At 67.7% G+C, this 57,671-nt stretch carries 40 protein-coding genes (1 of these 40 running past the window's edge); 20 read left to right on the top strand and 20 right to left on the bottom strand.

All coding sequences use genetic code 11. The features are described from left to right. Nucleotides 1-203: 203 nt before the first annotated feature. The 3 genes from HQ306_RS19850 to HQ306_RS19860 all read right to left on the bottom strand — a co-directional run bounded on the left by HQ306_RS19850 (nucleotide 204) and on the right by HQ306_RS19860 (nucleotide 3,906). The gene (locus HQ306_RS19850) at nucleotides 204-728 is read right to left on the bottom strand and encodes a gluconokinase (protein WP_374197683.1); all 525 of its coding nucleotides are present in this window, start codon (nucleotides 726-728) and stop codon (nucleotides 204-206) included. Nucleotide 729: 1 nt separating this feature from the next. Then, nucleotides 730-2,112 carry a GntP family permease gene (locus tag HQ306_RS19855; protein ID WP_222633245.1) on the bottom strand — a complete coding sequence of 461 codons (1,383 nt, stop codon included), beginning with the start codon at nucleotides 2,110-2,112 and terminating at the stop codon, nucleotides 730-732. A gap of 111 nt (nucleotides 2,113-2,223) precedes the next feature. Further along, complete coding sequence (locus HQ306_RS19860; RefSeq protein ID WP_222633246.1) at nucleotides 2,224-3,906, bottom strand: ABC-F family ATP-binding cassette domain-containing protein; 1,683 nt, start codon at nucleotides 3,904-3,906, stop codon at nucleotides 2,224-2,226. A 94-nt stretch (nucleotides 3,907-4,000) separates the two neighbouring features. On the opposite strand from HQ306_RS19860, the gene HQ306_RS19865 reads away from it, so the two are divergent. Next, a complete protein-coding gene (locus tag HQ306_RS19865) occupies nucleotides 4,001-4,852 on the top strand; it encodes a Cof-type HAD-IIB family hydrolase (protein WP_027507268.1) in 852 nt (283 codons plus the stop codon). A 10-nt stretch (nucleotides 4,853-4,862) separates the two neighbouring features. Here HQ306_RS19865 and HQ306_RS19870 read toward each other — a convergent pair whose 3' ends face one another. After that, nucleotides 4,863-6,953, bottom strand: coding sequence for an N-acetylmuramoyl-L-alanine amidase (locus HQ306_RS19870; protein ID WP_222633247.1), 2,091 nt, complete (start codon nucleotides 6,951-6,953; stop codon nucleotides 4,863-4,865). Nucleotides 6,954-7,176: 223 nt separating this feature from the next. On the opposite strand from HQ306_RS19870, the gene glf reads away from it, so the two are divergent. The 14 genes from glf (at nucleotide 7,177) to HQ306_RS19940 (ending at nucleotide 29,964) form a co-directional block, all read left to right on the top strand. Beyond that, nucleotides 7,177-8,376, top strand: coding sequence for a UDP-galactopyranose mutase (gene glf, locus HQ306_RS19875; protein ID WP_231476480.1), 1,200 nt, complete (start codon nucleotides 7,177-7,179; stop codon nucleotides 8,374-8,376). Beyond that, complete coding sequence (locus HQ306_RS19880) at nucleotides 8,373-10,265, top strand: glycosyltransferase (RefSeq protein WP_222633248.1); 1,893 nt, start codon at nucleotides 8,373-8,375, stop codon at nucleotides 10,263-10,265. Before glf ends, HQ306_RS19880 begins: the two co-directional genes overlap by 4 nt. Before the next feature lie 19 nt (nucleotides 10,266-10,284). Then, complete coding sequence (locus HQ306_RS19885; protein WP_308115540.1) at nucleotides 10,285-10,830, top strand: phosphatase PAP2 family protein; 546 nt, start codon at nucleotides 10,285-10,287, stop codon at nucleotides 10,828-10,830. Next, entirely contained in the window at nucleotides 10,827-11,732 is a 906-nt protein-coding gene (locus HQ306_RS19890; protein ID WP_027507272.1) for a decaprenyl-phosphate phosphoribosyltransferase, read from the top strand. The genes HQ306_RS19885 and HQ306_RS19890 overlap by 4 nt, the downstream gene beginning before the upstream one ends. A 49-nt stretch (nucleotides 11,733-11,781) precedes the next feature. Then, nucleotides 11,782-13,602, top strand: coding sequence for a flagellar motor control protein ZomB (gene zomB, locus HQ306_RS19895; protein ID WP_308115539.1), 1,821 nt, complete (start codon nucleotides 11,782-11,784; stop codon nucleotides 13,600-13,602). 398 nt (nucleotides 13,603-14,000) lie between these two features. Continuing rightward, nucleotides 14,001-14,957, top strand: a complete 957-nt coding sequence (locus HQ306_RS19900) for an alpha/beta hydrolase family protein (protein WP_261770348.1) — start codon at nucleotides 14,001-14,003, stop codon at nucleotides 14,955-14,957. Nucleotides 14,958-15,188: 231 nt separating this feature from the next. Continuing rightward, nucleotides 15,189-17,048, top strand: coding sequence for an alpha/beta hydrolase-fold protein (locus HQ306_RS19905; RefSeq protein WP_056443104.1), 1,860 nt, complete (start codon nucleotides 15,189-15,191; stop codon nucleotides 17,046-17,048). A 140-nt stretch (nucleotides 17,049-17,188) separates the two neighbouring features. Continuing rightward, complete coding sequence (locus tag HQ306_RS19910; RefSeq protein ID WP_027507276.1) at nucleotides 17,189-17,734, top strand: DUF732 domain-containing protein; 546 nt, start codon at nucleotides 17,189-17,191, stop codon at nucleotides 17,732-17,734. Nucleotides 17,735-17,744: 10 nt separating this feature from the next. Further along, on the top strand, nucleotides 17,745-18,734 hold the full coding sequence (locus HQ306_RS19915; RefSeq protein ID WP_081821493.1) for a cutinase family protein: 990 nt from the start codon (nucleotides 17,745-17,747) through the stop codon (nucleotides 18,732-18,734). Between the two features lie 113 nt (nucleotides 18,735-18,847). Continuing rightward, the gene (locus HQ306_RS19920) at nucleotides 18,848-19,852 is read left to right on the top strand and encodes an LLM class F420-dependent oxidoreductase (RefSeq protein WP_027507278.1); all 1,005 of its coding nucleotides are present in this window, start codon (nucleotides 18,848-18,850) and stop codon (nucleotides 19,850-19,852) included. Nucleotides 19,853-20,048: 196 nt separating this feature from the next. Then, nucleotides 20,049-21,944 (top strand): long-chain-fatty-acid--AMP ligase FadD32, encoded by a 1,896-nt coding sequence (fadD32, locus tag HQ306_RS19925; RefSeq protein ID WP_222633250.1) that lies wholly within the window; start codon nucleotides 20,049-20,051, stop codon nucleotides 21,942-21,944. Between the two features lie 29 nt (nucleotides 21,945-21,973). Beyond that, nucleotides 21,974-27,142, top strand: a complete 5,169-nt coding sequence (gene pks13, locus HQ306_RS19930; RefSeq protein WP_374197684.1) for a polyketide synthase Pks13 — start codon at nucleotides 21,974-21,976, stop codon at nucleotides 27,140-27,142. Next, the gene (locus HQ306_RS19935; RefSeq protein WP_056443109.1) at nucleotides 27,139-28,680 is read left to right on the top strand and encodes an acyl-CoA carboxylase subunit beta; all 1,542 of its coding nucleotides are present in this window, start codon (nucleotides 27,139-27,141) and stop codon (nucleotides 28,678-28,680) included. The genes pks13 and HQ306_RS19935 overlap by 4 nt, the downstream gene beginning before the upstream one ends. Before the next feature lie 24 nt (nucleotides 28,681-28,704). Then, nucleotides 28,705-29,964, top strand: coding sequence for a lipase family protein (locus tag HQ306_RS19940; RefSeq protein WP_222633251.1), 1,260 nt, complete (start codon nucleotides 28,705-28,707; stop codon nucleotides 29,962-29,964). Nucleotides 29,965-29,974: 10 nt separating this feature from the next. Here the strand turns inward: HQ306_RS19940 and HQ306_RS19945 are convergent, their stop codons facing one another. The 6 genes from HQ306_RS19945 to HQ306_RS19970 are packed head-to-tail and all read right to left on the bottom strand — an operon-like array spanning nucleotide 29,975 to nucleotide 42,431. Continuing rightward, entirely contained in the window at nucleotides 29,975-33,286 is a 3,312-nt protein-coding gene (locus HQ306_RS19945) for an arabinosyltransferase domain-containing protein (protein WP_222633252.1), read from the bottom strand. A 50-nt stretch (nucleotides 33,287-33,336) separates the two neighbouring features. After that, nucleotides 33,337-36,606 carry an arabinosyltransferase domain-containing protein gene (locus tag HQ306_RS19950; protein WP_222633253.1) on the bottom strand — a complete coding sequence of 1,090 codons (3,270 nt, stop codon included), beginning with the start codon at nucleotides 36,604-36,606 and terminating at the stop codon, nucleotides 33,337-33,339. A 47-nt stretch (nucleotides 36,607-36,653) separates the two neighbouring features. Further along, nucleotides 36,654-38,369 (bottom strand): DUF6541 family protein, encoded by a 1,716-nt coding sequence (locus tag HQ306_RS19955; RefSeq protein ID WP_222633254.1) that lies wholly within the window; start codon nucleotides 38,367-38,369, stop codon nucleotides 36,654-36,656. After that, nucleotides 38,366-40,255, bottom strand: coding sequence for a galactan 5-O-arabinofuranosyltransferase (locus HQ306_RS19960; RefSeq protein ID WP_261770347.1), 1,890 nt, complete (start codon nucleotides 40,253-40,255; stop codon nucleotides 38,366-38,368). Before HQ306_RS19960 ends, HQ306_RS19955 begins: the two co-directional genes overlap by 4 nt. 8 nt (nucleotides 40,256-40,263) lie before the next feature. Next, nucleotides 40,264-41,028 (bottom strand): decaprenylphospho-beta-D-erythro-pentofuranosid-2-ulose 2-reductase, encoded by a 765-nt coding sequence (locus HQ306_RS19965; protein WP_027507284.1) that lies wholly within the window; start codon nucleotides 41,026-41,028, stop codon nucleotides 40,264-40,266. After that, nucleotides 41,025-42,431 carry an FAD-binding oxidoreductase gene (locus tag HQ306_RS19970; protein WP_056443121.1) on the bottom strand — a complete coding sequence of 469 codons (1,407 nt, stop codon included), beginning with the start codon at nucleotides 42,429-42,431 and terminating at the stop codon, nucleotides 41,025-41,027. The genes HQ306_RS19965 and HQ306_RS19970 overlap by 4 nt, the downstream gene beginning before the upstream one ends. A 47-nt stretch (nucleotides 42,432-42,478) precedes the next feature. Here HQ306_RS19970 and HQ306_RS19975 point away from each other — a divergent pair, with 47 nt between their 5' ends. After that, nucleotides 42,479-42,940 carry a GtrA family protein gene (locus HQ306_RS19975; RefSeq protein ID WP_082544389.1) on the top strand — a complete coding sequence of 154 codons (462 nt, stop codon included), beginning with the start codon at nucleotides 42,479-42,481 and terminating at the stop codon, nucleotides 42,938-42,940. A 52-nt stretch (nucleotides 42,941-42,992) separates the two neighbouring features. Here the strand turns inward: HQ306_RS19975 and HQ306_RS19980 are convergent, their stop codons facing one another. Both HQ306_RS19980 and rfbA read right to left on the bottom strand, forming a co-directional pair. Continuing rightward, nucleotides 42,993-43,550 (bottom strand): dTDP-4-dehydrorhamnose 3,5-epimerase family protein, encoded by a 558-nt coding sequence (locus HQ306_RS19980; RefSeq protein WP_056443125.1) that lies wholly within the window; start codon nucleotides 43,548-43,550, stop codon nucleotides 42,993-42,995. Continuing rightward, entirely contained in the window at nucleotides 43,547-44,422 is an 876-nt protein-coding gene (rfbA, locus tag HQ306_RS19985) for a glucose-1-phosphate thymidylyltransferase RfbA (protein WP_222633255.1), read from the bottom strand. Before rfbA ends, HQ306_RS19980 begins: the two co-directional genes overlap by 4 nt. Before the next feature lie 56 nt (nucleotides 44,423-44,478). On the opposite strand from rfbA, the gene rfbB reads away from it, so the two are divergent. Continuing rightward, complete coding sequence (gene rfbB, locus HQ306_RS19990) at nucleotides 44,479-45,483, top strand: dTDP-glucose 4,6-dehydratase (RefSeq protein ID WP_222633256.1); 1,005 nt, start codon at nucleotides 44,479-44,481, stop codon at nucleotides 45,481-45,483. A gap of 33 nt (nucleotides 45,484-45,516) precedes the next feature. On the opposite strand, the gene HQ306_RS19995 is transcribed toward rfbB, so the two are convergent. After that, nucleotides 45,517-46,506: a lysylphosphatidylglycerol synthase transmembrane domain-containing protein gene (locus HQ306_RS19995; RefSeq protein ID WP_222633257.1), complete on the bottom strand. Its 990-nt coding sequence runs from the start codon at nucleotides 46,504-46,506 to the stop codon at nucleotides 45,517-45,519. Continuing rightward, nucleotides 46,503-47,225: an acyl-ACP--UDP-N- acetylglucosamine O-acyltransferase gene (locus tag HQ306_RS20000; protein ID WP_222633258.1), complete on the bottom strand. Its 723-nt coding sequence runs from the start codon at nucleotides 47,223-47,225 to the stop codon at nucleotides 46,503-46,505. The genes HQ306_RS19995 and HQ306_RS20000 overlap by 4 nt, the downstream gene beginning before the upstream one ends. A gap of 168 nt (nucleotides 47,226-47,393) precedes the next feature. Between HQ306_RS20000 and HQ306_RS20005 the strand changes: the two genes are divergently transcribed. Both HQ306_RS20005 and HQ306_RS20010 read left to right on the top strand, forming a co-directional pair. Next, nucleotides 47,394-48,494 (top strand): DegT/DnrJ/EryC1/StrS aminotransferase family protein, encoded by a 1,101-nt coding sequence (locus HQ306_RS20005; protein WP_222633259.1) that lies wholly within the window; start codon nucleotides 47,394-47,396, stop codon nucleotides 48,492-48,494. Next, nucleotides 48,494-49,453 carry a Gfo/Idh/MocA family protein gene (locus HQ306_RS20010; protein ID WP_222633260.1) on the top strand — a complete coding sequence of 320 codons (960 nt, stop codon included), beginning with the start codon at nucleotides 48,494-48,496 and terminating at the stop codon, nucleotides 49,451-49,453. The genes HQ306_RS20005 and HQ306_RS20010 overlap by 1 nt, the downstream gene beginning before the upstream one ends. On the opposite strand, the gene HQ306_RS20015 is transcribed toward HQ306_RS20010, so the two are convergent. Beyond that, on the bottom strand, nucleotides 49,426-51,636 hold the full coding sequence (locus tag HQ306_RS20015) for a hypothetical protein (protein WP_222633261.1): 2,211 nt from the start codon (nucleotides 51,634-51,636) through the stop codon (nucleotides 49,426-49,428). The two genes, HQ306_RS20010 and HQ306_RS20015, sit on opposite strands and share 28 nt — an antisense overlap. Nucleotides 51,637-51,794: 158 nt before the next feature. Here HQ306_RS20015 and HQ306_RS20020 point away from each other — a divergent pair, with 158 nt between their 5' ends. Beyond that, nucleotides 51,795-52,529, top strand: a complete 735-nt coding sequence (locus HQ306_RS20020; RefSeq protein ID WP_308116128.1) for a glycosyltransferase — start codon at nucleotides 51,795-51,797, stop codon at nucleotides 52,527-52,529. A 22-nt stretch (nucleotides 52,530-52,551) separates the two neighbouring features. Here HQ306_RS20020 and HQ306_RS20025 read toward each other — a convergent pair whose 3' ends face one another. The 5 genes from HQ306_RS20025 to HQ306_RS20045 all read right to left on the bottom strand — a co-directional run. Continuing rightward, complete coding sequence (locus tag HQ306_RS20025) at nucleotides 52,552-54,429, bottom strand: glycosyltransferase (protein ID WP_222633263.1); 1,878 nt, start codon at nucleotides 54,427-54,429, stop codon at nucleotides 52,552-52,554. Between the two features lie 130 nt (nucleotides 54,430-54,559). Next, a complete protein-coding gene (locus tag HQ306_RS20030) occupies nucleotides 54,560-55,366 on the bottom strand; it encodes a class I SAM-dependent methyltransferase (protein WP_222633264.1) in 807 nt (268 codons plus the stop codon). Between the two features lie 39 nt (nucleotides 55,367-55,405). Beyond that, nucleotides 55,406-56,293: a glycosyltransferase gene (locus HQ306_RS20035; RefSeq protein ID WP_222633265.1), complete on the bottom strand. Its 888-nt coding sequence runs from the start codon at nucleotides 56,291-56,293 to the stop codon at nucleotides 55,406-55,408. Continuing rightward, nucleotides 56,286-57,110, bottom strand: coding sequence for an ABC transporter ATP-binding protein (locus HQ306_RS20040; RefSeq protein WP_056443150.1), 825 nt, complete (start codon nucleotides 57,108-57,110; stop codon nucleotides 56,286-56,288). The genes HQ306_RS20035 and HQ306_RS20040 overlap by 8 nt, the downstream gene beginning before the upstream one ends. A 15-nt stretch (nucleotides 57,111-57,125) precedes the next feature. Continuing rightward, on the bottom strand, nucleotides 57,126-57,671 hold the 3' portion of the coding sequence (locus tag HQ306_RS20045; protein ID WP_222633266.1) for an ABC transporter permease. Its footprint extends 330 nt past the window's final position; 546 of the gene's 876 nt are visible here — the last part of the coding sequence; its start codon lies beyond the right edge, outside the window; its stop codon occupies nucleotides 57,126-57,128.

A 57,671-nucleotide genomic window follows, 5' to 3' on the forward strand; every position in this document is an offset into this window, starting at 1 on the left:
GGAAGCTAAGCCCTCCAGCGCCGATGGTACTGCACCCGACAGGGTGTGGGAGAGTAGGACACCGCCGAACAACCCTTCCCAGAAAGCCCCCCGACCACCGGTCGGGGGGCTTTCTGCATTCACGGGTCGTGCGCCGGCAGGCATTCACGGGTCATGCACCGGCAGAAGGTCTTTCGCCGTGCCCCCCGCCGGCCGGCATGGTGCTACCGGGAGGCGCCCACTGCCTTCACGGCAGCTCCGACCACCTTCTCGACGCCGTCGACATCCGGCACACCCGCGCCGTGCTCGTCCGCCTGGAGGTCCTCGAGGGTGTCGAACTGCGACTGCAGCAGAGACGGGGGCATGAAGTGCTTCCTGCGCGACATGCGGTCGAGAAGCGTGTCGTAGTCCGCTTGCAGATGGACGAAGAACAGATCCGGGTAGCCCCCGCGCAGCCAGTCCCGGTACCGCCGCGTCAGGGCGGAACAGGCCGTCACCGACGTTCCACCCTCGCCTGCCACTCGTCCGATCTCACCTGCCACCGCGGCGAGCCACGGTCGACGGTCGTCGTCGTTCAGCGGGTGGCCTGCAGACATCTTGTCGATGTTCGCCTTGGGATGAAAAGTGTCGCCCTCGATGAAGGTGCTCCCCAGTGTCGTCGCCAGTGCGCTGCCGACGGTGGTCTTCCCGGTCCCCGACACACCCATCACGACGATGTGTCTCGGAATGCCGTCGGCGTGGTCCGTCACGTCAGAACACCACCCAGAGCAGTGAGGCGAGCGCGAAGACCGCGAGTCCCAATGTCGTTTCCATGACCGTCCAAGTCTTCAGAGTCGTCTTCTCGTCCATGCCGAAGAATCGGCTGACGAGCCAGAAACCCGAGTCGTTCACGTGCGAGAGCACGGTGGCTCCCGCAGCGATCGCGAACACGAGCAGTGCGATGTCGAAGTTACCCAACCCGAGCTCGACCACCTGAGCCGAGACCAGGCCGGCAGTGGTCGTCAGCGCGACCGTCGCGCTGCCCTGCGCGACACGGAGAGCCGCCGCGATGAGGAACGCCTGCACGATCAACGAGAACCCGAGATCCGACAGTGACTCCGTCAGAGACGCACCGATGCCGCTGGCGCGAAGGACTCCGCCGAACATTCCGCCGGCGCCCGTGATGAGGATGATCGCGCACACCGGGCCCAGGGCGTCGTCCATGAGCGACGTGGCCTTGGAGACGGAGAACCGTCCGGGTGCCAGGACCACGAGCGACAGGAGCACCGTCAGCAGCAGAGCGACGGGTGTCTGCCCCAGGAGAATGAGTGCGTCCGCCCACCCGGCGTCCTCCGAGACGATTCCGGCGGTCTGCAGCGTCGAGACACCGGTGTTCAAACAGATGAGTATCAGCGGGAACAGGAGCAGTCCGAGGACGGCCAGGAAGCGCGGTGGCGCGACGGCGGGAGCGTCGGGGTCGTCGGCGGCATCCGCGAACAGCGCGCCCGGGCTGGTGACGTACCGGCGACCCAGGCGTGTGCCGACCAGGTAGGAACCGAGGAACCACGCGATGATCGCGACCGGGAGCCCGACGACGAGAGTGACGCCGATGTCTCCGCCCATGAGGTCCGCAGCTGCCACGGGTCCCGGGTGCGGCGGCACGATCGCATGCATGGCCGCGAAGGCGCCGGCTGTCGGCAGCGCGTAGAGCAGGACGGATCCGCCGAAGCGCCGCGCCACCGAGAAGATGATCGGCAGGAAGATGACGAGACCGGCGTCGAAGAAGATCGGGAACCCGAAGATCAAGGCGGCGACGCCGAGCGCGAAGGGAGCGCGCTTCTCACCGAAGCGTGCGATGAGGGTGTCCGCGAGAACTTGGGCCCCACCGGTCTTCTCGAGGAGTCGGCCGAGCATCACGCCCAGCGCGACGAGCAACGCGACGTTGCCGAGTGTCCCTCCGAAGCCCGAGAGGAGCGTGTCGGGTACGTCCGCGAGCGGGATGCCTGCGGCGACCGCCGTCACCATGCTGACCAGAACGAGCGACAGGAAGGCGTGGAGCTTCACCTTCATGATGAGGAAGAGCAGGACGGCCACGGCGATGGCCGCGACCGACAGCAGGTAGGCCGTTCCGTGTACCGGTTCCATGATGTCCACGGCGAGTCACCCTTTCACGTGCCGAGATGTGTCCCGACACTAACGGCGCGACTCGCAGGCACGGCGTTGCACGCGCCTCACCGTGTCCGAATCGTCACGTCCGGCGGGGTGTCATCGAGCGCGTGCCACGCGGCCCTCGTCCCACACCGGTTCACCCGACTCGTACACCCGACCATCCGCCCCGAAGACGAGGAACCGGTCGAAACTCCGAGCGAACCATCGGTCGTGCGTCACCGTGACCACGGTTCCGTCGAACGCGACGATCGCGTCCTGCAGGGAGTCGGCCGACTCGAGGTCGAGGTTGTCGGTGGGTTCGTCGAGGAGAAGCATCGTGGCGCCGGACAGCTCCAACAGCAGGATCTGTAACCGTGCCTGCTGACCACCGGAGAGGTCGTCGTACCTCTGCTCCGCCTGGCGGGAGAGCCCGTAGCGGTCCAGTGCGCGGGACGCGGCCTCCCGTCCCATCCCGTCACGGTGCGAGGTCCCGCGGTGCAGGATGTCCAGCAATGTGTTGCCCTCGAGGTCGGGACGGGTGTGGGTCTGAGCGAACAGTCCCGGGCGGACCCGCGCACCGAGAGTGGCTGTGCCCGTGTGCGGTACGGGTGCCAGGTCGAGTTCGCCGACGGGAAGGTGCTCGAGGTCGGGATCGGTTCCGCCGGCAGCGAGCAGCCGCAGGAAGTGCGATTTGCCGGACCCGTTGGAGCCCAGTACGGCCACGCGGTCGCCGTACCAGATCTCCGTGTCGAAGGGCTGCATGAGTCCGGTCAACTCGAGTGACGTGCAGACGAGTGCACGCTTCGCGGTCCGTCCTCCCGTGAGCCGCACAGCGACGTTCTGGCGGAGCGGCACCGCCTCGGGTGGGCCCGCCTCCTCGAACTTCGCGAGCCTCGTCCGGGCCGCCTGGTAGCGCGAGGCCACACCGTCGTTGAACTTCGCCTTCTCGCGCAGTCGCAGTACGAGCGCCTGCAGTTTCACCCGCTCCTCGTCCCACCGCGCCTTCAACTCGTCGAGTCGCGCGTTCCGCTTCTCGCGTGCCTCGGTGTAGGTGGAGAATCCGCCGCCGTGCACCCACGCCGAGGCGCCGTTGATCCCCGGCTCCAGTGTCACGATGCGAGTTGCGGCCGTGGACAACAACTCTCGGTCGTGGCTGATGAACAGTACCGACTTGTCCGACGCGGCGATGGTGCGCTCGAGCCACCGCTTGCCCGGCACGTCGAGGTAGTTGTCGGGCTCGTCGAGCAGCAGCAGCTGATCGTTGCCCGCGAACAGTGCCTCGAGCACGAGCCTCTTCTGCTCGCCGCCACTGAGCGTGGACGCGGCCCGCCACTTCGCGCGTTCGAACGAGGTGCCCATCGCGGCCATGGTGACCTCGTCCCAGAACGGCTCGAGGTCGTACCCGCCGATGTCGCCCCAGTCGGACAGCGCCTGTGCGTAGGCCATCTGGGTCGCTTCGTCGTCGTGCTCGATCATCGCGTTCTCGGAGTCGTCCAGTCGCCGGGCGGCCGTACGGACGGGCTCGGCGCACACTGACAGCAGGAGGTCACGCACCGTCGACTCGTCGCGCACCTGGCCGACGAACTGCCGCATCACCCCGAGCGTTCCGGAGCGCGTCACGCTCCCCTCGTCCGGCGGCACGTCACCGGCGACGATGCGGGTGATGGTGGTCTTGCCGGTCCCGTTGGGTCCGATCAGTGCGGTCTTGGCGCCGTCACCGACCCGGAAGGACACGCCGTCCAGCAATTGGCGGCCGTCGGGCAGGAAGTAGTCGACGTCGGACAGTTCGAGATGGGACACAGGACGTCAGACTACGGCCGGTCGATCGCGTCCTCCACGCCATATTCGTGCGTCACCGGAGACGTCGCGGAACCCCGTCGGGCAAACTTGACCGATGCAGCCCACACAGCGACCCGTCACTCCCGGCGAGACCGGACGGCCGCGGCTCGTCGCATCGGACGTCGACGGAACGCTCATCGACCACCACGAGCGCGTGACGGCTCGAACGAAGGCCGCGGTGCACGCCGTCGTGGCGGCCGGGGACACCTTCGTGCTGTCGACGGGTCGACCGCCGCGGTGGATCGGGCCCATCGTCGAGCAGCTGGGTCACGCGCCCATGGCCGTGTGCGCCAACGGCGCCGTGATCTACGACAGCGAGAACGACGTGGTCGTGTCGGCGCGGACGTTGAGCGTGACCGATCTGGCCGAGTTGGCCGCTCTTGCGGAGTCCCTCATCGCCGGGTGCGGCCTCGCGGTGGAGCGGGTCGGCCGCAGCGCGCACGACGCGGCGACGCCGCAGTTCGTGAGCTCCCCCGGCTACGAGCACGCGTGGCTCAACCCCGACAACACCGAGACGTCCTCGGAGGAGGTGCTGTCCGCCCCCGCCGTGAAATTGTTGATCCGGCAGTCGTCGATGACGAGCGGGGACATGGCGGCCGCGCTGACGTCCCATGTGGAGCACCTCGCCGACGTGACCTTCTCGACCGACAACGGGCTGATCGAACTGAGTCCGCCCGGGGTGTCGAAGGCGTCGGGACTGCTGGAGATCGCGCGCACTCTCGGCATCGACGCGTCCGAGATGATCGCCTTCGGAGACATGCCGAACGACGTGCCGATGCTGACGATGGTCGGCCACGGCGTCGCGATGGGCAATGCGCACCCTGCTGCGATCGCCGCGGCCGACGAGGTCACCACGAGCAACGCGGACGACGGCGTCGCCCGCGTGCTCGAACGGTGGTGGAGCTAGAGGAGAACGATCAGCCGACGGGCGCTGCCTCGGGAGCCGGGGCAGCCTCGGGGGCCGGTGCGGGAGCGTCCACCGGCGCGCCGGCGTTCATCTCCGCGGTGTACGTGTCGGTGAAGGTCTTGACGACCGTCGTCACGATGCCCGTGATCTCGTCGAACGAGAGCGATCCGTTCTCGAAGTCGGACTGCCATCCGTTCGGGATGCGGTACTCGTCGGACGTCGGGAGTCCGAGAGATCCGGACTCCGAGCCCATGGCGACGAACTGCTTGAAGATCTGGCCGAGCACCGAGACCACCTGGCCGGTGGGCGTCGTGTAGATCGATCCGTTGGCGAAGTCCGCACGGGTCTGTCCCTCGGGTGCGGGGAGCAGTCCGGTCAGGGCGGCGCCGAGTCGACCCGACTCACCGCCCTCGGCGACCCACTTCTGCACGATCGGGTTCTGGACGCCCATCGCGAGGAGTTCGGACACGAGCCCGGTCAGCGTGTTGCCGGGTGCCGGTGACGACGCGTCGACACTCGGAGGAGCGGCGACGGGCGGCGCCACCAGGCCCTCGTCGGTCGAGGTCCCGGTACCGGGCTCCGCCGGTGTCGGGGTGCCGGTCCCGTTCAGGTTGGCTGCCGCAATGGACCGGATGTCGTCCATACGTGCGTAGGCGGCGTCGCCCGGGCACTCGGTGTTGCCGACGTCGCGGTGCGCGAAGATCACCGGGAGATCGATCGAGCGGCCCTGCTGGACGAACGTGTACTGGGTGCCCTCGGACGTCATCGTGGTGGTCCCCTTCGGGTCCAGGCCGGCCTTGCCGAGACGCCACCCGAGGAACTTGCCGGCAGCGTCGAGCGACTCCTGCGTCGGCTGCTCCGAGCTGTAGTCGCCCATCAGCGCGATGCCCATGGTGTTCTCGTTGAAGCCGCCCGCGTGCGCGCCCTCGACGTTGCGATCGAGGCCACCTGCGCGGCCCTCGAACACCTGGCCGTACTTGTCCACCAGCACGTTGTAACCGATGTCGCACCAGCCCAGTGTCTGCGCGTGGTACGCGTAGATCGCCCGGACGATGCCCGCGGACTCGTCCTTGCTGTAGTTGTTGCTGCCCGCGGTGTGGTGCACCGTGGCGCCGCCGAGAGAGTCGTCGTACGTGGGAGAACCGCAGCGCTTCGACTCGTCCGCTCCCCACTGGGCGCGGGTGATCACGGCGGGGCCGGAGCCGTCGACGGGGGTCGTGATGTCACTCAGCGTGCTGTCGGCCGCCGAGGTGCCGGGCGTGATGAGCACGGCGGTCGCGTCCGCGAGGGCGTTCGCGATCGGCTGGGCCCGCAGCGGGCGGGACGACGACGCCGGGACGTAGCCGAGCTCGGGTGCCGGCGCGACGGGATCGGCCGCGTCGGGAGCGGGAGCCGCCTCGGGTGCCGGTGCCGCCTCGGGAGCGGGTGCCGGCGGCTCGACCGGGAAGGCCGGGTCGGCGGGGTTCAGCACGGCGCCGGCCGGGACGGTGGGGCTCAGCAGGAACTGGACGCGCTTGGTCAGGCCCACGTAGATGGGCTCCGTGCCGTTGGCGACGGCGGGCACGTCCGAATCGGTGCGACCGGTGTCGATGGACTGCGTCTCGTTCCACGGACCCCAGGAACCGTCGTCGAGCTGGGCACGCACACGGGCCACCGCGGAGCCGAGCTGGTCGGCCGTCAGCGCGACCATGCTGAAGGGGGTGTCCTGGGACACCTCCTTGACCACGGCGCCGTCCTGCGAGCCGTCCACCTCGGACGGCGCGGGGGCTGCCGGATCGGTGGGCGACGCGGCGGGCACCTCGGGAACCGTGAGTCCGGGGATGGACGGGATCTCGAAGGAGTCGGGCAGCGACAGATCGCGCAGCGACCCCAGGTCGATGTCCGGCAGATCCAGCCCGGTGAGTTCCTTCACGGGGATGACGATGTCGGGTGCGTTCGCGAGCGCCAGCTTGGCGATCTGCGTGGGAACGACGGTGGTCGTGTCGTTGGCCGCGCGCACTCCGGTGGTGCTGTCCCCGACGGCGTAGACCACGACAGGACTCGTGACCGCGAGTGCGGCGACGACACCCAGAATCAGTGACGGCTTCGGTCGACGGTGCAAGACGATTTCTCCCCTGGTAGACGTTGCCCCGCGATCACCGTCACATGTGACGGATGTGACTCATGTGATAGATGATGCGCAACAAGCGCCACACTAACCACAGAAACACCAACCATCAACCTCAAGTAGAGGGTTCGGCCAGGTGTTCGAACGATTCGCCCGTCGGGAGGGTCGACGTGCGGGTTGCGGGACGACTACACAGCGTCGGATACCCTGGTCACCCGTGACTGATACTTCGCGAGGACGGTACGACCTGATCGTCGTGGGGTCCGGTTTCTACGGCCTCACGATCGCCGAGCGGAGTGCCGCGGAACTGGGAAAACGAGTGCTCGTGCTCGACCGGCGCTCCCACATCGGAGGCAATGCCTACTCCGAACCCGAGCCCGGTACCGGCATCGAGATCCACAAGTACGGCGCCCACCTCTTCCACACGTCGAACGAGAAGGTGTGGGAGTACGTCACTCGCTTCACCGAGTTCACGGGCTACCAGCACCGCGTGTTCGCCCTGCACAAGGGCCAGGCGTACCAGTTCCCGATGGGCCTGGGCCTGGTGTCCCAGTTCTTCGGCCGCTACTTCACTCCCGCCGAGGCGCGCGCGCTCATCGAGGAGCAGTCCAGCGAGATCTCGGTCGAGGATGCCGCGAATCTCGAGGAGAAGGCCATCGCGCTGATCGGCCGCCCGCTGTACGAGGCGTTCGTCCGCGACTACACCGCCAAGCAGTGGCAGACCGATCCCAAGGATCTGCCCGCGGGCAACATCGCGCGGCTCCCGGTCCGCTACACCTTCGACAACCGCTACTTCAACGACACCCACGAGGGTCTGCCCGTCGACGGCTACACCGCGTGGCTCGAGAACATGGCGAAGAGCGACCTCATCGAGGTCCGGCTGGACACGGACTGGTTCGACGTCCGTGACGAACTCCGGGCCGAGAGCCCGGACGCGCCGATCGTCTACACGGGACCGCTGGACCGGTACTTCGACTACTCCGAGGGCGAACTGGGTTGGCGCACACTCGACTTCGAGACCGAGGTGCTCGACACCGGCGACTTCCAGGGCACCCCGGTGATGAACTACAACGATGCGGACGTGCCCTACACGCGCATCCACGAGTTCCGGCACTTCCATCCCGAGCGTGACTACCCCGCGGACAAGACGGTCATCATGCGCGAGTACTCCCGGTTCGCGGAGTCGGGAGACGAGCCCTACTACCCCATCAACACTCCCGACGACCGCGCGAAGCTGGCGGCCTACCGGGCCCGCGCCAAGCAGGAGACGGCGGAGAACTCCGTTCTGTTCGGTGGCCGACTGGGCACCTACCAGTACCTCGACATGCACATGGCCATCGCCAGTGCGCTCACCACGTTCGAGAACACGCTGCGTCCCCACCTCGAATCCGGTGCCCCGCTGGGTGATTCGGCGTGAGCGAGGACCACTTGCTGGGGCGGTCGCTGCTCCAGCGCATCCTGCTCCCACGCGCCGGTGAGCCGCTCGACGTCCGCACTCTCTACACGGACGAGGCCCGCACCAACCCGCGCCGCGCGCATTCGCTCTCACGCACCTCGGTGTCCATCGGATCCGAGTCGGAGGTCTCGTTCGGCACGTACTTCAACGCGTTCCCGGCGAGCTACTGGCGGCGGTGGAGCACGCTGGAGTCCGTCGTCCTGCGGGTCGAGATGGTCGGCCACTGCCGCGTCGACGTCTACCGATCGAAGGCGGACGGGTCCCGTATCCACGTCCAGGGCGGCGACACCGACGACGCGACGACGGTCGACGGCGACGTCACGACTCTCGAGTTCGTCGTCGAGCTCGGTCCCTTCGAGGACGGCGGATGGATCTGGTTCGACGTCACCACGGACACCGACGTCGAGGTGCGGTCCGCCGGGTGGTTCGCGCCCGTCGACGCACCCGGTCGCGCGTCCGTGGCCATCGGCATCCCCACGTTCAACAGGCCGACGGACTGCGTGAAGGCGCTGACGGCGATCGCGTCCGATCCCCTGGTCATGGCGGTCGTCGACGCCGTCATCGTGCCCGACCAGGGCACCCGCAAGGTCCGCGACGAGCCCGGATTCGACGACGCCGCGGCCGCGTTCGGCGATCTGCTGAGCATCCACGACCAGGCCAACCTCGGTGGATCCGGTGGATACAGCCGGATCATGTACGAGGCGCTCGAGAACACCGACGCCGAGCACATCCTGTTCATGGACGACGACATCGAGATCGAGCCCGACTCGATCCTGCGGGCGCTCGCCATGGCCCGCTTCGCGAAGGTGCCGACGCTCGTCGGTGGCCAGATGCTCAACCTGCAGGCACGAAGCCACCTGCACGTGATGGGCGAGAAGATCGACACCGGCATCTTCATGTGGGGTGGCGCCCAGAACGTCGAGTACGACCACGACTTCGCCGAGAAGCCGCTCCGCGAGTCGACACTGCTGCACCGCCGGATCGACGTCGACTACAACGGCTGGTGGATGTGCCTCATCCCGCGGGTGGTCGCCGAGACGATCGGTCAGCCGCTGCCGCTGTTCATCAAGTGGGACGACGCCGAGTACGGACTGCGAGCCCGCGAGGCCGGGTTCCCCACGGTGACTCTCCCGGGGGCCGCGATCTGGCACATGGCGTGGAGCGACAAGGACGACGCCATCGACTGGCAGGCGTACTTCCATCTGCGCAACCGCCTCGTGGTGGCGGCGTTGCACTCCCCGGGTTCCGCCCGCGGCCTCGTGGTGAACACCGTCAAGGCCACGATGAAGCATCTGCTGTGCCTCGAGTACTCCACGGTCGCGATCCAGAACATGGCGATCCGCGACTTCCTCGCCGGCCCCGAGCACATCATGGACATCCTCCCGACGGCGCTCGCCGAGGTGCACCGGGTACGCAGGCAGTACCCCGACGCCGTGGTCGTCCCGTCGTCGACGCTGCTCCCGCCGGCCAGCGGCGCGGACGTACCCGCCGTCGCCGAGCCGGTCGGCGCCGTGGCCAAGGTGTCCCGGCTGGCGAAGGGCCTGATCCACAACGCCCGAGGTGCGCAGCGGCAGCACCACGACCGTCCCCAGCTCAACGTGCCGACGCTCGATGCGCGCTGGTACCTGCTCTCGCAGGTCGACGGTGTCACCGTCACCACCGCCGACGGACGCGGCGTCGTGTACCGCAAGCGGGATCCGAAGATCGCCTCCGCGCTGCTCGGAGAGGCGCTCTCGCTGCGCCGCGAGCTGTCGTCGCGCTTCCCCGAGCTGTCCGACCGGTACCGTCGCGCCGTGCCCGAACTCACCAGCAAGGAGCGTTGGGAACGTGTCTTCTCCTATCCGAATTGACAACCTGGTTCGAACCGACCTGCGGGTCCTCACCGCGGTGCAGAGCAGCGTCGGTTCACTGCCGGGCGCCGTGCGCGTCGCTCGAGGGATGTCGCACTTCGGTGAGCACGCCCTCGGGTGGATCGCCATCGGCGGTGTCGGTGCCGTGGTCGACTCGGCGCGCCGCGAGCAGTGGGCGTCGGTCGCGGTCGGTGCCGTCGGTGCGCACGCGGCGTCGATCGTCGTCAAGCGCATCTCGCGGCGTCGGCGCCCGACCCATCCGTCCGTGCGCGTCGGCGTCTCCACGCCCAGCCGGTTCAGCTTCCCGTCGTCGCACGCGACGTCCACCACGGCCGCGGCGCTGCTGATCGGCCGCGCGAGCGGTCTGCCCGTGGCACCGGTGCTGGTGCCCGCGATGCTGGTGTCGCGCCTGGTGCTCGGTGTTCACTACCCTTCCGACGTACTCGTGGGCTCCGCGCTCGGCGCGCTGTCCGCGGCGGCGACGGTGCGAGCCGAGAAGAACGCGGCGGTCCGATTCGGCCTGACCGGCGCAGACGCAGCGGCCACGACAGCAGGAGCAGCATGAGCGAGGAACCCGCCGTCGTCGGCGCGCCCCCGAAGAACCTGGCCACGGGCATCGTCAAGGCGGTGCGCCCGCGCCAGTGGGTCAAGAACGTGCTGGTCCTGGCGGCGCCCCTGGCTGCCGGCTCGGTCACCGAGAGCTCGGTGCTCCTGCCGGTCGCGCTCGCGTTCCTCGTCTTCTGCATGGCCGCGTCGGGCATCTATCTGGTCAACGACGCGATGGACGTCGAGGCGGACCGGGCGCACCCCACCAAGCGATTCCGTCCCATCGCGGCGGGTGTCCTCCCGGTCAACCTGGCCTTCGCGATGGCGGTGGTGCTGCTCGGCGGCGCGATCGGGCTCTCGTTCCTGGCCAACTGGAACCTCGCCGTGGTCATGGGCGTCTACATCGCGGTCCAGCTCGCGTACTGCTTCGGCCTGAAGCACCAGGCGGTGCTCGACATCTGCATCGTCTCGTCCGGCTTCCTGCTGCGCGCGATCGCGGGCGGCGTGGCGGCCGACATCCCGCTGTCGCAGTGGTTCCTGCTGATCATGGCCTTCGGATCGCTGTTCATGGCAGCCGGCAAGCGGTACGCCGAACTGCAGCTCGCCGAACGCACCGGCGCCAAGATCCGCAAGTCGCTGGAGAACTACACCACCACCTACCTGCGGTTCGTGTGGACGCTCAGCGCCACGGCCGTCGTCATCTGCTACGGACTGTGGGCCTTCGACCAGGACGCGAAGAACGGCAGTTCCCTCTTCGCCATCTCGATGGTTCCCTTCACTGTCGCTATCCTGCGGTACGCAGTGGACGTGGACGGTGGCGAAGCGGGCGAGCCCGAGGAGATCGCACTCGGGGACCGGGTGCTCCAGATGCTCGCCATCGTGTGGATCGGAGTGGTGGGTGTCGCTGTCTACCTCGCATGAGGAACTGACAGAACGTACCGGCGACGAGCAGTCGCGGGCCGAGGACCGGGTGGGAGCGCCCGGGTGGGCCCGAGCGACCGGCGTCGCCGGTATCGCCGTGGTCGCGGTGCTGACCTTCTGGGGCGCCTGGGACCGCCGTTGGATCGCGGACGACGGACTGATCGTGCTGCGCACGGTCCGCAACCTCCTGGCCGGCAACGGGCCGGTGTTCAACGCGGGCGAGCGCGTCGAGACCAACACGAGCGCCGCCTGGACCTATGTCGTGTACGCCTTCTCGTGGCTCAGCGGTGTCCGCCTCGAGTACGTGGTGCTGACCATCGCCCTCGTGCTGACGACGGCGGCCGTCACGGTCGCGATGATCGGCACGGCACGCCTGTACGCCGGGCGCGCGGTGCTCGCGCTCCCCGCAGGAGCGCTCGTCTACATCGCCGTACCGCCGGCACGCGACTTCGCGACGTCCGGCCTCGAGTCGTGCCTGGTCATCTTCTGGATCGCGGTCCTGTGGTGGCTGATGCTCCGGTGGGCGGACCGGCGGGTGGAGAACCCGTCGACGGCACTCGTGCTCGTCATCGCGTTCTGGGGCGGACTGTCGCCCCTCGTCCGCCCGGAACTCGTCATCGTCGGCGGCCTCGCGCTCCTCATGCTCGTCGTCGCGACGTCGGGATGGATCCGCCGCGGCGCCGTCGTCGTGGTCGCCGGTCTGCTCCCGGTGGGCTACCAGATCTGGCGCATGGGCTACTACGCGCTGCCGTACCCGAACACCGCGGTGTCGAAGGACGCCGGCGGCGCCAAGTGGGCGCAGGGTTCGACGTATCTGTGGAACCTCGTGGGGCCCTACGCCCTGTGGGTGCCCGCGGTGCTGGTCGTCGTGGCCGCGGCACTGGCCGCCACCCGGATCGGGCCCGGTGCGGCTCGCCGTGGCGAGGCGCCGAGCGGTCTCGCCGGACTGGTCTCGCGGATCCGGACGCCGAGCGCCGTGGTGGTCTTCGCGCTCGTGTCGGGTCTGATCTCCACGGTGTACGCGGTGCGAGTTGGCGGCGACTTCATGCACGGCCGCACTCTGCTCCCCGCGCTGTTCCTGCTGCTGCTCCCGGTCGCCGTCGTGCCGATCCCGCTGCGGCGCGGAATCGTGGCGCTGGTGTCGTGCGTCGCGCTGTGGCTCGGCGTGGTCGTCTGGGCGGTCTTCGCGGCCACCACCACAGGCATGCCGCAGGGCACGACGGTCGGGCGTAGCGGCATCGTCGACGAGCGGGCCTTCTACTCCGAGAACACCGGCCACCGCCATCCGATCCTGGCCAGCGACTACCTGGACTACCCGCGCATGCGGGCAATGGTGCAGACCATCGAGAACACGCCGGACGGCGGTCTGTTGCTGCCGTCCGCGCAGTTCACCTACTGGGACGTGGTGCCGCCGCCCCTGCCGATTCCCGAGGGCGGCGACGAGCACGTCGTCTACTTCCTCAACTTGGGAATGACCAGCATGAACGTGGGGCTCGACGTCCGGGTGCTGGATCAGATGGGCCTGGCGTATCCGTTGGCGGCGCACACGGAACGGCTCGACAACGGCCGCATCGGACACGACAAGAACCTGTACACGGACTGGGTGGTCGCGGACACCGGAATGGTGGACGTGCATCCCTTCCTGCCGTCCTATCTGGACGAGGAATGGGTGGAGCAGGCGCAGGTCGCGTTGACCTGTCCGGAGACGCAGGAACTGCTGACGTCCTACCGTTCGGAGCTCACGCGGGCCCGATTCGTGCAGAACTTCAAGCACTCGTTGGATCTCGCGGGGTACCGATTCGACCGGGTGCCGAAGTACGAAATACAACGGTGTAATTTGGAGATGCCCCCGGAGCGGCCCGCATCGTGACGATGTGCGTCAAGTGAGATCCGCGTCACAGTGAGATCACCGGGTCATGGCGTTTCGGTGTCGTGAGTATTCCGATTTCGACGTCCCGGCTGGATTCCGGCATCTCGTTTGTGTAACGCTGTCTCCGTCGGCGGAGATATGTGTAGATGATGTGCGTCGACGTGCAGGATCGCCCGCGGGGCGATCGTGCGCGGAAGACGAGACCGATGGTTCAGGTTCCGAGGTCTTCCTCGGAGCGTGACCGGATATCGATCGACGAAGCGGTGCGGCCGTCCGGCTGCACGGAACTGTGAGAGGCCGAATGTATGCGTGACGGGTCCGTTACCGATGTCGCTGGTGACGACAGCGCTCTGCCGCGTAAGGCTTCACGCCTGCGCACCCCCCGAGTGGGCCGACGTATGCGTCAGGCCCTCGTCTCCGTCGTGATGGCCGCCGCCATCCCCCTCGGCCTCGCGGTCGTGGGCACCGGAGCCACTGCCAACGCCGAGATCCGTGCCGGATTCGACGTCTGGTCCGACTCGTCCATGGGTCCGATCAAGAGTCGCGTCTGGCGCGCCGCCGACGGCAACACGTCGAAGGTCGTGTACCTCCTCGACGGTCTCCGCGCGACGCCGGACATCAGCGGATGGGAGCACGAGACCAATGCGGGCTCGTTCCTCTCGGACAACAACATCAACGTCGTCCAGCCGGTCGGCGGTGAGTCCAGCTTCTACACCGACTGGTACGCACCGTCGAACTTCAACGGCCAGCAGATCACGTACAAGTGGGAGACGTTCCTGACGCAGGACCTCCCCAACCGTCTCGCAGCGGGTGACCTCGGCTTCTCGCGTCAGAACAACGGCATCGTCGGTCTGTCGATGGGCGGCAGCGCTGCGCTGACACTCGCCGCGTACCACCCGAACCAGTTCAGCTACGCCGGCTCGCTGTCCGGCTACCTGAACATCTCGGCGCCCGGCATGCGTGAGGCCATCCGCGTCGCGATGCTCGACGCCGGTCGCTACAACGTCGACAGCATGTGGGGACCGCCCTGGAACCCGGCGTGGCTCCGCAACGACCCGTTCGTCTTCGCGCCGCGTCTGCGTGACAACGGCACGCGTGTCTGGGTCTCGGCCGCCAGCGGCCTCCCGGGCAACTACGACCGTCCGGGCTCGCTGCTCGACTACTACAACACCGCCAACGGCATGGGCCTCGAGGCTCTGGCGCTCGCCAACAGCCGCGCGTTCCAGGTCCGCATGGCCTCGATCGGCGCCAACAACGTCACCTACAGCTTCCCCGCGCAGGGAACGCACCGGTGGGGTTACTGGTTCGATCAGATCGTGCAGATGATGCCCGACCTGAAGGCCAACATCGGCTGAGTCAGCTCGGTAGTCGACTGCCCCGGCCCTCGCTTCGGCGACGGTGTCCGGGGCTGTCGCATGTTCTGAGGCGACTCCAGTAACATTTGCACCACCAGTCACAGCGAGTCTCCCCGAGACCGCTGTCGTGACCGTGTAGAACAAGATCGGCGGCAGTCTCGACGTACCGGACCTCTCCGGCACGCCGACGGCCCCGCACAGTCTGACGTTTCGAGGAAGCGAGTCCCACACATGCGAGTTCCGAACGGCCGGAGAGCGCGGATCCTGTCCGCCCTGGCGGTCACGCTGGTTCTTCCGCTCGCAGGGGGCCAGGCCGCCACGGCGGTCGCGTCTCCGGTCCACGCGGCACCGGTCCAGGCAGCGCCGCTGCGCGCGCAGGCGGATGCCGGCGCCACCGTGTCCGCGGTCGATTGGATCACCGACCGCCGTGTCGCGGTGTGGGTGAACTCGCCGTCCATGGGAGTCCCGATCCAGGTGCAGCTGCTGCTCGCGCGCGACTGGAACAAGAACCCGCAGGCCACGTTCCCGTCGGTGTGGATGCTCGACGGCATGCGCGCGACCGACACCGAGAACGGCTGGACCGCCGAGACCGACGCAGAGTCCTGGTTCGCCGACAAGAACGTCAACGTCGTGCTGCCCGTCGGCGGTCAGTCGAGCTTCTACTCCGACTGGGCCGAGCAGAACAACGGCCGGAACTACAAGTGGGAGACGTTCCTGACCAAGGAGCTCCCGCCCATTCTCGAGCGTGACTGGCGCTCCAACCAGACGCGCGCGGTCGCCGGTCTCTCCATGGGCGGCACCGCCGCGATGACGCTCTCGGCGCGGAACCCGGGCTTCTTCCGATTCGCCGGATCGTTCTCCGGCATCCTCAGCACCACGACGCTCGGCATGCCGCAGGCCATCGGGTACGCCATGCAGGACGCGGGCGGCTTCGACGCCGGTGCCATGTGGGGCGTGCCGTCGAGCGAGCTGTGGGCTCAGCACGACCCGTACGTTCTCGCGGAGAAGCTGAAGGGCATGAGCCTGTACGTCTCGAGCGGCAGCGGTACCGCCGGACCGTACGACCAGCAGTCCGACATCCCCGGCATCAGCACGAACTACGCCGGCATGGGTCTCGAGATCCTGTCGCGGCTCACGTCGCAGACGTTCGCGACCAAGCTCAACAAGCTCGGCATCCCGGCCTCGATCAACTACCGGCCGTCCGGAACCCACTCGTGGCAGTACTGGCAGTTCGAGCTCCGCCAGGCATGGCCGCAGATCGCCACCGCCCTCGGCGTCGAGGTGGACAAGCCCGCGTGCAGCGTCGGCGGGAACATCGGCGGCACCGCGAGCGCCAACGGATGGCTCGGCGACTGCCTCACCTCCGAGTACGACGTCGCGGGTGGGCGCGCACAGGACTTCCGGTTCGGTCGCATCTTCTCCTCCGACGGGGGCACGCACGTCGTCGCCGGTGCGATCGGTGGCGCGTACGCGGCCAACGGTGGTCCGGCCGGCGCACTGGGCATGCCGCTGTCGGGTGAGCTCGGAACCCCGGACGGCCGTGGACGCTACAACTCGTTCCGCAACGGAATGGTCTACTGGACCCCGCAGACCGGTGCGCACGCAGTGCGCGGCGCGATTCTCGACGAGTGGGCCCGCCAGGGCTACGAGGGTGGGCCGCTGGGCTACCCGCTGCGCGACGAGGTGCAGACCCCGAACAAGCCGGGTGCGGTCCAGGGCTTCGAGATCGGTGCGATGTACTTCTCGCCCGACACCGGTACGCACGCCGTGATGGGCAAGATCATGGAGAAGTACGGCCAGCTCGGGTGGGAGAACGGGGCACTCGGCTTCGCGAAGACCAACGAGGTCCCGGTCCGTGACGGCGGTCGCTTCACGGAGTTCCAGGGCGGCAACATCTACTGGTCGCCCGCGACCGGCGCGTGGTCCATCCTCAACGGCCAGATATTCGACGCGTGGAAGAGCGTCGGGTACGAGAACGGTCGCCTGGGATACGTCACCAGCGATCAGTTCGACATCCCCGGCGGTGTCCAGCAGAACTTCCAGAACGGCTTCGTGACGGTGCGGGACGGCGTCGTCCAGATCGTTCCCTGACCCGACACCGGGCGGTGCCGACACGGTGGGACTTCGCCCCGCGGCCGGCCTCCGGCCTTCCCGCACACAGAGTCCTCTCAGACCGTGCCGGTACCGTCCGCTGTCAGTTGCCGTGCCCCGATGACAGTAAGGACGTTTTCGTGACCTCGAGGTTCGCCACCACCGTCGCTCCCGTGATGCTGGCCGTCGCGGCCGGTGCTCTGCTCACCGCGTGCGGCGGCGACGACTCCTCGGCCAGCAGCACGCCGTCCCTCACGTCGAGCGCCACTGCCGCTGCGACCACGACGGAGGCGCCGACCTCCACGTCCGCGTCCGCCACGTCGACCTCGCCTGGCGCGACCACGAGTCCGGGCGCGGCGGCGACCGCTCCCGACGAGGCGGAACCGGTGCCCAGTGGCTTCCCCGGCCCGACCGAGGTGCCGATCGACGCCCGTGGAACCGCGTTCCTCGACGCTCTGAAGTCCCGCGGCGTCACGGTGGCCGGCAACGGCGACATCGCCATCGGCACGGCGAGCTACATATGCGCCGCCCAGTCCGAGGGTGTGGCGGACGACCAGGTCCTCACCTTCGTCACCGCGAACGTCGGTGCCGAGGCGTCGGCGTCCGGTGCGACCATCAGCGCCGAGGACGCGTCGCGGACCGCACAGACGTACGTCGACGTCGCGCGCTCGACGTACTGCGGATAGGCGGCGCCTCGTGACACGATCCGGTCGGCCCGGGCCGCCGCGTCGGCGTTCGGTGGCGCGCACACTGCTCGTCCTGCTCGCGGTCGCGCTCGTCGTCGTCCTCGTCCTGCTGTTGCTCTGGTACCTGCTCGCGGGTCGACTGACGACACCCGGTCCCGGTGAGCCGCAGGTTCCCGGCGCCGAGCCGCCCACCTCGCAGCCGGCGTCGTGCCCCGACGTGTTCGTGCTCTCGGTGCCGGGCACGTGGGAGTCGAACGCGGCGGACGATCCCTACGCTCCCACCGCGAACCCGATCTCGTTGATGCTGAACGTGACTCAGCCGCTGCAGCAGCAGTTCGGCCCCGAGCGCGCCGAGGTCTACACGGTTCCGTACGTCGCGCAGTTCTCGAATCCCATCGCGTTCCCGCCCGACGGCCAGGCCTCGTACAACGTCAGCCGGTCGGAGGGCGCCGCGAAGGCGAACGAGATCCTGGCGCAGCGGTCCTCGGAGTGCCCGCTCACGTCCTACGTGCTCGCAGGGTTCTCGCAGGGAGCAGTCATCGTCGGCGATCTCGCCGCGTCGATCGGCGCAGGGGCGGGTCCGGTTCCGGCGGAGCGAGTCCTCGGCGTCACCGTCATCGCGGACGGCCGACGCGACGGCACCAGCGCGCAGCAGATCGGCCCGCCGGTGGACGGCGTGGGCGCGGAGGTGGCTCTCGGCGGTCTCGACGTACCCGGAATCACCATGACCGGTGCCCGCCAGGGTGGGTTCGGTGCGCTCGCCGATCGGACCTTCTCGATCTGCGCTCCCGGCGACCTCATCTGCGCGGCGCCGCCCGAGGCGATGTCGCTCCGCAACATCCCGTCGTCGCTGACCGCACTGGCCGGTGCGGCGGGTAATCCGGTGCACGGCAACTACGCTCGGTACGTCGTCGACGACGCCGGCACCACCGCCACACAGTGGACGGCGAACTGGGCGGCGGGGCTCGTCGCGTCGGCTCCGACGCCTGCTCACAGCTGACGGAAGGTGCTGCGCGGGGCAACTTTGGTCTCGAGCCGGTAACGGTTAGAGTGGCGAGTCGGCTTCGACTCCGGCCACCGCACCTTCCCTCGACGCTGCAGGAGAGAAAATTCATGAGTTCTGCCGACGCCGCGGCCACCACTGCGCCACTGCGCACGTTCCGCTTCGCGGCAGGCGGTGAGGGCAACCCGGACGAGGGCGGCGCACGGCGTTTCGTGAAGCTGGCGCAGAAGGCGGAGGAGCTGGGTTTCGACAGCTTCATGATTCCCGACCACCTGGGCAACCAGGTCGGCCCCATCGCCGCGCTCGGCGCGCTGGCCGTCGCCACCGACAAGATCCGCCTCGGGACCGCAGTCCTCGCGAACGGTTTCCGTCACCCGGCGGTGCTGGCGAAGGACGCGACGACCATCGACCAGATCTCCGGCGGACGGCTCGAGCTGGGAATCGGTGCGGGCTGGCTCAAGGAGGAGTACGACAAGGCGGGCATCGCCTACGAGAGCCCCGGTGTGCGCATCGAGAAGCTCGACGAGTCGCTCACCATTCTCGACACCCTGATGCGTGGGCAGGAGTGCCACTTCCAGGGCAAGCACTACCAGGTGAACGGGTTGCAGGGCAGCCCGCGGCCGCGCCAGGGCCCCCGGCCTCCCATCGCCGTGGGCGGCGGCGGCCCGAAGATGCTCGCGATGGCAGCCAAGCACGCCGACATCATCTCCCTGGTCCCCAGCACCACGCGCGAGGGCAAGCTCAAGCTGTCCGAGATCACCATGGAGAAGAGCATCGAGCGCGTCGAGCTCATCCGCGCCGCTGCGGGCGACCGGTTCGCCGACATCGAGCTGAACTGGACCATCACGACCATCCTGATCTCGGACGATCGGGAGCAGACGGCGGAGATGGTCATCGGTGCGCTCGACAACGGCTTCCCGCCCAACATGGAGGTCGACACCCGTCTGACCGTCGAGCAGATCCTGGAGTCGCCGTACATCGCGATCGGGAGCTTCGAGGAGATCGCGGACCAGATCCGGAACGTGCGGGCCCGGACGACGATGTCGTACGTCGGTGTCTTCCCGACGCAGATGGACGCCTTCGCTCCGGTCATTCCGCTGCTGGCGGGAGAATGACGGTCGTCGCTCGGCGGGTCTGTACCATGCTTGTGGTTCTCGCTGTCACGATCGGTGAGCGGGACCGGTGAGACTTACCGGTGAGTAAGATGACGACGCTCGAGAACGAGCGCGTGCATCCAGCAGACCGCGCCCACATCAGAACTGGGCGGTGTCGTGTAGCCGGCGGTGTCGCACTGCTTCGGAGGAGAGAATGATGAGTAACTCGTTCGACGATTTCGTCGACGACACCGGCAACATCGTGATCCGCGAGGATCTGACGCTGGTCCGCCACGTCGAGCAGAACGTCGCGGACAACGGCGACGACCTGGCCTACCGCTACGTGGACTACTCGCGGGAGCGCGACGGTGAGGTGCACGAGCTCACCTGGTCGCAGTTCGGTGCCCGTCTGCGCGCCGTGGCCGCGCGCCTGCAGCAGGTGACGTCGCCCGGTGACCGCGTGGCGATCCTCGCTCCGCAGGGCCTCGACTACGTCGTGGCGTTCTTCGGTGCCGTGTACGCGGGCACCATCGCGGTACCGCTCTTCGATCCGGACGAGCCCGGACACAGCGACCGCCTGCACGCCGTGCTCAACGACTGCTCGCCGTCGGCGATCCTCACCGCGACCAACTCGGCCGCCGGTGTACGCCAGTTCTTCCGCGCTCTTCCCGCAGCGCAGCGCCCCCGCATCATCGCGGTCGACGCCATCCCGGACAGCGTCGGCGCCACCTGGACCGAGCCGCCCACCGACATCGACGCGATCGCGTACCTGCAGTACACGTCCGGATCGACCCGCGTGCCGGCCGGTGTGGAGATCACGCACCGCGCCGTCGGCGTCAACGCCCTGCAGATGGTCGACGCGATCGAGCTGAACCACGACTCGCGCGGCGTCACGTGGCTGCCGCTGTTCCACGACATGGGCCTGCTCACGGTGATCCTGCCGGCGCTGGGCGGCAAGTACATCACCATCATGAGCCCGCGTGCCTTCGTGCAGCGGCCGTGGCGATGGATCAAGGAACTCGCCGCCGTGTCCGACGGTGCCGGCACGTTCGCGGCTGCACCGAACTTCGCGTTCGAGCACGCGGCACAGCGCGGCCTGCCGAAGAACGGCGAGTCGCTGGACCTGTCCAACGTCATCGGCCTGATCAACGGCAGCGAGCCGGTCACCACCACGTCGATGAAGAAGTTCAACGACGCGTTCATGCCGTACGGACTGCCGAAGACGGCCATCAAGCCGTCGTACGGCATGGCGGAGGCGACACTGTTCGTCTCCTCCACCAAGCACTCGGACGAGGCCAAGGTCATCCACGTCGACCGCACGGAACTCAACTCCGGACGTGTCGTCCAGGTCGCCGAGGGAACGCCCAACTCCATTCCGCAGGTGTCGTGCGGCTACGTCGCACGCAGCCAGTGGGCCGCCATCGTCGACGCCGACTCCGCGTCCGAGGTTCCCGACGGGCACGTCGGTGAGATCTGGCTGCACGGCGAGAACATCGGCAAGGGTTACTGGGGTCGGGAGAAGGAGACCTCGGAGACCTTCCACAACAAGCTGGTCTCGCGCCAGACGGAGAACAGCCACGCCGACGGTGCGGCCGAGGGCGCGAACTGGATGCGCACCGGCGATTTCGGTGTCTACGTGGACGGCGAGCTCTACATCACCGGTCGCGTGAAGGACCTGGTCATCGTCGACGGCCGCAATCACTACCCGCAGGACCTCGAGGCATCCGCCCAGGACGCGAGCACGGCCCTGCGCCCCGGTTTCGTGGCGGCCTTCGCCGTGCCCGCGAACCAGCTTCCCGACTTCGTCTTCGAGCACGGCGGCGCCGGACTCACCCGAGACCCGGGTGACTCGTCGGAGCAGCTGGTCATCGTGGCCGAGCGGGCGCCGGGCGCCGGCAAGGCGGATCCGCAGCCCATCGCGGACACCGTGCGTGCGGCGATCTCGACTCGCCACGGCGTGACGGCACGCGACATCCTCCTGGTTCCCGCCGGTTCGATCCCGCGTACGTCCAGCGGCAAGATCGCGCGTCGGGCCTGCAAGGCGGCGTACATCGAGGGCACGCTGCGTGGTGGCTACCAGCAGACGGCGTTCCCCGACAATCCCGAAGACTGATCACCCGACGCGGGTAGTTTGGCGAGCTGATGGCTGAAGAAGAGACAACGACGTCCGCACCGGAGCCGACAGGTGACGCCGGGGCCCCGCAGGCGGGCGACATGACCGTCGCGCAGCTGAGGGACTGGCTCCGCGCCTGGGTCGCCGAGGCCACCGGCAAGGACGTCTCGGAGATCTCCGACGACCGTCCGATGGAGGAGTTCGGTCTCGCGTCCCGCGACGCCGTCGCGCTGAGCGGCGACATCGAGGATCTGGTCGGCGTCACGCTGACGGCCACGGTCGCGTACCAGCACCCCACGATCGCCTCGCTCGCGACACGCATCATCGACGGGGAGCCCGAGTCGGAGAGCGGCACCACCGACGACGCGTTCTACCTGTCCGGCACCACCGACGACAGTCACGACATCGCCGTCGTGGGCGTGTCCACCCGCTTCCCGGGTGCCGGCCACACGCCGGACGAGATGTGGGACATGCTGTCCGGCGGACGCGACGGCATCACCGATCTGCCCGAGGGCCGGTGGTCCGAGTTCCTCGGCGACCGTGCCATCGCCGAGGCGGTGGAGAAGACGGTGACCCGCGGCGGGTACCTCGACGACGTCAAGACGTTCGACGCGGAGTTCTTCGCCATGTCGCCGCGCGAGGCGGCCAACGTCGACCCGCAGCAGCGCCTCGCGCTGGAGCTCACGTGGGAAGCGCTCGAGGACGCGCGGATTCCGGCCAACGAACTCAAGGGCACGCAGGTCGGCGTCTTCATCGGCACGTCGACCAACGACTACCAGATGATCGCCGTCAGCGATCCCGACCCGCACCCCTATGCACTGACCGGCACGTCGACCGCCGTCGTCGCGGGGCGCGTGTCCTACTTCTACGACTTCCGCGGGCCGTCCGTCGCGCTGGACACCGCGTGCTCGTCGTCCCTCGTCGCCGTGCACCAGGCGGTGCGCAGCCTCCGCACCGGCGAGTCGAGCCTGGCCCTGGCCGGCGGCGTGAACATGCTGCTCTCGCCCGCCGCGACGCTCGGATTCGGGCAGACCGGCGTGCTCGCACCCGACGGTCGCATCAAGGCGTTCTCGTCGGACGCCGACGGCATGATCCGCTCGGAGGGCGGCGGCCTGGTGGTGCTCAAGCGTCTCGAGGACGCCGAGCGCGACGGGGACACCGTGCTCGCGGTCATCGCGGGCAGCGCGGTCAACCAGGACGGTCGCTCGAACGGGCTGGCCGCGCCCAACCCGGACGCCCAGGCCGACGTCCTGCGGACCGCCTACCGCGACGCCCGCATCGTGCCCACCACCGTCGACTACATCGAGGCGCACGGCACCGGCACCATCCTCGGCGACCCCATCGAGGCCGATGCACTGGGTCGCGTCGTCGGCCGCGGACGCGACGCGGACAAGCCCGCGCTGCTCGGTTCCGCGAAGACGAACTTCGGCCACCTCGAGAGTGCCGCGGGCGCCGCGGGGCTCATCAAGGTGATCCTCGCGATGCGCGAGAACCAGGTGCCGCCGTCCCTGAACTACGCCGGACCCAACCCCTACATTCCGTTCGACGCGGCCAGGCTCCGCGTCGTCGACACCGCGACGGACTGGCCCCGGTACTCCGGCACCGCCATCGCCGGTGTCTCCGGCTTCGGTTTCGGCGGCACCAACGCGCACGTCGTGGTCCGCGAGTACGTTCCCGCCGCGTCGGCGCCGAGCGTTGCCGGCGCACCCGAGTTCGATTCGCCGGAGTTCGATTCGACAGCGGTCGATCCGGAAGCGCTGATCGGGGAGCCCGTGGGCGTTCCCGAGGAGACGCCGGCGGACATCGAGCGGGTACTCGCGGGCGTGTCGGCGTCTCCGGCCGAGTCCGAGGAGGCGCCGGAGCCGGGACCCGTTCTCCTCGCCGTGTCGGCGAGCATGCCGTCGCGCCGTCGTCGTGCGGCATCGGATCTGGCCGACTGGATCGAGTCCGAGGTCGGCAGCACCACGGACCTCGAGGCTCTCGGTCGGTCCCTCGCCCGTCGTAATCACGGGCGCTCCCGCGCCGTCGTGCTCGCCACGACGCGTGCCGAGGCCGTCGCCGGACTGCGCGCCGTCGCCGACAACAAGCCTGGCCCCGGCGTGTTCTCCGCCGACGCGCCCGCGTCCAACGGCCCGGTGTGGGTGTTCTCCGGCTTCGGTGCGCAGCACCGCAAGATGGCGAAGGACTTCTACGCGTCCGAGCCGCTGTTCGCCGCGGCGCTCGATCGCGTCGACGCGCTCATCGAGGACGAGTCCGGGTACTCGATCCGGGCGATCGTCTCGGACGACTCGCTCACGTACGACTTCGAGAACTCGCAGGTCGGGATCTTCGCGATCCAGGTGGCGCTCGTCGAGACGCTGCGTGCGTACGGCGCTGCGCCGACCGCGGTGGTGGGCCACTCGATGGGTGAGGTCGCCGCCGCGTACGCCGCCGGTGGTCTGAACCTCGAGGACGCGGTGCGCATCATCGTGGCGCGTTCGCGACTGCTCGGCGAGGGCCAGGAAGGTCTCGGCGACGCCGAGGCCGGCGCGATGGCGCTGGTGGAATTCTCCGCGCAGGAGGTCGCCGACCTCACCGACCGCTTCCCCGGGGTGGAGCCCAGCGTGTACGCAGCGCCGACGCACACGACCGTGGGCGGACCGGCCGAGCCGGTGCGACAGGTGGTCGAGTACGCCGAGTCGCTCGGCAAGATGGGCCGCATCCTCGACGTGAAGGGCGCCGGACACACCTCGGCCGTCGATCCGTTGCTGGGCGAGCTCGCGGCCGAACTGATGGGCATCGAGCCCACCCCACTCGCCGTGTCGGTGTTCTCGTCGGTGGACAGGGAAGCGTTCTACCGCGCGGGTCACGAGCCGATCCACGGTGTCGAGTACTGGACCAAGGGTATGCGCCATCCCGTCTGGTTCACCCAGGCGGTCAAGCTGGCCGTGGATGCCGGCTACACCACCTTCGTGGAGTTGTCGCCCAATCCGGTGGCGCTGATGTCCGTCGCCGCTACGGCCTGGGCGACGGGTGTCCCGGACGCGACGCTGATCGCGACGCTCAAGCGCAAGGAGAGCGAGCCCGCGACGTTCCTCGCCGCACTCGCCGAACTCTACGTGCACGGCCATGCCGTGACGCTGTCGAGTCTGTTCGGGCCCGGCGAGTACGCGGAACCGCCACGCACCGCCTTCGTGCGCAAACACCACTGGATCGACGCCGCGGTGCACCTGGGCAGCGGCAGCGCCGGGGGCGCGCGAGTCGCGTTGCCCGATGGCCGCGTCGTCTGGGAGACACCGGTGGCCGGTGTGTCCGCCATCGGAGATCTGGTGTCGACACTCGCAGGCGAGGTGCTGGGCGACGTGACGGTCGGCGCCGTGGTCACGCAGCGCCCCGTGCCCACCACCGGTTCGCTCACCACCACGCTCACCCCGCATCCGGGCGGTGCGTCCCTCCAGGTGCACTGGAACGACGGCACCCTCTTCGTGCCGGTCGCCGACGCCGTGGTCACCGCGGCGGGCAGTGTCGGATCACTGGCTCCCGCAGGCGATTCCGCCGCGGCGGCTCCGTTCGTGGAGGAGGAACCCGAGGTCGTCGACGACTTCGGCGATCGCTGGATCCCGAACGGGACCCAGACGATGGAGGATCGTCTCGCGATCATCGTCGCCGAGTCGATGGGGTACGCGCCGGAGGATCTGCCGGCCGAGATCCCGTTGATCGAACTGGGTCTCGACTCACTGATGGCCGTGCGCATCAAGAACCGCGTGGAGTTCGAGTTCGACATCCCCCAGGTGCAGTTGCAGGCCGTGCGCGACGCCAGCCTGCGTGAGGTGGAGAAGTACCTCCGCTACGCGCTGGACAATCGCGAGGAGGTCGCGGCGCTCGCCGAGCAGCAGGAACGCGAGCGCACGGCCGAACAGGCCGCCGATCAGACGCCCGAGCAGGAACCCCCTGTCGCACAGCCGGATCTGGTGATCGCCGAGCCCGAGACGGCGGTCGACGAGACCGTACCGGGATCCGACAGCGGCCAGGCGGGCCCGACCACGGCGACGGCGTTCGAGGCGCCCGTGTCCGACGCGGTGACCGACGTGGGCGACGCACAGTCGTTCGCGGAGGCGACCGGGACGGACGTCGCACCGCGTGACGCCGCGGAGCGCCTCACCTTCGCGACGTGGGCCGTCGTGACGGGGCAGTCCGCCAGGGGCATCTTCAATCCCCTTCCCGTGCTGGACGATCCGACAGCCGAGAAGCTCGCGGAGCGTCTGAGCGAGCGGTCGAAGGGCGAGATCACGTTCGACGACATCCTCGACTCGGAGACGATCGAGCAGCTCGCCGACGTGGTGCGGCCGTTCCTCGAGTCGGGTGACGTCACCGGACTGGTGCGCACGCTGCGCGCTCGCCCGGAGGGCTCCACCGCGGTGCCGGTGTTCGTCTTCCATCCCGCGGGCAGTTCGTGCGTCGTGTACGAGCCGCTGCTCAAGCGACTCCCGGCGGACACGCCGATGTACGGCTTCGAGCGCACGGAGGGACCGATCGAGGATCGCGCCCGCGCTTATCTGCCCCTGCTCCGGGAGATCCAGGGCGACGGGCCGTACGTGCTGATGGGCTGGTCCCTCGGCGGTGTGCTCTCGTACGCCGTCGCGACGATGCTCCGCGAGGAGGGCGCCGACGTGCGCTACGTCGGGCTCATCGACACCGTCATGCCGTACGAGCCGATCCCGGACACCGCGGAGGAGATCGAGCTCCGCTGGAAGCGCTACGCGCAGGTGGGCAAGAAGCTCTACAACGTCGACTACCCGCTGCCGTACGAGAAGCTGGCACAGGCCGACGACGACGGCCAGATCAAGATCATCATGGACATGGTCAAGATGAGCAGCGCCAAGATCCCCAGCGGCATCATCGAGCACCAGCGCACGTCCTGGTTGGACAACCGCGCGATCCAGACCGCCCGGCCCCAGCACTACGACGGGGACGTCACGCTCTACATGGCGGACAAGTACCACGACGACGCCATCGCGCTCGAGCCTCGACTCGGCAAGCGGGAGCCGCACGGCGGCTGGGCGCCGTTCGCACCGAATCTGGACATCGTGCACATCGGCGGTGACCACCTCGCGGTGATCGACGAGCCGTACATCCGCGCGATCGCCGCGGATCTGACGGGCAAGATGCGAGACATTTCGGCGTCGATCACGCCGGAGGGAAGCGAGTCGCACACGTGAGCACCACTGCCGCCAAGCTGGCCGAACTGCGCGAGAAGTTGGAGGTGGCGCGGGAACCCGCAGGGGACGTCGCCATCGCCAAGCGCGCGAAGAAGGGCATTCCGAGTGCGCGCGAGCGCATCGACATGCTGCTCGATCCGGGTTCCTTCGTCGAGATCGGCGCCCTCGTCCGCGCGCCCGGCAACCAGGACTCGCTGTACGGCGACGGCGTGGTCACCGGCCACGGCACGGTCGACGGCCGACCGATCGCCGTGTTCTCGCACGACCAGACCGTGTTCGGCGGCACCGTCGGCGAGATGTTCGGCCGCAAGGTCGCGCTCATCATGGAGTTCGCGGCGGACGTCGGTTGCCCGTGCGTCGGTATCAACGACTCGGGCGGCGCGCGTGTGCAGGACGCCGTCACGTCGCTGGCTTGGTACGCGGAGCTCGGTCGTCGGCAGGAACCGCTGTCCGGCATGTGCCCGCAGATCTCGGTGATCCTGGGCAAGTGCGCCGGCGGCGCCGTGTACGCGCCGATCAACACCGACATCATCGTGGCCACCGAAGAGGCCTACATGTTCGTCACCGGCCCGGACGTCATCAAGTCCGTCACCGGCGAGGACGTCAGCCTCCACGATCTCGGGAGTGCCCGGAAGCAGGCCGAGTACGGCAACGTGCACCACGTGGCTCAGGACGAGAAGGCAGCGTTCGAGTGGGTGCGCAAGTACCTGTCGTATCTGCCGTCGAACTGCCACGAGCAGCCGCCGGTCATCAACCCCGGTCTCGAGCCGACCATCACGGACGACGATCGTTCGTTGGACACCTTCATGCCGGACTCGGACAACGCCGGGTACGACATGCACGAGATCCTGCTGCGGATCTTCGACGACGGTGACTTCCACGAACTCACCGCACAGACCGCGTCCAACATCATCGTCGGGTTCGCCCGCGTCGACGGTCGTCCGGTGGGAGTGGTGGCCAACCAGCCGATGCACCTCAGCGGCGCGTTGGACGCGGCGAGCAGCGACAAGGCGTCTCATTTCATCAACATCTGCAACGCCTTCGAGATCCCGCTCGTGTTGGTCACGGACACACCGGGATTCCTGCCGGGGCTCGAGCAGGAGAAGATCGGCGTCATCAAGCGCGGTGGCCGGTTCATCTTCTCGTACGTGTGCGCATCGATCCCCAAGGTCACCGTCGTGATCCGCAAGTCGTACGGCGGCGGATACGCGGTGATGGGGTCGAAGCAGCTCGGCGCCGACATCAACTTCGCCTGGCCCACAGCACGTATCGCGGTGATGGGCGCGGAGGGTGCGGTGTCGATCATGGCGCGCAAGCAGCTGGCCGAGGCGGGCGACAACGCCCCGGCTATCCGTCAGGGATTCATCGACTTCTACAACGAGCACGTGGCGACGCCGTGGGTGGCCGCCGAGCGCGGTTACATCGACGCCGTGATCGAGCCGTCCACCACGCGTCTCGAGATCCGCAAGGCCCTGCACATCCTGCGCGACAAGGCGAAGGAACCGCGACCGAGAAAGCAGCATCTGTTCCCGATCTAGTTCCGCCGGGGCTATCGTGCTGCCATGAGACGGACCGTGGTCGTCCTGGCCTGCGTCGGAGCGGTCGTGGTGCTGGTGGTGGCCGCGGTGGTGGCGGTGGTGATCACGCGGTCGTCCACGACGTCTCGCGACGATGCGCGGTTCCAGGAGTCGATCGCGTCATTCTACGAGTCACCGGACACGCCTGCCGCGCCGGGCGAGCTGATCCGCATCGAGCCGATCGACGGTCTGGACGTGCCCGGCGGCACGGCCTACCGGATGCTCTACGGCACCCAGCGTCCCGACGGGTCGCCCGCCGTCTCGTCCGGAATGCTCATCGTGCCGACGGCACCGGCGCCGCCGGGTGGTCGTCCGGTTCTGGCGTGGTCTCACGGCACGCTCGGCTTCGGAGACGAGTGCACCCCGTCGCGGCGGTACCACCCGACGATGGACACCCTGGACTTCACGAACTGGTTGCCGTCCGTGATGGAGCGCGGGTGGGTCGTCGCGGCGACCGACTACACGGGCCTCGGCACCGCCGGGGACACCTACTATCTGATCGCCCGCAGCGAGGCGCAGGACGTTCTGAACTCGGTGCGGGCGGCGCGTGATCACGCTCCGGCGCAGGCGAGTTCGGTGTACGCCACGTTCGGGCACTCGCAGGGTGGTCACGCGGCGATCGGCACGGCGATGTTCGCCGACTACGCGCCCGAGCTCCGGTCGGTGGGCGCGGCGGCGGCAGCACCCGCGGCGCTGCTGGGTCCGCTGTTCTCCGAACAGTGGAACACGTTCGTGGCGTGGGGGATCGGGCCCAGCGTCGCGGTCTCGTGGCCGGTCGTGTATCCCGACCTGCCGCTCGAGGGGGTGCTCGGCGACGCGGCGATGTCGCGCTACCGGTCGCTGGCCGACGGGTGCATCACGGACGAACTGCCCGAACTGCTGCTCGAGCGCGCCGAGGGGGAGCAGTTCTTCGACTCCGACCCCATGCAGAACCCGGACTGGGCTGCCGCCGCAGCGGATCAGGCAATCGACCTCTCGCGCGTCGACGTACCCCTCTTCGTCGTCCAGAGCCTCGCCGACACGGTCGTCCTCCCGAACACGACGGCGCTGCTGGCCCGGACGGCCTGCTCCGCACCGTCTCCCGAGTCCGACGTCGCCTGGATCGGCCAGGTGGCACACCAGGACACGGCGAAGGTCGGCGGGCTGGTGGCGGTCGACTGGTTGCAGGACCGCTTCGACGGCGTCCCCGCGCCGAACTCGTGCTCACACCCGTCGCCGATCGCGCCGGCGGATCCCACAGGGTGACGAACGCTGTCTAGTAGACCCGCAGCGTCCCCGGCGACCACAGCCCGCTCCGGGTCTGCTCGGTGACCTCGACGGTCGCTGCGGACGCGCTCGGATCGAACCTGTCGTAGCGCTCGAGCGAACCCCAGTCGCGTCCCCAGTCGTGGTTCAGGTACGTCGGGACGGTGGTGGGTGTCGCCAGCATCTCGGTGAAGCCCAGCGGGCCACCGTTCTCCGCGGCCTGCCACGTGTCGGTGGACGAGACCGCCAACCCGCGATCGGGCAGGATGCGGAAGTTCGGCACCTCGGCGACGCCGTCGAGATGGTCGAACGGACGCTGGCACGGGAACTGCAGCCCCACGGCCCAGTCCAGCAGGACGGGCTGCGTCGTGCCTATCTCCTCCTGCAGCGGGACGACCACGGGCACGCGGGGCGGCGTGAAGGCCAGCCACTGGTCACCGGTGAGGTTGGGATCGTTGGCGACCACACGCACGGCATCCGCATCGGGGGAGAGCTCGTCGAGCGGGATGCGCAGGTTGCGCCACGACGGTGCCGGGCCGATGTCCTTGGGGAGGTAGTCGCCCTGGACCTGCACCGAGCCGTCCGGCTGCCGGATGCCGTACTCGACGCGGAGCGACTGACCGTACGTGTTCTCGCCGGTCTCCTGGTTCTCGGACCAGATGCGGCCGGCCGCACTGACCACCACCAGGGGCGCGTCGTCACTGCGCGCGGGGAGGCCGTACCAGCTCGACGTCGCGTAGGCCGGTGTCTGCACCCCGGTCTGGTACGAGCCGAGGACGGGTGTCGTGGCGGGGTCGAGCCCGAAGGGCAGGCGCGCGGTGGAGCCGTTGACACCGGCGGCGCCGACACCACCCGCGGTACCGGAGGACTGGCCCTCCTCGAAGGACGCGCCCACGGACTGCTGGTCGGTGTTGCCCTGTCCGGGCTTGACCTCCACGGCGTCGGCACTGAGGTCGGTGGGGATGCCGTTGGGTGTGAAGCCGACGGGCTCGGCGCCGCCCAGTGGGCCCGTGGCAGTGTCCACCGGTCCCGGAAGTGGCGACAGCACACCGGCGTTCGGGTCGGACTCCACGAGGACATCCCCGGCCAGTCCGCAGCTGTTGCCGGCCAACGCCTGCACGTTGGAGCGACCGAGCGAGTAGGCGGGGTACTGCGAGACGGCACCCTTGAGGAGCGAGAGGATCTCGAACAGGACGAGCAACCCGGCCACCACGGTGAGCGGCGCGGCCGCGAACTTGCGGATGCGCCGCCCGCGTTCGGTTCCGGGCTTCGGTTGCGGCGCAGCGAATCCCTCGCGGAGATAGTGCCATGCCGCGAGTCCGACGGCGGCGAAGAACAGGATCAGCAGCACGGTGTTGGACTGGATCCCCTTGACCGAGACCACCTTGTCGAACCACGGCACGCCGTAACTCGAGACGTACCAGTACCCGTTGATGCCCGAGAACGACAGTGCGAGAACGAAGGCGAGACCGACGACGAAGACGGTGCGGTTGCGCCGCGACCGCAGTGCACTGGCCGAGACCGCGACGGCGGTGAGCGCCGCGAGCGAACCGGCGATGCCGGCGTACACCCCGAAGTGGTGGGTCCACTTCGTCGGGTTGAACATCATGAAGAAGATGGTGCCGAAGACGACACCGATGAGACGCCACGCCGGACCGGACGGCACGCCCGGGATGCGCTTGCGCCGCAGCAGGACGAACACCGTGGTGAAGAGGCACAGCAGCGTGGTCAGGAAGGCGAAGCGGCGGGCGACCGATCCGTCGACCGTCTGGACGAAGAGGTAGTAGTACCGCAGGAAGTCGTTGTACCAGGGCAGGTTCGGACCGATGAGCGTGCGGACACGCGTCGACTCCTGGACCGCCGCGAAGGTCTGGTCCCCGTAGACGACGATGAGGACCAGCACGCCGGCACTGGCGATGGGTGCCAGCAGCGGCAGCGTCCCGACCATGCGGTGCCGTTTGACCACGATGCGCACCAGCGGCCGGATGCCCGTCAGGATCGCGGCGACACACATGAGGCCGGTGGGTGCGGCGGCGAGGGTGAAGGCGCCGATCAGCGCTGCCATGGCGGCGGGGAGCAGCCGTCCGGTCGCGATGGCGCGCTCGACGGAGCACCACGTGAGCAGGGCGCCGAGGGCCACGACGGGCTCGGGACGCAGCCCGTTGTTGTACGGCAGCCAGAAAGCGAGGAAGACCAGTCCGCCGGTCCAGACGGCGACCGAGTTGACGCGCACCGCGCGCCCGAGGCGCGGGACCACCTCGCGGCTGATGACCAGCCAGCACAGGATGCCGGCGATCAGCGCGGGCAGGCGCATCCAGGGGCTCGCCGTCGAGATCTTGGCGAACGCGGCCAGCACGTCGTAGTACCAGCCGAAGGGCGCCTCGGGGACGCCGAACCAGCGGAAGTAGTTGGCCATGTAGCCGGCGTGCTCGGAGACGCGGGCCATGGTGAGCAGGTACCCGTCGTCCGCGGTGTTGGCGCCGAAGAAGTGCCAGCCGGCAAGTGCGCCGACCACCACCGCGTCGATACCGGTGACCTTCCACCAGTGCGCGGGGAAGAAGCGGCGGTGGGTGCGGCCGTCGACACCGTCGAGCCTGGCCAGCGCACTCAGTGCGAGCGCCGTGCAGGCGATGGCGGCAGCCATGGCGAGCAGCTTGAGCACGGTGGGCGACGACGAGAAACGGGAGTCGACGGCGATCGACACGTCGAGGCCCGGGTACTGCGCGGCGCTGCCGGCGAGGTCGGAGTAGACGCCGACCACCTGGGGCCGCAGGTCGCCGCCGAGCTGACCCGCGCGGGGATTTCCCTGTGCGTCCACGAGCCCGTCGAACGACGCGGACGTGGCATCGATGGTGGACGTGAAGGTGATCGCCCCGCACGCGGCCGACTGCACCTCGGAGCGTGGGGCGGAGACGATCACGACGTTGCGGTCGAGGACGTCGACCGTGTTCTCGCCGACGCGGACGAACATCGCGTTCAGCGCGGCGCCCTCGCCCTGCGGCGGCGCGGTGGAGAGGAGGATGCCGCCCGCGGCCGGCACGTCCGCGACGGCGCTGCAGGGGATGGAGACCGACATCGAGACCGGCACCTGGGACATCAGGGGTGCATCGACACTGTCGACGGTGCCGTCCTGCGGCCACTGGACGACGGCGTCGTCCTGCGTGACCGGAAGGAACGGGGTCAGAATCGCGAAGAGAACACCGAGAACCCCCGCCACCATCGCCACGAGGCGGGTGGTGCGGTACTGCTGTCGGACGTCCACCGAGCGATCCGGGCCGGCAGGTGTCGGCGCGGTCGGCGAAGAGGTGAGGGCGTCGGGCACGGCTCCCGATGTTATGCGACCGTGATCCGGTTGCTGCACCCGCTGGTTACTTACTGGTACTTGATGTGTCCGGGCGACCAGATGCCCGAACGCGACGACGTGGTCACGTCGGGTTCGACGGCCACCGCGTCCGGGTCGAGGGGCAGATAGCGCTCGAGGGATCCCCAGTCGCGATGGAGGTCGTCCGCCAGGTAGGTCGGTACCGTCTCCGCGCGCAGGACCAGTCCGGTCCAGCCCAGGGGGCCGCCGCCGACGGAGTCCTGCCAGGCGTTGGTCGACTCGGCCCCGTTGCGGTCGGGCAGGATGCGCCACTCCGGCAGTTCGGCGACTCCGTAGCGGTGGTCGAACGGCCGCTGGCACGGGAACGCGAGTCCGACGGACCAGTCCAGCAGCACCGGGTCGGTGGACCCGACGACGTCGTTGAGAACAGTGGTCCGCGGTGCGCGCGGCGGGGTGACGGCGAGCCACTGGTCGCCCGCCAGATCCTCGTCGGAGGCGACGAGTCGCACAGCGTTCGCGGTCGGCGGGACCTGGTCGAGGGGGACCCGCAGGTTGCGCCACGACGGTTGCGGGCCGATGTCGATGGGTGCGACGCGTCCGAGGATCTCTTCGGCACCGTCCGCCCCGACCCTGGCGTACTCCACCTCGAGGCTCTGCCCCGGGGTGACGATGCCGTCGGTGTCGACCGAGCGGATACGACCCGCCGCAGTGACGGACAGGAAGTCTCGCTGCGCGGCGTCGGGCAGTGCGTACCAGCCGGACGTGAGGCTCGCCGGTGCGGCGTCACCGGAGCCGAAGCTGCCGAGCACCGGCGTGGTCGCGGGGTCCAGCCCGAACGGCAGCGCGATCCGCGAGCCGTTGACGCCGGTGCCGGCGGTGGTGCCGCCCCCGGTGCCCGCGCTGTTCGCGGTGGCCTGCTGATCGGTGTCCGAGGGGTCGACCGAGTTGGCTCCGCCCGTCGCACCCGAGCTCTCGCGATCGGCGCTCAGATCGCCGGCGACGCCGTTCGGGGTGAAGCCGACGCTGTCGGTCCCGGCGAGCGGGTCGGCGCCCGGCTCCGGGTTCAGCGGCCGGAGCATCGAGGCGTTCGGATCGGTCTCCACCAGGACGTCGCGTGCCAGGCCACACGATTGACCGAGGATCGAGTTCACGTTGGACCGGGCCACCGAGTACGCGGGGTACTGCGACACCGCGCCCTTCAGCAGGGACAACACCTCGAACAGCACCACGAGGCCGGCCACGACGGTGAGTGAGGCCCCGCTGAAACGCCGGGTCCGCGCCGGCTCGGCGCCGACGTAGGGAGCGCGGAAGTGTTGCCATGCGGCGTACGCCAGCGTCAGCACGGTGAGCCCGAGCAGCAGCGTCGCGAAACCCTTGCCGGCGATGGACGGGGGCTTGTCGAACCACGGCACGCCGTAACTCGAGACGTACCACCACCCGTTGGACCCGGTGAACGCCAGCGCGGTGAGGAACAGGACGGCGGCCGTGAACAGAGTCCGGTTGCGCGGTGAACGCTCCGTCGCCGACATCACGGCGATGGCGGCGAGCGCGGCGAGAGACCCTGCGAGCCCGGCGTAGACGCCGAAGTGGTGCGTCCACTTGGTCGGCGTGAACATCATGAGGGCGAGGGCTCCGGCGACGATGCCGAGGATGCGGCGGGACGGACCGGTCGACGTTCCCGGGATCCGGCCGCCGCGGCGCAGCATCACGACGAGACAGGTCACGAGGCACAGCAGCATCGCGAAGACGGCGAAGCGGCGGGCGAGCGATCCGTCGGGCGAGATGTTGAGCAGAGCGTCCCAGCGGTACCGCTCGTCGAACCACTTCACGTTGGGTCCGACCGCGGATCGGACACGGGTGGCCTCGAGGACGGAGGCGACGGTCTGGTCGGCGAACACGGCGAACAGCACCACGGTGCCCGCCGCGAGGATCGGGGCCAGCAGCGCGGGCAGTCCGACGGCGTGGCGCCGACGGACGACGATCTGGATGACCGGGCGCGCGCCGGCCAGCAGCGCGGCGATCGCGATGAGGCCGGTGGGTCCGGCAGCGAGGGAGAAGGCGGCGATCACCACGGCCACGGCCGCGGGCAGCAGGCGCCCGGTGGAGACCGCGCGCTCGATGGAGCACCAGGTGAGCAGAGCGCCGAGTGCGATGATCGGCTCGGGACGCAGGCCGTTGTCGTAGGGCAGCCAGAAGGCCAGGAAGACCAGACCGGCCGTCCACACGGCCACCGGTCGGGTGCGCACCGCGCGACCGAGGCGCGGGATGACCTCCCGAGAGATGACGAGCCAGCACAGGACGGCCGCGATCAGCGCGGGCAGGCGCATCCACGGGCTGGCGGTCGACACCTTGGCCAGTGCGGCCAGCATGTCGTAGTACGGCATGCCGAAGGGCGCCTCGGGCACGCCGAACCACCGGTAGTAGTTGGCCATGTATCCCGAGTGCTCGGAGACCCGCGCCATGTTGAGCAGATATCCGTCGTCCGAGGTGTTGGCGCCGATGACGTGCCACAGCAGCAGCGTCCCCACGACCACGGCATCCACGCCGGTGACCCGGAGCCAGTGCCGGGGGAAGAACCGCCGTGCGCGCCGGCCGTCGGCGTCGTCGAGCCGGTGCAGTGCGACCAGCGACGCGACGACCAGGAGCGACCCCAGCACGATCGCGAGCAGTTTCAGCGTCGACGGTGAGGAGGAGAACCGGGAGTCCACGTCGATGCGTACCGACATGTCGGCCGGTGCGGATCCGGTCAGGTCGCTGAACACCCCGACGGTCTGGGGGCGCACGTCGCCCGGGGCCGTGCCGGTGAGATCGCCGACCGCCGCGGTGGTGCTCTCCGGCGTCGAGGTGAGAGTGAGCGCATCGCAACCGGCCACGGTGTCCGCGGGCACCGAGAGCAGCAGTTGGTCGCGCAGCACGACGGTGACGTCGCCGGCGTCGGTCCGTGTGACCACGAGGCCCACGCGCCGGGCGTCCGGTGACTGCGGCGCAACGGTGGACAGCACCAGGCTGCCCGGCGCGGCGTCGGCGAGAACGGAACACGGGACGGTGGCCGACAGCGAGAGCGGGTTGTACGAGACGAGGGGCGTCTCGACGCTGGTGAACGAGCCGTCCTGCGGCCAGGTGACGGACGCGGCGTCCTGCTCGACGGGCAGGAGCGGGGTGAGGATCGCCAGAAGTGTGCCGAGCAGACCCGTGACGATCGCGACGATGCGCGTGGTGGCGAACTGTCCCGACCGGCCTCCGGCCTTCCCGAAGGCGAATCGACTCGGTCTCGACGCCGGGGCCGGTGGTTCGGTCGTCGTCTCGGCGGTTGTCGGCACGCCACGATGCTAGGCGACGAGACCCGCCCCGCCAGAATCCGCGACCGTCAGCGGACGTCCCACACGTACGTGCCGTCGATCTCGGTGGCGGTGCGACCCAGCAGATCGTCGACGGTGTCGCGCAGTGCCTCCTGGTTCTCGGTCGGGGGCAGCATCACCACGTCGGCGTCCCAGAACGCGAGGTCCTCTCGCGCCGTGCGTCGCTGATCGTCGTTCAGTGTCGGGACGATGCCGGTGCGTCCCGCGGTGCCGAGCAGCTTCGCGGTGGGTCGATCGATCGCGCCGTACTTCGCCTCCCCGTCCGGTTGTCCGCTCGGTCCGACGAAGTAGCCACCGGCGATGCGGTACTCGAGCCCGGTGTCCACCTGCCAGCGCAGCGCTGCGGCGGTGCCGGGATTCGGGACCGGCACGGTGACGATCGATCCCGGGTCGTCGGTGTCGACGTACTCGCGCCACGTCCCGTCCGCCAGGAACGACGGGGTCTCTCCCCGGTCGGCCGTCGGCAGCGGTGTCGGTGCGAGGGGGACGAGTGCGACGGCGAGAGCGCCCGTCCACACCACGGCGACGCGGCGCGACGCGGGTGCGGTCAGGACGTGATCGGTGACCATCGCGATCAGCAGCGACATGGCCGGCACCGCGGCCAGTACGAACCGGGTCTCGAGGACGGACTGCAGGAGCGGGATCCGGTCGAGGTACTCGCCGGGCAGGGCGATGCCGGTCTCCGTCCCGTCGACCACGAGGGCGACGCCCAGTGAGGCGACGCCGAGGATCAGGATCGACACGAAGGCGGCCACCGCGATCGGACGGCGGCGCAGCACCACGGCGGAGACCACGACGAGAAGCAGCAGCGGGATGCCGAAGTACGCGTTCTGCTCGGTGGGGTTCAGGGCGACGTCGTCCATCGGAAACGCTGCACCCCAGAGCGACTGGGGCGGGAACCGGACGAGTGACACCAGATCGTTCCCGGGCAGATTGTGGTCGAGGTAGCTGTAGTGCTGTCGCCCGCGGAACTGCCACCACAGGGGTAGCGCGACGAGCACCGTTGTCAGCAGTGCGGCACCCAGCACGGGCAGGGCCGCGTGCCGGACCATGGGGACGATCCGGCGCGGCCGGAACACCCAGTACAGCACCGTGATCAGGGCGACGGCGACCGCGAAGACGAGGAGCGGCTCCTCGCCGAGCATCACCTGCCACGCCACCAGGAGACCCAGGACGACGGCGTGACGGCGACGGCGAGTGTTCTCCGCGTCGGCGATGCGGACGAGTAGATACAGGATGAACGGCAGGACTCCGAGCACGACGAAGTTGGGGTGGGCGTTGGCGTGCGAGATCATGCCCGGCGCGAACCCGCAGAGGAGCCCGCCGAGACCCGCGGCCGCTCGTGACCGGATCACGGTGCGAGAGAACAGGAAGTACCACCCGTAAGCGGTGGTCGCCAGCCCGAGCGTCAGGGCGAGGGTGAACGTGGCCGCCGGTCCGAAGGCCAGAGTGATCGGTGTCAGAGGTACCGACAGGCCGAGCATCGCGGTGTTGGCCATCATGTTCACGCCGTCGGGCGCGTTCTGCAGGTCGGAGAAGAACGGGTTGTCGAGATGGGTGACCGAGCGGGCGGTCACGGCGAAGAACCACTCCCACATGGTCTGGTCCTGGCCGCTGAAACGGAGGTACTGCGACTGCAGGTGCTGCCACTGGTTGTGCAGCACCAGCACGGACAGCAGCGTGTAGACGGTGGCAGCGAGGAGGTCCGCTCGGCGGGCGGTCACGTGCGCACGACGAGGACGAACGGACCGATCTCGCGGATCTCGAACCGAGGGTCGTCGAACAGCGACTCGGGGTAGGAGACGGTGTAGCGGCGCACGTTCGGATCGTTGGGGTACACGTCCTCCGCGAGACGCAACGTGTAACCGTCGGCGCCGCGGCGGAAGAGGAACGCGTCGGGGGCGCGCCACGGCAGGGCATCGAGGGCGGCTGTCAGTTCGTCGCTGCTGCGCAGATCGCTCCACGACTCGATGGCGTCGGCGCGGGCGGCGAACTCGGCGAGCGGGTTCGCGTAGTGCGACGTCAGCCCCTGGAACCCGAAATACGGGTGGTACGCGAGGAACGTCGTGTCCGAGGTGAGCAACACCGTGTCGGTCCGCGGACCGGGCCGCGCCTCCTGGAGTGCCGCGTCGACCTCGCCGTAGTACGACACGGAACTCGGTGGTCTCTGATCGGCACGGACTCCGTCGCCGTCGGTGTCCGTGTACGCCACCGTGATCTCGTTCTGCAGGACGTGGGGGATGTCCTGGGCGAAGGCGACGGCGCCGACGATCCCGACCGCGACGGAGACGGTTCGGACCCGGGGCGACTCACTCGCCACCAGGTACAGCGCCCGAGCGCCCTCCACGAAGCCGAACACGCCCGCGGCGCCGAGGATCAGCACCAGCACTGCCTCGAGTCGGAAGCCGAGCAGGGTGGTACCCGCGACAGTGGCGAGCATCGACAGCAGACACCACCCGTAGACGGCGACGACGCCGAGACCCAGGGCCTGCGCACGGCGAGAATCACGGACGCGCACCACGATCCACAGAGTGCCGACGAGGCACAGGGCGCCCGTGAGGGTGAACTGCGCCATCGGGAAGGGCAGTTCGGACCCGGACTCCGGCAGGTAGTGCAGAGCGGTTCCGCTCTCCGCCGTGCTGCCCGTCAGCGACGCGAGCAGGTACGGCGCCCAGACGGTGAGCGCGAGCAGCCCGGAGATGCCTGCGATGACGACGAGGCGAAGTGCCGGGTCGAGCAGTACTGCGAGGGAACGGTTCTCCCGATAGCGCAGCACCGCCGCGACCACCGCCATGAGCACGACGGTGAAGGCCGCGATACCGAGATAGAGGGTGTAGACCGTCGCGGCGACACCGAGGAACAGGCCGGTGCCGACGACGGCTCCCCATCCTGCGCCGCGTGTCGACCCCGGGCGATGGAGTGCACCCCACGCCAGGATCAGCGCGGGCGGGATCATGACTGCGATCGTGGCGCCGTAGGCCTCGGGTGAACCGTAGGCCAGCATCAGGGCCGTCACGCCGAGCGCGGCCAGTACTGCCAGGTCCGCCCGAACGAGACTGCGCCACAGCACGAGCGAGACCACGGCGGCGACGGCGAGGGACGCGATGGCGTAGGGCTTGTAGGCCTCCCACCCGGCAATACCGAGCGCGTCCGCGACCCGGCCACCGACCCAGAACCACCCCGCGGGGTAGTACGGCGGGAGGTCGGCGTAGGTCATGTCGGCCAGTGCCGGCGAGTCGGTGAGGCGAGTGAGGTACTCGGTGCGGAACTCCTGATCCACCGAGATGCCGAACAGGTACAGCTTCGTGGCGGCCAGCGGCATGCCGAGTGTGACGGTGACGAATCCGGAGAGGCCGATCCACGACAGCAGGGTCGCGACACGGGGGGAGCGGCGCAGCCGGAGCATCACCACCGACGCGGCCAGCACCGCGAGAGCAGCCACCTGCCCGACCGTCGCGACGGCGCGAGTCACGTTGGAGGAGTTGAACGCCGGCCACTGCACCAGGGAGAAGGCGTACAGACCGACGGCCGCCACCGCGGCCGCGACGACTGCCGCGGCGACGGCCTCTGCGCTGGTACTCAGAGCCGTCCGCATGACTCTGTTCGGCATGGCCCTGCTCAGATGGGGAGTTTGCGGAAGATCGGACGCGGGACGTGCCGCAGCGCCATCATGACGAAGCGGAAGGGCCCCGGAGCCCACACCAGATCCTTGCCCTTGCGGGACGCGGACACGGCCAGTTTGGCGATGTCCTCCTTGTCCACCGTCAGCGGTGCTTCCTTGACGTGCGCGCTGAACTTGGTGCGCACCATGCCCGGACGGATGACGGTGACGCGAGGTCCGAACTCGCGCAGGGCTTCCCCGAGGCCGAGGTAGAACCCGTCCAGTCCGGCCTTGGTGGAGCCGTAGACGAAGTTGGAGCGGCGCACGCGCTCGCCCGCGACGGAGGACATGACGATGATGCGGCCGAAGGCCTGCGCCTTCATCTTCTCGCCGAGGAGCACACCCACCGACACCGACGCGGTGTAGTTGATGTTGGCCGTGAGCACGGCCTTGTTCTGGTCCTGCCACAGCAGTTCCGGATCGAAGTCCACCGCGAACGCCACGATCGCGACGTCGACGTCGCCCTTCGACCAGGCCTCGTCGATGACCTTCGGGTGCGACGCTGTGTCGAGCGCGTCGAAGTCGATGACCTCGACGGACTTGGCGCCCTTGGCCGTCAGCTGAGCGACGGCCGCGTCACGCAGGGGATCGTTGGGCAGCGCCGCGAGAATCACGCGAGCCGACGACGTCGAGAGGTACTCCTCGGTGATCGCGAGGCCGATCTCGCTCGTGCCACCCAGTACGAGAATGGTCTGCGGGTCGCCCACAGCATCGATCGTCACAGCAGTTCCAACCTTCTGGCCATATCCGAGGCGAAGACGCCTGTGGGGTCGACGGATCGCCGAACGGCGATCCACTCGTCGATGCGCGGGTACATCGCGTGGAACGTGTCCGCGGACGTCCGGGAGTCCTTGGCTGTGTAGAGCCGTCCGCCGAACTCGAGCACCCGCCGGTCGAGGTCCGCGACGAACGCGCCGAGACCCTCCTTGATCGGGAAGTCGACGCAGACGTTCCAGCCCTCGATCGGGAAGCTCAGTGGCGCTTGGTTTCCCGGCCCGAAGAGCTTGAAGACGTTGAGGAACGAGTAGTGCCCCGAGCGCTGGATGTCGTGGATGATCTTCTTGAACTCGCCGACGGCCTGCGGCGGCACCACGAACTGGTACTGCAGGAATCCGGCCGGGCCGTAGGCCCTGTTCCACTCCCCGAACATGTCGAGCGGGTGATAGAACTGCGTCAGGTTCTGCACCTTGCCGCGGTAGGTACCCGACTTGCGGTACCAGAGCTCGCCGATGGGTCCGAACGTGTACTTGTTCGCGAGGCCGTTGGGGAACACGTCGGGGAAGGTCAGCAGCGGCTTCGCGCTGAAGCGCAGCGGATCCTTCTGCAGCTTCGCCGGCAGCTGGTCCAGGGTCGCGAGCGATCCGCGCGACAGCGCCGCACGTCCCAGCTTCGGCGGACCCGAGATGGCGTCGAACCAGGCGCTCGAGTAGTCGTACCGGCTCTCGCTGCCGTCGCTGTGGATCGCGATGGTCTCGTCGAGGCTCGCCGTCACGTCGCCGTCGGCGATGAAGTACGCGGTCTCGGTCGGCGTCATCTCGATGGTTGCTCGCAGGATGATGCCGGTCAGGCCGTTTCCGCCCACCGTGGCCCAGAACAGCGGCGCGTCGTCGCCGTCGGGCGTGATGTGGCGGACGGTGCCGTCCGCGAGCAGCAGCTCCATCGAGCGCACGTGATTGCCGAAGCTGCCGGCGCTGTGATGGTTCTTGCCATGGATGTCACACCCGATGGCGCCGCCGATGGTCACCTGACGAGTGCCGGGGAGCACGGGGACCCACAATCCGAACGGCAGTGCCGCACGCATCAGCTGGTCCAGGCTCACTCCACCGTCCACATCGACGATGTGCGTCTCCGCGTCCATCGAGTGGATGCGGTTCAGTGCGCTCATGTCGACGACGAGCCCGCCGCCGTTCTGCGCGTTGTCACCGTACGAGCGGCCGAGTCCGCGGGCGATGACGCCGCGCCGCAGATGGGACGGCTTGCTCTCGTTCTGCTCCGCGACCCGGAGGACGGCGGCGGCCACGATCTCGGGATCGGACGTGGTCAGCACCTGCGCCGTGGTGGGCGAGGTACGTGCCCACCCGGTGAGGGTGCGCGCACTGGTGGGTGGCAATTCGGTGATGGACATCGTTCGTCAGGTTACAGGCAGTGAGAGGGCCAGTACGCTGACGCTCTGTGTCATCAGACGATCACCAGCGCCTTCCTCTGCCCGTCGAGATCCCCGTCACGGAGAACACCGCCGACGACGCGCTGGATCTGCGGACCCAGATCGTCCGGTTCCTCGTCACCGGGGTGCTGTCGGCCGTCGTCGACTTCTCCATCACCATCGCGCTGCAGTACGGCCTGGACGTGCAGCTCTCGCTGGCCAAGGCCGCGGGATTCGTCGTGGGCACCACCGTCGCGTACCTGATCAACCGGCGCTGGACGTTCGCGGCACCGCCGTCGCGGGCGCGGTTCGTGGCCGTCGTCGTCCTGTACGCGGCGACGTTCGGTGTCCAGAACGTGCTGTACACGCTGTTCGGGCACCTGTGGCCCGAGACGATCCTCTACAGCGCCGCGGCGTTCGTCATCGCGCAGGGCACCGCGACGGTGATCAACTTCGTGGTCCAGCGAGCGGTGATCTTCAAGCTGCGCTGACGCGCCCGTGCGCCTTGTGCGCATCCAGGGATACGCGAAAGGCGCACGGGGGCTATGCCCAGTCCGCGAACGCGGGTGCCGCGGCGTCCTTGTCGGAGAGTTGGTAGGTCAGGGGTGTGCCGTCGCGGCCGTGGGTGGGCCAGTCGATGGCGAGGTCGGGGTCGAGCGGGTGGATGTCGCGGTCCGCTCCGGGGGTGTACTCGAGGCTGCACAGGTACATCACCGTGGAGTGGTCCTCGAGGGAGAGGATCGCGTGCCCGAGCCCGACGGGCAGGTACACCGCGCGGCGGTCGACGTCGTCGATGAGCACCGAGTCCCAGGTGCCGTACGTCGGTGAGTCCTTGCGGAGGTCGACCACGACGTCGAGGAACGCGCCGCGGGTGCAGGTGACGTACTTCGCCTGTCCGGGTGGGTCGACGGTGACGTGGATGCCGCGCAGCACACCGGCGGCGGAGACCGAGCAGTTGGCCTGCAGCAGTTCCAGGGGGTGGCCGACGGCGGCGGTGAAGGCGGAGTCCTTGTGCCATTCGAAAAACACGCCGCGGTCGTCGCCGAACTGGCGGGGAGTGAACTCGAACGCCCCGGGGACGCGCAGTTCGCGGAAGCTCACGGTCGGTGTCCTCTCTCGAGCAGGTCCAGCAGGTATGCCCCGTATCCGGACTTGAGCAGTGTCTGCGCGCGGGCGCGCAGGTCGTCGTCGGTGATGAACCCGCGTCGCCACGCCACCTCTTCGGGGGCGCCGATCTTGAGGCCTTGGCGCTGTTCGATGGTGCGCACGTAGTTGGAGGCGTCGAGGAGCGATTCGAAGGTGCCGGTGTCGAGCCAGGCGGTGCCGCGGGGCAGCACCTGCACCTGCAGTGTTCCCGCCTCGAGGTAGTGGCGGTTGACGTCGGTGATCTCGTACTCCCCGCGGGCGGAGGGGGCGAGGTCGCGGGCGATGGCGATGACGTCGTTGTCGTAGAAGTACAGCCCCGGCACCGCGTAGTTCGACCGCGGGTGCGCCGGTTTCTCCTCCAAGGAGAGGGCGGTGCCGCGTTCGTCGAACTCGATGACTCCGTATGCGCTGGGATCGGAGACCTCGTAGGCAAACACCGCACCGCCGTCGACGTCGGCGAACCGGCTCAACTGCGTGCCGAGGCCGGGGCCGTAGAAGATGTTGTCCCCCAGCACCAGCGCGGCGCCCTCGGTGCCGATGTGCTCGGCACCCAGCACGAACGCCTGCGCGAGGCCGTTGGGTTCGTGTTGGACCTTGTATGTCAGCGAGATGCCGAACTGGGAGCCGTCTCCGAGCAGCCGTCGGAATTGCTCGGCGTCCTGCACGGTGGTGATGACGAGGATGTCGCGGATCCCGGCGAGCATCAGCGTGGTCAGCGGGTAGTAGATCATCGGCTTGTCGTAGACGGGCACCAACTGCTTGCTCACGCCCTGAGTGATCGGATGCAGCCGCGACCCCGTGCCACCCGCCAGAATGATTCCCCGCATGATGGGCGAGTCTTTCAGACTGCGTCCGCCCTCGCCTCCCACGTACTCTTCGCCGCATGAGAATGCTCGTGACCGGCGGCGCCGGGTTCATCGGCGCGAACTTCGTGCACCTGACCGCCCGCACCCGCCCCGACATCGAGATCACCGTCCTCGACGCCCTCACCTACGCCGGCAACAAAGCCTCCCTCGACCCTGTCGCCGACCGCATCACCTTCGTCCACGGCGACATCACCGACACCGCCCTCGTCGACCGCCTCGTCGCCGACACCGACCTCGTCGTCCACTTCGCCGCCGAATCCCACAACGACAACTCTCTCGGCGACCCCTGGCCGTTCGTGCACACCAACATCGTCGGCACCACCACCCTTCTCCAAGCGGTCCGCACCCACGACGTCCGCTACCACCACATCTCCACCGACGAGGTCTACGGCGACCTCGAGCTGGACGACCCCGCCCGGTTCACCGAGAACACCCCCTACAACCCCTCCTCGCCGTACTCCTCCACCAAGGCCTCCAGCGACCTGCTGGTGCGAGCCTGGACCCGATCCTTCGGCGTCCGCGCCACCATCTCCAACTGCTCCAACAACTACGGGCCCTACCAGCACGTGGAGAAGTTCATCCCCCGCCAGATCACCGGCGTCCTCACCGGCATCCGCCCCAAGCTCTACGGCGCCGGCCACAACGTCCGCGACTGGATCCACGTCGAGGACCACAACACCGCCGTCTGGACCATCATCGACAAGGGCACCCTCGGGCAGACCTACCTCATCGGCGCCGACGGCGAAGTCGACAACCGCACCGTCGTCGAGACCATCCTCGAACTCTGCGGCCACGACAGCAGCGACTTCGACTTCGTCACCGACCGCCCCGGCCACGACCTGCGCTACGCCATCGACAGCACCCGACTGCGCACCGAACTCGGCTGGACCCCCCACTACTCCGACTTCCGCAGCGGACTCGCCGCCACCATCGACTGGTACCGCGACAACGAGTCCTGGTGGGCGCCGGGGAAAGCGGCGACCGAGGCGGCGTACGCATCGGCCGGCGAACGGACGCTCTGACAACGTGACGCTTTGACTTGACGAGGGCCGGGATCAGCCAGTTCGTGTGGGCACCCGAGAGTGCTCGTGTACGAGCATGTTGCGCAGCGATCGCGAGCTGGAGATCGCGGCGACGGCCCCGGCGACAACTTCACACAGAGTGAAGATCAGTCGTGAGACGAGGGCGAGGCCTAGCGCGACACCGGTTTCCATGAACGGCGACAGAGCAGCGACGACTACGGCTTCGCGTACGCCGATGCCCGACGGAGCAACGAATACGAGTACGCCGGCGCACATGCCGAGGGCGAGTGCCCCGACGCACTGCCGCAGGCCGCCGAGGTGGAAGCCGGCGGAATTCGACGTGAGGATCCACAGGTGAATGCCGTAGAGAACCCAGCTCATCGCGCACCATCCGAGGGAGAGAGCGATCTTTCGCCTGTTCAGCGGTGCGGCGAGAGGTGGGCGTCGCAGGACCTTGAGGGCGACGTCGACGAGTCGAGTCAGTACGGGCGGGTATGCGCATGTGAGCGAGATGGGGACGAGGACAAGTACTGCGACGGCCGCCACCGTGCTGACTTGGAAGAGTGCTGGCAGCCCCAGCAGGCCTACGAACAGCGCTGATGTCGTGCTCAATCCAACCGTCACGAGTACGGCAGTGAATCCGGCGGCACGCGAGACGCCTGCACGGCGCACGAGTTCGGCCTGGAGTACGAAGGCCCACACGCTGCCGGGCAGGTACTTCGCGAGCTGTCCGACGAGGTAACACCGCGCAGCATCGAAAGCGGGTATCGGGTAGTCGAGGGCGCCGAGTGCGTGCTGCCAGGCCCGCACTGCCGCGCCCATCCCGAGGAACACGAACACTGTCGCCAGTACCAGGGACCCCACGTCGAGCGTGGAGAAGGTTCCACGCACGTCAGCCCACTGGGAGCGAACGGCGAGCACTATCGTCACCGCGATTGCGGCAGTCAGCACAACGCGGAGCATGGTCCCGGCGTGGGCGCGCAGTCCGTGCGGGGCGCCGGTCGGGGGATTGCTGGCCTTCATTCGACCAAGGGTTTCCCGGCCGTTTCACACCACTGCGTGAACATCGATGCAATGCTGGCCGAAAGAGTTGTTGGGTCAGGTAATTGCCCGACTGAATATGCCGAGTCGATAGCGGAGACGTCTGACTCGAGGTGGTCGTTGCGTTTCATGCCGAATACATTGGCGCCGATCAGCCGTACCGGATTCCCAGCGGCGGTGGCGAATGGCGGAACGTCTTTAACAACGACCGAGCCCATCCCGACCATTGCACCGGAACCGATTGTTCTTCGTTGATGCACCATGCTCCCGACACCCATGTTGCATCCATCGCCTACTATCACATGACCCGCGAAAACGACACCGGCCGCCGCAACTGTGCGTTCGCCCAGACGTACGTCGTGTTCCACCGAGACCCGATTCATGAGGAAGGAGTTCGGTCCGATCTCGGTGGTTCTCTCGCTACCTCGATGTACGACGCACATCTCGCGAAGAACGGTATTCTCGCCGACCAAGATCCCAGGCCCGTCGAGAGGTTCCGGCGTACCCGAGTGACTCCAGCCAAGAATCTCTGGAGGTGTACCCAACACGGCGTACGGGCCGATCCAGCTGTTGCTGCCGATTTGGAGGGGGCCCAGCAGAACCGCACCCGCGCCGATGACCACGGAATGTCCGATCTGGACGCCATCGCCGACGGACGCGGTCGGGTGTATGTGACAGTCCCTTCCCTGTGTGAACGGCATCGCGAACGACCTCCTGACGGTGAACGGTAGTCGACTCAATCGATCGAGTTGACCGTACTCGCCGGGCGCCATGTGACGTTACCGACCAGCAGGGCGTTAGTGTCAGCCAACCGCACTTCGACAAACCACGAGTCTGCATGCACGGGCGTGGTGGCCAGGGAGACTTCAGTGATAGCCATTTCAAGCGTCGAATTCGGCGAAGATGTCGAACGCGAGGTGCTCGACACCCTTCGGTCCGGCATCGTGGCTCAGGGGCCCAAGGTGCAGAAGCTTGAAGAGGCCTTCGCTGAGCTGATCGGAGCCCGCCATGCCGTCGCGGTGAACAACGGCACCACCGCGCTCGTTGCTGCTCTCCAGGTCCAGGATCTGGAGCCGGGTGACGAGGTACTGACGAGCCCGTTCACATTCGTCGCCACGGTGAACGCCATTCTCGAGGCAGGCGCCACCGTTCGGTTCGCCGATATCAGTGCCGCCGACTTCACGTTGGATGGGGCCGTTGTCGAGGAGCGCATCAGCGATCGCACGAAGGTGCTGCTGCCGGTCCATCTCTATGGTCAATCGGCCGACATGTCATCGCTGACCACTATTGCCCAGCGTCGTGGGCTCGGCATCGTCGAGGATGCAGCGCAGGCGCACGGAGCAACCTTCGATGGCCAGGGAGTAGGCACGTTCGGCCTTGGGTGTTTCTCGTTCTATGCCACGAAAAACCTCACCACGGGCGAGGGTGGCATGGTCACCACGAACGACGATGCGGTGGCCGATCGGCTGCGTGTACTACGCAACCAGGGCATGCGCGCGCGCTACCAGTACGAGATGGTCGGGCACAACTACCGGATGACCGATCTGCAGGCCAGTTTGGCGCTACCGCAGATTCCTCGTTACTCGCGGCAGGTCGACCAGAGGCGCCGAAATGCAGAAATGTTGACGACGGGTTTGAAGGACGTCGTCGGACTCACTCTTCCCGCCCAGCTACCGGGCCGCGAACATGTGTGGCATCAATACACCCTTCTAGTCGACGAGGCTGCCTCCATCGATCGATCAGAACTGTCATCGCGGCTGCAGGAGTCCGGGGTGGGCAGCGGTATCTACTACCCGCGAACGGCCTATGACTACGACTGCTACCGGGAGCATCCGCGTGTAATGATCGAACCGACTCCAGTCGCCACATCGGTGGCCGAGCGATGCCTGAGCATTCCAGTGCACGCGGCCTTGTCCGTGGACGATGTCGACGTCGTAGTAGGCGCTGTCCGTTCGGCGATGGGCCAGTGATGGCGCAACCGCGAGTTGCACTCGTCGGATCCGGGCGCATGGGCTCGTTGCACGCCCGCGTCATCAGCAACTCGGATCGTTGTGATCTGGCTGTTCTCGTCGAACCTCGGGAGGAGCAGGGGCGCTCGGTGGCTGCGCGATTCGGCTGCGAGTGGGCGCCCGATTTCGACGATCTCGACGGAATCGACGCGGTGGTGGTCGCGGCAGCGACCCCTGCGCATTACGACATCGCATCGCGGGTGCTGGATCTCGGGAAGCCACTCCTCGTGGAGAAGCCCCTGGCGGCAACCTACGAGCAGAGTGTGGCCTTGGTCGAGCGGTCGCGTGAGGCGGGCGTCCCGCTCATGTGCGGACTGCTCGAGCGGTTCAATCCTGCCGTACGCACCGCGCGTGAATTTGTCGGCGACGTGTGGCAGGTGATCGGGATCCGGCACTCACCGTTCGTGTCCCGTATCTCCACCGGTGTGGCGACAGATCTGCTGATCCATGATGTCGATCTTGCGATCTCCCTGATCGGGGCGGAACCCACGTCAGCGAAGGGCGAGTTCGGGTACTTTCACCCGTCGTCGCGCGAGAACGGTGCCGAGGATTGCGCGGACGCTGTATTGCGATTCGATACGGGTGCGGTGGCCACCATCTCGGCGAGCCGAGTGAGTCAGCGCAAAGTGCGCCAGCTGTCACTTCTCGAGGAGGAGCGACTCATCGAGATCGATCTGCTCCGCCGGGACATCACGGTCTACCGTCACATCTCGGACGACATGCCGTCGGATCGCGACGGTTACCAACAGCAGACGATCATCGAGATTCCGACGATTCAGTTCAGTGAAGAGCCGCTGTCGGCTCAGTTGAATCGCTTTCTGGATCTTGTCGGGGGCAGTGACGACGTCGACACCGAGCGAGCCTCGATTCTTCCCGCGCATCGCGCTGTCGATCAGGTGACGTCCACCGCGTCGCTCTGATCGCTTCGGTCGGGTGCGACCGACCGCCGACGTCGATCTACCAAGCCGACTGCGAGCGCCTGCCCCAAAGCAAGCACCAATCCTGCTGCAGCGAAAGCGATTCCGACGCTTTGACCAGGTGGGGAATACTCGATGACGGCCTCCCTGCCACCATCGGGGAGGTTCACCTGCAGAAGGCCGCCGTCGGTCGGGTCGACGTCCACGCTTTGTCCATCCACCGTGGCCGTCCATCCCGGCCAGGCGAGCAGCGCAAAGGTCGCGGTACCAGAGCCCGTATAGCGCAGGCTCTCTCGCGTGTCCGAGTCGGTCACGTCCGATATAACGGCCACGCCGTCGCCCAAGGCCGATAGTCGGCCGTTCGGCCACGGCAAGCCACGGATACGGCGTCCGATGGTCACGGGTCCGTCCGTAGTCACCGCCCAGTCAGATTCGGGGAGAGCGTCCAGCGCTCGTGGACCACCGTACGGTCCACTGTTCTGGACAACAATGGTCTCGAGTCTCAGCGCATCGATCCATGACACGTCGGTGCCTGGTGCGTCGCGTTGTAGTCGTTCGAGTGCGTCCGGACAGGTAACACCACCGTAGTAGTTCAGACACAGGGTCTCGACGAAGTCCGCGAAGCTGACTCCTGCGTAGCTGTTGACAGCCTGAACTCCGGCAGCCTGCCACTGGTTCCCGAAGATGACGGCACCCCATTGCGATGCAGGTGCATCGAGTGGAATGTTCTCCGGGTCGGCTATCGCGAACGTGTTGCCGATGTATCGGTTCTCCATACGGTCTTCGACGAAGGATGCCTGCCGGGGAAACAACCAGGGAGTTACGTTGTAGTTACCCGGAAACCACGCCGTCGTCTGAAGGGCGAGGAACGCGGACACGCCTACAGCAAGTGCTCCCACCATTGTGACCGAGCTGCGTCGCCACAAGAAGACGGCAGTGAACGCGAGGACGGAGGCGGTGGCAAGTGCGATCGCGTGATAGCCGATGTCCTGGGGCACGCTAGACCACGCCGAATAGAACTGGGTCACGAGGAGGCTTGCAGTGGCACCGACGCGGACGCGAATGTGGTTGCGGGCCATGCCGGCGCTCAGTGCGACGGCGAAAGCGACGATGACCGGCAACTGTGCGTACTCGAGCAAGCGGAGGGGCCATCGAAACAGCCAGAGCTGCGAAGGGCCTAGGAGAAGCGCGACGTAGATTCCGAAGAAGGTGACGAGAGAACTCAACGTCGCGCACGAAGAACGCAGCGTGCGCCACCTGATCCACGGGATCAGGGGAACGATGAACCACGCCAGATATCCCACCGGCATGGTCATGAACTCGGCGCCGAACGAGCTGATCATCGGCAGGCGCGATGGATTGCTCATATCGAGGACGTCACCCAGACCCGGCGCCAACATGCCGTTGTTCGAGACGCCGGATTGCGTGCGAACCGATACACCGGTGGTAAAGGCGAGTGGCAGATACACGATCAGCGACAACAGCAGTGACGCACCTCCCGCTACGAATATCCTCCCGATGCGTCCCCGGCGAGAAGTCAGCAGGTACTCGACGCCGACCGATAGATACACGACCGCGACGGCGACCGCCCCGTATGGGTTACCGGTGGTCAGAGCCAGTGCGGAGAATATAACTGCGATGAGCGGATTGACGCGACCCGCCGCCGTGCCGCGTACCGACCAGAACACGTGCGGTATCCAGGCGAAAGCGAACAGTCCTGAGGCCCAGCTGGATGCATCGAAATACAGGGTGTAGCCGGCGAAGGGCAACGCGTACCCCGCGATGAAAGCCATGGGTTTTGTCGCACCGAACTGGCGGGCGAGAATGTAAGTACCCACCGCGAGGATCGTGAGGAACGCGAGCTTGATCAGCGTGAGTCCGATCGCCATGTTCGGTACGGACGCGATGAAGATCGAACCCGCCAACAACACGGGGTTGTAAAGGCCGTACAGGGCCTCGGCGGTGATGTTCCCGCCCGCCCACATCTCCGGCACGATGGTGGGCCACGTTCCGGCCAGCAGTTTCTCGCCAATCACTGCCCAGCCCGGTGCAAACGCCGCTGCGCTGTCGTCCCAGTAGTAGAACCACCTGTTGGCGATGAGAGGTATTGCAGCCGTCACCGCGACGAGGGCTGCCAGAAGCAGCGGCGGCAGAACGCGGGTGGCTAGCGGTCGTGCAGTCTTCACGAAACACCTTCGATGAGCCGATCATGTCGGCGGGCATGGTCAATGGCAGCGTAGTGTTCGTCCCCGGAAGTCGTAGCCGAGTGCATCGAGAGGACCCCGTGTCTACCGTGCCGTCCGACCGGCCGTCGTCAGGTCCCAGGTCTGTCGAACTGTCCGTGGTGATTCCCGCGCACAACTCGGCAGCGGTCATCGAATCCACTGTGAACGCCTTCGCTGACTATCTGGGGAACCGCGACGCAGAGATCATCGTGGTGGAGAACGGTTCGACGGATGAGACCGCTCACGTGTGCGACAAACTTTTGAACGGGTGGTCCGGGCCGGTTCGACTCATCGTCATCGCATCGACCAAGGGAATGGGCAACGCGCTGCGGACTGGAATAGCTCGTTCGGTCGGTGCGCGGGTTCTGTTGACGGCGGACGATCTTCCGTTCGGTTTCGACGATCTGGACGGGGCATACCGACACACCGGTGGCCTTCCGCCCGTGGCGATCGGATCGAAGGCGCACTCCGCATCGGTGGTGCAACGCGGTCTGGCCCGCTCGGTGTTGACCCGCGGATTCACGGCGTTGCGACGCATCGTCCTCGGAACACGAACCAAGGACCCGCAGGGCACGTTCCTCGTGGACGGCCTGCTTCTCCGAGCGTTGGCACCGGCTCTCACCGAGCCCGGTTTCTTGTTCACCACGGAACTGGATTACGCGGTGGAACTGGCGGGTTTGAGGCCTCTCGAATTGCCGGTTCGTTTGTCCGCGAGCCATCGGGATCAGCCCAGCCGGGTCGCCGGATCCGACATCGTTGCTATGGGACGTGGTCTGCTCGCACTGCGAAGCAGAAGAGCAGAACTGCTGGAGGCGGCGACGTCCGCGGGTGCCGGAGCCCGACCAACGAACTAGGCGCAGCGTCCAGCACGTGCCGTCACCTCTCGAACAGACGCGTCCAATTGTCACGACTTACCATGACAGGGAATTGGTTCTTGTAGCTGACTTGGATCTTCCGTGCATCGCGCCGCAAGGTCCACAATGCGCGAAAGCCTCGAATCGCCAGACTTCTGGCAAGTTCCTTGTTCCGTCTCCTCACCCGTACACCCTCCTGAGAGGCGTCGGTCACGATCGCGTGGCCGAACAGTGAGACATGCCACCACAAGGCGTCCTTGCTGGCGATGGCAACCGGGTGGGGAACTACGGTTCCACGCCATTGCTGTAGAACGCGCTTGGCGAGAACCGCGCCCTCCAGCTTCGGCCACGGCGCCGCCTTGGCGATCTGATAGTCGGCGCTTCGCAGATCAGGAACAGACGCGGACGGGTGCCGCTTCGTCTCGTCGAAGTGCGCGCGCTCCCGACGGATGTCAACGGCAGCCGCGACGCCTCCGTCGTTGAAGGCCCGCGGGCCGGATATGAAGTCCTCGATGGCCTTGATCTGCGTCATCGCCAATCCGTACTGCATGCCCACCAGGAACCGCAGTAAATCCTTGGAAAGACTGCGGAACAGGGCGGGTCCGTCGAACTCACTGTGCAGTGCGGCGACGAGCAGCCCGTTGCGGATGTTGAAATATCGGTGCCACTCGTCCCAGTCCTTCCAGGTGAAATCGGCGTGCCATACACCTGCGCCGGGCAGCGTGACGGTGGCGAAGCCGTGTCCGCGGGCGCGGATCGCGTACTCGACATCGTCCCACTGAAAGAACAGGGGCAGCGGATAACCCTGTGCAGCAATGATTTCTGACGGAATGAGGCACGTCCACCAGCCGTTGTAGCCGGCATCGACGCGAACGTCTTGCTTCTTCTTCACGACGCTGGCGTCCACGAGGGCGTTGGCGGCTGGAATGCCCACGGCGGGACCGGTGAGGTCTGCGTGCTCGGCGCCGACCAGGATGCGGTCCGGGTGAAACAGCCCGAGCATCTGTGCACCGACGATTGTGGGTTCGACAGTGAGGTTGGCGAATGCGTTGAGCCGCAACACAGTCTCGGGCTCGCACAGTATGTCGTCGTCCATCAGCACGACGTTCGCATGGTCAGCGCCGACGACGTCGGTCACCTCGTACATCCCGCGCGTGAAGCCGCCGGCGCCGCCCAGGTTGGGTTGGCGAATGTAGACCAACTTGGTACCGAGATACGATGCCACGTCACGGAATTTGTCCCGCGTTTCGACCGGGTCTGTTCCCTGGTCGACGACGAATACCGCGTCGACGCCGGCCATGACGGCGTCGTCTCGCCCAAGCGCGTCGACAGTGGTGGCGCAATCGTCGGCGCGATTGAACGTGCACACCACAACTGCGGCCGGGCGTATCGAAGCAGGGGGATTCACGGTCCATTCCAGGTCTTCGACCGCCAGAGGCAGCTTCGCGGTGTCCATGCGAAGCCACAGACCACCGCCGTCGACGAACCGATCGAGGTCGGCGTTCAATTCGGCGACACCGTCGCCGTCTACCGTGATCGCATCGATGGTGCGTTCGCGTCCATCCGTGTCGGAGGCGACGAGTGCGATGCGCCCGGATCCGGAATAGGTCATGGTGGTTCGCACCGCTGTGATCGCAGTCCAGCGCTGCCAGTAGCTGGCGGGGAAGCGACCGAAGTACGAGTTGGTCTCCACCCGCGCGTGAGGGTCGATGTCGATTCGGTATCTCGATCTACGGGCGAAACCGGATATCACTTCTGCATAGAGGTCGTCGTCGATGAGCGGAGACGGCCCTGCGAAAAGGCCACGCTGTACGACGAATCGCGACCTGGCATCGTGCTCGACCATTGTCGAGCGGACCGCATCGGTGCCGTGTCGGACGATGTCGGGTGCTCCAGCCATGAGTTCTCCATAATTCGAGCCACATCAGCCGGCTCATTTTGCGTCGTGTGAATCCGTGCCCGATCTCGCGGCGCGGGCTTTGCCGTGAACCACTCTAACGGCACGCGCTTCCGCACTGGACACCACGCGCTCAGGTGAGCTTGACCGCGACCTGCTCGTTGTTGGACGTGTACGCGAGGTACTCGAACGTCACCCCGGTGCGGTGGACGAACTCGGTCCACGCCTTGTACTCGTGCAGGGCCCAGCCGGGGAAGTTGAAGAACTCGTCGAACACGATGACGGTGCCCGGCACCAGTCGTGACTCGAGACGACGCAGGACGAAGTCGGTCGACGAGTACAGGTCGGCGTCGAGGTGCAGGAACGCGACCGGGCCGCGGTTCTTCGACAGGAACGGCCCGAGGGTCTGCTGGAACATGCCCTTCACCAGGTGCGCTCCCGGAACGTCCGGTAGAGCGTCCTGAGCGAAGGTCCCGGCCTCGAAGCCGGTGCGCCAGTCCTCCGGCAGGCCCTCGAAGGTGTCGAAGCCGGCGATGACTCCGACGTTGGCGGCGCGGCGCCACTCGTCGACGATGATCGCCAGCGTGGTCCCGGTAGCGACCCCGAACTCGAGTGCCATGCCGTCGTTGGACACCGCACCCAGGGCGTGCCGCAACGTGAGGTCGGGACGGGTGAACGACGGCGTCCGCGGGAGGTGGTCCTCCACGAAGTCGGCACTCGAGGCGGTGGCCTCGAGGTCCGAGGCGAACGGGATGTCGCGGCGCATCCGGAACTCCAGCGTGGTGATGGATTCCTGGAGGTCGGCGATCGTCTTCGCCTGACCCGTGATCAGGTCTATCAACTCACTGTGACGACGGTCGGCCTCGGGTGCCACGGCGTCCTGGACTGCCTGCACGACCTTGCCCCGCGCCGAGGCTCTGACGCGTCGGCTCCACCGCATCACCCGCACCGTCCACTCGTCATGGGGACATACCGTAGTTCAGGGTTTGCGGAAGTACTCATCCCGGCCGAACTTGCGCAGACGCAACCACTCGCGCAGGCCGCGGAGGTCCCGTCGTGTGACCACGAAGTACCACCCGAAGCGCACCCATTCCTGCGGGAGAAGCTTGCGCATGCCGGGTTGAGCCATCAGGTATCCGCGGTTGCGGTAGGTGAAGTAGCGCTTGGTGGCGTCGTCCGGATACTGCGTGTGCATCCGGCCGCCGAGGATCGGCTTGAATTCGTCGGCGCCGTTCGGATGCAGGTACGCGGTCTGCAGGCACGTGCCGAAAGCCAGCCCCGAGCGTGTGAGGCGACGGTGGATCTCGACCTCGTCGCCGCGGACGAAGAGCCGGAGGTCGGGGACACCGACGGCGTCGATCGCAGCGGCCGAGAACAGCGCACCGTTGAACAACGACGCGTAGGACGGCAACAACTCCTCGTCACCGAGTTCCGACCGCCACCGTCGCCACGCGGTGCCGCGTCGCAGCGGGAACGCGAGGTGATCGGGATCGTCGATGTCGCACACGACGGGGGAGACCTCGTCGAGGCCGTGGCGCACCGCGCAGTCGAGGAGCGTGGCGAGGACGTCCGGCCCCTCCGGCCTGCCGTCGTCGTCGGCGAGCCATACCCGCTCGGCACCGAGGGACAGCGCGTGCAGCATCCCCAGCGCGAAGCCGCCGGCCCCACCGAGGTTGTGCTTGCTCCCGAGGTAGGTGGTCGGCACGGCCGCGCTCTCGACGAGCTCGCGGACCGCGGTCTCGTTCGCGTTGTCCACCACGATCAGATGGTCGAGCGGACGGGTCTGCGACGTCAGGACGGCGAGGGACTGGGCCAGCAGCTCGCGGCGCCGGTGGGTGACCACCACGCCGACGATGAACTCAGGCATGCGGGTCGTGATCGGCCTGGCCACGATCCGCGGCCTCCAGCTCACGAATGACGTGCGCGACATGGTCTCCCGCGTCGTCGCCCTCGTACGACCGCACGACCTCCTCGATGCCGCCCTGCTGCCGCACGTGGCCGTGATCGATCCACATCGCGGAATCGCAGAGCTGGGCGAGGAACTCGTTGGAGTGCGAGGCGAAGACGAGGATGCCCGAGCGCTGCACGAGCTTCTGCAGACGAGTGCGCGCCTTCTTCATGAACTCGGCGTCGACCGCGCCGATGCCTTCGTCGAGCAGCAGGATCTCGGGGTCGATGCTCGTGACGACGCCCATGGCGATGCGCACCCGCATGCCCGTCGAGTAGGTGCGCAGCGGCATGTCGAGGTACTCGCCGAGCTCGGTGAAGTCGGCGATCTCGTCGATCTTCGACATCATCTGCTTGCGTGTCTGGCCGAGGAACAGGCCGCGGATGATGATGTTCTCGTAGCCGGAGATCTCCGGGTCCATGCCGACGCCCAGGTCGAAGACCGGCGCGACGCGACCCCGCACGACGGCACTGCCGCGGGTGGGTTCGTAGATGCCCGCCAGCAGGCGCAGGAGCGTCGACTTGCCCGCACCGTTGTGGCCGACCAGTCCGACGCGGTCGCCCTCCTTCAGTGAGAGCGTGATGTCGCGCAGCGCCTCCACGACGACGACGTCACTACTGTTGCGTCCGATGGTGCCGCCGGCCTTGCCGAGGAACGCCTTCTTCAGCGACCGGGTCTTGGCGTCGAAGATGGGGAAGTCGACGCACGCGCCGTGCGTCTCGATGCTGACTGTCATGTGTGTCTCGTCCGATCAGACCCAGTAGGGCACGCGGGCCCGGAACGTACGCATCGCCACCATGGTGACGGCCAGGCCGACCACGGTGAACGCCAGCACGATGTACCAGTGGTACGCCTGCTGGTCCTCGCCGATCAGGGGCGCGCGCAGGATGTCGAGGTAGTGGAACAGCGGATTGATCTCCACCAGCCGCGCGCGGTCCGCCGCGGCCCCGCCCATCTTCTGCAGATTCGCCGTGGTCCACACGATCGGCGTCATGAAGAACAGCAGCGTGACGACGCTGCCGAGGATCGGGGCCAGGTCGCGGTAGCGGGTGGCGATGATGCCGAAGAGCAGTGACACCCACACCATGTTGACGACGATCAGGCCGAACGCCGGGATCGCCATGACGATGGTCCAGTGCAGGTCGGGACGGAACACCGCGAGCATGATCAGGTAGATCAGCATGTTGTGGCCGAGGAGCAGCACCTGGCGCCACACGAGCCGATAGATGTGCACGCTCAGTGCCGACGGCAGTTGCTTGATCAGGCCCTCATTGGCCACGAAGACGTCGGCGCCCTC

Origin of the sequence: Rhodococcus sp. BP-160, assembly GCF_019836205.1 — a bacterium.
In the GTDB taxonomy this organism is placed as follows: Bacteria; Actinomycetota; Actinomycetes; order Mycobacteriales; family Mycobacteriaceae; genus Rhodococcoides.

Coding starts and splice junctions, on each gene's coding strand:
- HQ306_RS19960 (WP_261770347.1), bottom strand. CDS start 40,255: ATGCCGAACAGAGTCATGCGGACGGCTCTGAGTACCAGCGCAGAGGCC.
- pks13 (WP_374197684.1), top strand. CDS start 21,974: ATGGCTGAAGAAGAGACAACGACGTCCGCACCGGAGCCGACAGGTGAC.
- HQ306_RS19905 (WP_056443104.1), top strand. CDS start 15,189: ATGCGAGTTCCGAACGGCCGGAGAGCGCGGATCCTGTCCGCCCTGGCG.
- HQ306_RS20025 (WP_222633263.1), bottom strand. CDS start 54,429: ATGGCTGGAGCACCCGACATCGTCCGACACGGCACCGATGCGGTCCGC.
- HQ306_RS19940 (WP_222633251.1), top strand. CDS start 28,705: ATGAGACGGACCGTGGTCGTCCTGGCCTGCGTCGGAGCGGTCGTGGTG.
- rfbA (WP_222633255.1), bottom strand. CDS start 44,422: ATGCGGGGAATCATTCTGGCGGGTGGCACGGGGTCGCGGCTGCATCCG.
- HQ306_RS20035 (WP_222633265.1), bottom strand. CDS start 56,293: ATGCCTGAGTTCATCGTCGGCGTGGTGGTCACCCACCGGCGCCGCGAG.
- HQ306_RS20010 (WP_222633260.1), top strand. CDS start 48,494: ATGGCGCAACCGCGAGTTGCACTCGTCGGATCCGGGCGCATGGGCTCG.
- HQ306_RS19995 (WP_222633257.1), bottom strand. CDS start 46,506: ATGAAGGCCAGCAATCCCCCGACCGGCGCCCCGCACGGACTGCGCGCC.
- HQ306_RS19865 (WP_027507268.1), top strand. CDS start 4,001: ATGCAGCCCACACAGCGACCCGTCACTCCCGGCGAGACCGGACGGCCG.
- HQ306_RS19890 (WP_027507272.1), top strand. CDS start 10,827: ATGAGCGAGGAACCCGCCGTCGTCGGCGCGCCCCCGAAGAACCTGGCC.
- HQ306_RS20000 (WP_222633258.1), bottom strand. CDS start 47,225: ATGCCGTTCACACAGGGAAGGGACTGTCACATACACCCGACCGCGTCC.
- rfbB (WP_222633256.1), top strand. CDS start 44,479: ATGAGAATGCTCGTGACCGGCGGCGCCGGGTTCATCGGCGCGAACTTC.
- HQ306_RS19920 (WP_027507278.1), top strand. CDS start 18,848: ATGAGTTCTGCCGACGCCGCGGCCACCACTGCGCCACTGCGCACGTTC.
- fadD32 (WP_222633250.1), top strand. CDS start 20,049: ATGAGTAACTCGTTCGACGATTTCGTCGACGACACCGGCAACATCGTG.
- HQ306_RS20040 (WP_056443150.1), bottom strand. CDS start 57,110: ATGACAGTCAGCATCGAGACGCACGGCGCGTGCGTCGACTTCCCCATC.
- HQ306_RS20030 (WP_222633264.1), bottom strand. CDS start 55,366: ATGCGGTGGAGCCGACGCGTCAGAGCCTCGGCGCGGGGCAAGGTCGTG.
- HQ306_RS19900 (WP_261770348.1), top strand. CDS start 14,001: ATGCGTCAGGCCCTCGTCTCCGTCGTGATGGCCGCCGCCATCCCCCTC.
- HQ306_RS19970 (WP_056443121.1), bottom strand. CDS start 42,431: ATGTCCATCACCGAATTGCCACCCACCAGTGCGCGCACCCTCACCGGG.